Origin of the sequence: Edaphobacter dinghuensis, assembly GCF_014640335.1 — a bacterium.
GTDB lineage: Bacteria > Acidobacteriota > Terriglobia > Terriglobales > Acidobacteriaceae > Edaphobacter > Edaphobacter dinghuensis.
Map to the genome: position 1 here is coordinate 286066 of NZ_BMGT01000003.1, position 55549 is coordinate 341614.

Consider the following 55549-nt stretch of genomic DNA (forward strand, 5'->3'; position numbering starts at 1 on the left):
TTCCGGAGGCGCTGCTCGAGGCGGAGCTGTTTGGCCACGCTCGCGGAGCATTTACCGGAGCAGTGCAGTCGCGGACGGGAAGAATCGAAGCGGCTCATGGCGGCACGTTATTTCTCGATGAGATTGGGGAGATGCCGCTGGCGTTGCAGGCGAAGATGCTGCGCTTTCTGGAGTGCGGCGAGCTGCAGCGGGTGGGCGACAACGATGTGGTCCGCGTGGACGTGCGCGTGATTGCGGCGACGCATCAGCCGTTGCAGCAGCGGTCGGAGGAGCGGACGTTTCGGCTGGACCTCTATCATCGGCTTGCCGTGTTTCCGATTGAAGTGCCTGCGCTGCGCGAGAGGATGGAAGACCTGGATCTGCTGGCTGAACATTTTCTGGAAAAGATGGGGCAGAAGCTGCCGCGCAAGCGATTGAGCGCGGAGGCCAGTGCGAAGTTGCACCTGCATCATTGGCCGGGAAATGTTCGCGAGCTGATGCATGTGCTGGAGCGTGGAGCGATCTTATCGGGCGACCGGATGGAGATTGGCGCCGAAGAGATTCGCTATCGGCGGACGGCGCGTGAGCAGGACTGAAGGAAGACGCCGATCTGCCGATAGATAAGAGCGCTCTCATCCGAGGGCGCTTTTGTTTGGAAGCAGGAGTGCATAGGTAATCGTGTGGAGGTGACGAGCATGGACGTAATGACGCCGCTGGGCGATGCGCTGAACCGATATCTGGACCTGACGAGCGAGCAGATGAAGTTGACTGCGAGCAACATGGCCAACGTCGATACGCCGGGCTATAAGACTGAGGGCTTCAACTTCGAACAACAGTTTATGCAGGAGATGAATGGCAGTGCGAATGCGGACTTTGGTGCCGGTGCGGAGATCGAGCAGGTCGATGGCCTGGTTGCGCGGCCTGACGGGAACAATGTCTCGATGGACCGCGAAGGCATGCAGATGGCGAAGTCGCAGTTGCAGTTTCGTATGGGAGTGGAGCTGTTGAAGCAGCAGTTTACCAACGTGATGGACGCGATTCACGCGGAGGCGAAGTAAGCGATGAACCTGTTTGGCGTGATGGATGTAAGTTCGTCGGCGTTGAAGGCCGAGCGGGTGCGGGCCGAGGTGGTCGCCTCGAATATGGCGAACGCGGAGACGACGCGGACGCCGGAGGGCGGCCCTTATCAGCGGCATCACGTTGTGTTTGAAGCCGAGGGGAGCGGGAGTTTTCAAAGCTCGCTGATGAGCCAGATGAACTCGACGAATGAGGACATGAGCGATGGGCTGGGTGGTTTCGACACCGGGTTCGGCAGCAGGTTGACGAGCGATCTTTCGAGCGATGTGACGGCTTCGAATGGAGCGCCGGGAGGAGTCGCGGTGACGGGCGTGATTGCAGATCAGAGCGCTCCGCTGCGTCGATACGATCCGCAGCATCCCGATGCGGGGCCGGATGGGTTTGTGGCCTATCCGGACATCAATCCTGTGACGGAGATGACGGACCTGATGGGAGCGACGCGGTCGTATGGAATGAATGCCTCCGCGGTTCAGGCGGAGAAGAACATGGTTGGATCGTCCCTGGACATCTTGAAGTAGCGAAGACGAGAGAGGCTTAGAGCAATGATTGACGCTGGAACAATGGCAAGCGTGATGAGCAGCGCACAGGCTGCCGCGGGATCGAACGGCTTTCTGGATGCGGCGACGAATACCGGGTTCAACAGTGCTGCCGTTCCTTTTGCGGGGATGTTTCAGTCGATGGTGCAACAGGCCAGCGCGCTCGACAAGAAGGCGAACGAGGCGGTGACGGGATTGCTGACCGGACAGGGTGTAGAGATCCACGACGCGATGATTGCGACGCAGAAGGCCGACATGGCCTTTGAGCTGACCTTGCAGGTGCGGAACAAGGCGGTAGCGGCGTACCAGCAGATGATGGGCATGCAGTTCTAAACGAAATGGAAGCAGTGCTGAGGCGAGATGGCTGAGATCGAGCGGGCAGGGCTGGAGAAGACCGGGCAGCGCGCTGCCGAGGCTTCCGGCGATGGGGTGGTGAACAGGGCGGCGGCAGTAGCGTCGGCCATGCAGCAGCGGCTGATGGCGATGCCGGTGGGCAAGCGGACGTGGCTGATTGCGTCGGCTGCATTTCTGGCTGCGGCCTGTATCGGAATCATGTGGTATGCGCAGCGTCCGGATTGGCGCGTGCTGTTCAACGGGCTCGACGGCAAGGACACGCAGCAGGTGTCGCAGGAGCTTGCGGCCGCGGGAATCTCTTTTCAGATGACGCCGGACGGCACGGGCATCGAGGTGCCTGCGGACGTGTTGGACAAGGCGCGGATGGAGGTTGCGGCGAAGGGGATGCCGCAGTCGGGGCGGCTGGGGTTTGAGCTCTTCGACAAGCCGAACTGGGTGGGGAGCGAGTTCGATGAGCGTGTGAACTATCAGCGTGCGCTTGAAGGCGAGCTGGAGCACACGATCGAGACGCTCGATGTGGTACGGTCGGCCCGCGTGCATCTGGTGCTGCCCCAGCAGAGCTTGTTTGCGTCGGAGGACAAGGCGGCGAAGGCCTCGGTGGTTTTGAAGCTGCGGCGGCCGACGGTCGATCCGGAGCAGGCGGATGCGATTCGCAGCCTGGTGGCTGGAGCAGTGGAGAACCTTAGTCCCGATCAGGTGACGCTGGTGGATGCAGATGGAAGAGCGAATCTGAAACCGAAGTCGGGCGATGCCAGCAAGGACGAGGCCGAGCAGGAGATGGAGGCAAAGCTGGTTGCGATGCTGGAGCCGCTTGCCGGTCGCGACAACGTTCGCGCAACGGTGAATGTGAGCTACGACGAGGGCAGCGAGGAGCGGACGGACGAGGTCTACGATCCAACGCAGACGGCAACGTTGAGTATGCAGAAGAAGGAAGAGGTCTCGGCGCTGCCGACGGAGAAGGCGTCGGGGGTTCCGGGGACGGCGAGCAACTCTCCGGCCGGCGCTCCTGCGGGCTCTGTGGCGGGGTCGCAGGCTGCGGCTGCTCCGGGAACACCGCCGCTGTTGCAGAAGCAGGCGCTGCCGGTGTATCCGCAGCAGGGCAATGGGCGCGATCAGAGCATACAGGAAGAGAACGGGACCTATGGCGTGACGAAACATCTGCTGCACTCGGAAGAAGGGCCGGGGCGGATACGAAGAGTGACGGCGGCTGTGCTGGTGAACGACAGGTCGATGGTAGAGGGCACAGGAAAGTCGGAGCGCACGGTTTGGAAGCCGCGCAGCGCGGACGAGATGCGTCGGCTGGAGCAGTTGGCACAGGCGGCGGTTGGATACGATGCCCGACGAGGCGACCAGGTGGTGATGGAGAACATCAGCTTCAGCAGCAACTCGCCGGAGATGAAGCCGCCGATGATCGACAGCGTGATGGAGGGAGCGCGTACGCTTGCAGCCTCGCAGCCGGGGATGATGCGGTCTGTGGTGATAGGCATCTGCGGTGTGCTGCTGGTGCTGTTTGTGCTGCGCCCGGTAGGAAGACAGGTCGCGGCTACGCTGCGTGAGCCTTTGCTGCTCACGGCAGGGGCGAATACTCCGACGGCCTTAGACGGCCAGCAGGAGCGAATGCTGCCGGGCGAGCCGGAGTGGGGGCCGGAGGAGCCGGTGCCGCTTCCACTGCCCGTCAAGAGTAAGGCACAGCGGCAGCAACAGGGGATCTTTGAGCACGTCTCCGAACACATTCGCCGTGAGCCGGCGCAGAGTACGCGGCTGCTCGAGGCATGGATCGGATCGACGGAGGATGGTGAGTGATGGGCGCAGCGATACAGGTGCGTGAGGCAGAGAGCGTGCGGCATAATCCGCTGTTGTTGCCGGCTGAGGCAGGGTTTGCACCGGCAGAGATTCCGGGGCTGCGCAAGGCCGCGATTTTGATGGTGGCGCTTGGCGATGAGTTGGCCAAGACTCTTTTTCTGAGCTTGTCGGAGGCTGACGTTCGACGCGTGACGGAGGAGATTACGCGCCTGGGAGAGATTCCCGCGCAGCAACTGACGCAGGTGATGACGGAGTTCTATGGCCTGCTGGAGACGCAGCAGTACATGGTGCGCGGCGGCCCGGAGTATGCGCTCAAGCTGTTGACGGAGGCCTTCGGCTTGAGCAAGGCTGAAGATCTTCTGGCGCAGGTGAAGAAGATTCGCGAGCGCACGAACGGCGATATGGCGATGTTGCAGAAGATGGACCCGCAACATCTTTCGAAGTTTCTCGAGACCGAGCACCCGCAGACGATTGCGCTGGTGCTGGCGCATCTGGATGCAAAGCGCGGGTCGGCGGTGCTGATGAGTCTGCATGGGCAGATACGGGTTGAGGTCGTGCGCAGGCTGGCGGAGATGCGACAGTTTTCTCCGGAGATGGCGCAGACGGTTGCCCTGGTATTGCACAAGCGAATGGAGGGAGCCGGTTCGTCGGGAAGAAAATCCTATTCAGGCTTTAAGGCAGTGGCGGAGCTGTTGAACCGGCTGGACCAGCTCGAGAGCAAAGGGATTCTTGAAGAGATCGAGCACGATGAGCCGCAGCTTGCCATCGGCATCAGAAACCTGATGTTTACCTTTGAAGACCTGGTGACGGTGCCGCCGGAGAGTATTCGCGAGTTTGTTGCGGCGGCGGACAAGAAGGTGTTGGCGCTGGCGCTCAAGGGCGCGCGGGACAACGTCAAATCGCACCTGTTCAAGGCGATGAGCTCGCGTGCCATCGAGATGCTGAAGGAAGACATGGAGGTGATGGGGCCTGTGCGCCTGAAGGAGGTCAACCACGCGCAGCAGGAGCTGCTGGCCTTGGCAAGGCAGCTTGAGAGTGAAGGCCGCATGATCCTGAAGATGGAGGTCGATGATGACCTCGCTATCTAACCCGCACATTAAGGGCATTTACAACGGGGAAGCAAGCAGTCCTTTGCCGGGCATGCCGGAGAGGATAAGGAGCGGTTCTTACAGAAGCAATGATGTCTCGCGGCTTGAGTTTTATGCAGTGAGTGAATCGGGAGCGAGCTTAGCGCAGGAGCTGGAGCCGGTACAGGTTTTAAATGCGGCAGAGGTCTACACACAGGAGCAGGTGGAAGAGATCAGGCAGCAGTTGAAGTTGCAGCAACAGGAGTTCGACGTTCAGCTTGAAAGAGCGCGGGCAGAGGCGAAGATGGAATCGCGACAGGAGTGGGACGCTGAGCTGAACGAGAGGATCGTGATGGAACGGGCCAGAGTGGCGCGGGCCTGCGAAGAGTTTGCCAGGGAGCGCAAGCGATACTTCCTCGATGTAGAGGCCGAGGTGGTAAAGCTCTCTCTGGCGATTGCGGCGCGCATCCTGCATCGCGAGGCGAACCTCGATCCTTTGCTGCTCACGGCGGCAGTAAGGGTTGTCGTGGACAAGATCGCCGACGACAGCACGATGGAGTTGCGCGTTCCTGCGGCAGAGCTGGAGAGATGGAAGAGCGCCCTTGCGATGGAGACGAGGTCGAGGGTGGAGCTGGTGGGAGATGAGCGTCTGGACGCGGGCGAGTGCACGCTTGAGACATTGGTTGGCAGAGTGGAGCTGGGCGTGAAAGCGCAGTTGGAGGAGATTGAAAAAGGCTTCTTCGATCTTTTGCGACAGAGGCCCGCCTGATGCTGAAAGAGCAGACGGAGCACCGAATACTCGCTTCATATTTTATGCAGCTATCGAACCGTTCGCCGCTGCAATGGAGTGGCCGCGTTGTAGAGGCCAACGAGCAGACGATCGAGGCGGATGGGCCGCTGTGCTCGGTGGGGGAGTGTTGCGAGATTCTGGATGGAGAAGGCAATCGGCATCGTGCCGAGGTGATCGGATTTCGCGGACGGCATGTGCTGGCGATGCCGCTCGAGGCGCCTCGAGGGATTCGGTACGGCGATTCGCTGATGGCGATGGGGGCGACTCCGGGAATTGCGGTTGGCGAAGAGATGGAAGGGCGCATTCTGAATGCGTTGGGCGCTCCGCTTGATGGGATGTCGGTGCCGCGATCGACGGAGATGTGGCCGCTGGACGGTGCGGTGCCGCACCCGATGGAGAGAGAGCCGATTAAAGAATCGCTACAGACGGGGTTGCGGGTGGTCGATGGAATGTTGACCGTGGGACGCGGCCAGAGGATCGGCATCTTTGGCGGATCGGGAGTGGGCAAGAGCACGCTGATTGGAATGATGACGCGCAATACGGCCGCTGATCTTACGGTAGTGGGCCTGGTCGGCGAGCGCGGGCGCGAGGTGCGTGAGTTTGTAGAGGACTCGCTTGGCGAAGAGGGGCGACGGCGTTCGGTGGTGCTGGTATCCACTTCGGACCAAAGTCCGTTGATGCGAATGCGAGCAGCGATGGCAGCTACGGCAGTTGCCGAGTACTACGCAGCGCGGGGCAAGCATGTGTTGCTGGTGCTCGATTCGCTGACACGTTATGCGATGGCGGCACGAGAGATTGGATTGGCTGCCGGGGAACCTCCCGCGAGCAAGGGATACACGCCGTCTGTCTTTGCGCGGCTCGCAAAGCTGGTAGAGCGTGCAGGGAACTTTCAGAATGGAAGCATTACGGCGTTCTACACCGTATTGATGGAGGGCGACGATCAACAGGACCCGGTGGTTGACTCGGTGCGATCGCTTTTGGATGGTCATCTGGTCTTGTCGAGGGCGATGGCCTCCGCAGGGTGGTATCCGCCGGTGAATGTTCTGGATTCGCTCAGCAGATTGATGCCTGCGGTGACGACGCCGGAGCATCGATCTCAGGCTTCGCTTGCGCGTCGTTTGCTTGCGGCACATGCGCGTTCGGAGGACCTCATCCGCATCGGAGCTTATAAAGCGGGGAACGATGAAGAGTTGGACCGTGCGATGCGGGCGATGCCTGGGCTGCGCCAGTTTCTTGAGCAGGGTAGCCACGAGCGGGTGACGATCGAAGAGACGGTAGCGCGGCTGCATGCGATGGAGCTGTAACCATGCATGCGAGGCTGGCAGCGTTGAAGCGGCTGATGTCGTTGTATGGAGGCATCGAAGAGATCTCTTCGATGGACCTGCAGCGGGCCATCGCGGCGGTTCAAGAGACGGAACAGGCGATTGATATGGAAGAAGAGCGCGCGCGGCTTTCTAATTTCCACGGTCGCGATGCTTTGATCGCAGGGGACGCTCTTGGACTGGCCGCAGCACGGACGCAGCGGCAGATCGCGGAGTGGCGGCAGGAACGTCTCTGGGAGATTCGGCGGGAGCGAGAGATGCTGAAAGACGAAGCGCGAAAGCAGTATATCGCGACCCGCCTGCAGAGCGAGCAGATGAAGTATGTCGTCGGCAACACGGCAGCGCAGATGGAGGTAGAGGAAGGTCGCAAGACGCAGACAACGCTCGACGACCGGTTTCTCGCTCGGCGACGATGGACCGACATGCGTGAGGAACTGCGGGCTTCGATTGAGATAAGTTCTTCCTAATCTCTCAAATCCCTTCTTTGGCAGACGAAGTGCACTTGTCTTTGCGACGGAAGAGGAAGAGACATGCTGATGGCAGCAGTAACTTCGACATCACTTGGCACGGATACGACGAGCATCGGCACTGTCTCCTCGGAGCGAAAGGGCAGCGTGGATACGCTGTTCGCTGTGAGCTTTGGTGAAGAAGCTGCCCTTGCAGGCGAGCCACCGCATGTTGCCGATCCAATGAAGGGCATGACAGCGGCCGAAGGCGAGAGAGCTACTGTCGGCAAGACTGCCTCGATGGTTTCAGTCATTAAAGATTCAGGTGCGAACGTCGCAACGAAAGCGCAAGGCGTTCTTATACCCGGGAAGTTGCCGGGGCAGACAGGAGTTGGGAAGACGACTGTGGCTCATGGAAGTAAGGCGAGTTCGAGTGTGCCTGGAAGAGCGTCTCAAAGCAGTGTGACGGGCACGATGGTTCCGCCAGAGATGTTAGATCAGCCTTCGCCGGTTCCTTCTGGAGTCGAAGCCAATAAAGGCGCGAAGGTCGCGGATGCAGTCGCTGAGGCAAAGACGACGGACGGCACCGATGGAAGCGAAGAGCTTGATGCAGAGATCTCCGCTGCGACAACGCCAGTTGCGACGGTCGGCGATGGCAAGCTAACCGCGGCAGAGAGCGTGATGCCGATTGCGGACAAGAGCCAGCAGGCGAGCTCGCCGAAGAAGATCTCTGAAGAGCATGATGCTCCAACGAAGACAGATAAATCTCATAAGCCGGAAGGAAAGACGGAAGAGAAGGCTGGAGTGGGAGTTACCACGGTCGGCGGCGTGGCCCAGGCTACAGTTTGCGCCGTTGCGCCAGTGGGTTCGACAGGTGGACAACAACCTGGATCGGAAGCTGCTGCAGAGATGGATGCGTTCTCCGTTGTCGTTCCTGCGGCCTCCGAAAAAAATGTTGGGAATACAGTCGCTGCGACTGGCAAGGACAGCAAAGCTGCCAGTGCGAAGAAGCCCGATGAGGACAAGACGAAGAGCTCTGGTCCAATGGCAACTTCGGTCGCAGCAGGGGATGCTTCTTCGGCAAAGCCAGAGGTAGATGCTCTGAAGACGGGACCATCTCTCACAGGCGATCCAGAGAGTGACAAGGGTAAGACGCAAACTATGGCGGCGTTGATTGCGGATGCAGGGCAGCTACACGCCGTACCGGCAATATCTGGTCCTGTAGGCGGAAATGTTGCTGGCAAAGCTCCGATCCATGATGCCGCTGCAAACCCGCATATGACAGAGGCGATCTCGCATGCGGTTGAGACATCGCAGGGCGGTACGAATGTTATCGATGCTCCAATGCCGGCTGACACAGCGCATAAGACATTGGCGGCTACTCCTACATCGCTTGAGGTTGGCGTTGCCGACGGAACTCGCGGATGGCTTAAGATTCGGGCCGAGATAGCGGATGGAGGAGCAGTCAACACATCTCTGTCGACCTCTTCGCCTGCTGGTCAGGAGATGCTGCATCGCGAGCTGCCATCGTTGACTGCCTTTCTGCAGAACGAACATGTCACGGTGAATACCGTTGTCGTTCAACCGGTGCTTGCAGGTGGCGCAGGTCCGATGAACTCCTTTGCCGGTGCCGGCAGCGGACAAGGACAGTCGCCTCAAGGCAATACGCAGGGAGATGGTCGTCAGCACCCGGCGGATACATCGTCGAGTCATGCCAGAGCAAATATGCTTTACAACGGCCCTGGCGATGTTGGAGGAGATGAGGCGCTCCCTTCCGGGTTTTATGCGGGAGGAGGAAGTTGGTTGAGTGTAAGAGCGTGAAGTTATGAAGCGAAGCAAATAAAAGTTTAACCAAGGAGAGCAGGGATGAATGTGTCAGGCACAAATTTGGCTGCAGATGCAGCGGCAGCCAGTACGGTAGCTTCTGCACTGGCGCCGCGAGCTACAGCGAAAGATGCACCGGCAACCGGAAGTAGTTCAGGCAGCACCGGTAGCACGAATAACACCAGTAGTTCAGCCACGGATGGAGCGACGATTACGGCGAGTGATTTTCTGACGCTTCTGGTGACCGAGCTGAAGAACCAGGACCCCACGCAGCCAACCGATCCCAATGCTTATATTCAGCAACTGGTAGGCGTAAACAGCCTGCAACAGCTGATCTCGATCAACCAGGATCTGACACCGGCGACAACATCGACCCCCGCTACCGGTAGCTAGACGCAAAGCCTAACCACAACCGAAGTTTGACCAAGCGAAAGAGGAGAAGAGGAATGGGATCATTTTCAACAGCACTCAGTGGTTTGAGCGCGGATTCGGTGGCGCTCAATACGATTGGAAACAATCTGGCGAATCTCAACACAACGGCATTCAAGAAACAGACAACGAACTTTGAGGACCTGTTTTATCAGCAGATTGGCGAGAACGGAGCGAACGATGCCATCCAGGTCGGCGTTGGTACAAAGGTTGCCAGCACATCGACCAGCTATCTTCAGGGCAGCCTCAATCCGACCGGCGACACCAACGATATGGCTTTGAGCGGCGACGGCTTTTTTGTCGTGCAGCAGAACGGGATACAGTCGCTGACTCGCGCCGGAGACTTTCAATTGGACTCAAACGGACATCTCATTACAACAGATGGTGAAAGTGTGATGGGGTACAACGCTGTCAATGGAGTCATCAGCGGCAGCAGCTCGCTTGCTCCGCTAACGCTGCCGACCGGGTCCACTGAGTCGGCAAAGGCAACGCAGAACTTTTCGCTGACGGCGAATCTGAATGCCGGTGCAACGACCGGCACAACTTTTTCTACGCCGGTGCAGGTGTACGATTCTCTCGGTCAGACCCACCAGCTCACCATATCGTTTACCAAAACTGCGGCGAATACCTGGAGCTACAATGTGTCGCTGCCTGCTGGGGACTACACCGGAACAGCGGCAAACACTACGGGAACACTGACCTTCGATTCCAGCGGCAACCTGGTTTCGCCGACGGGTACGTTATCCGGCATCAAGTTTCCCGGGCTGCCGAATGGAGCAAGCGATCTGAGCTTCAACTGGAACCTCGATGATTCGAGCGGTAATCCGACCGTCTCTCAGACGACGGCGGCCTCCGCGGGCAGCGCCAGCGCTCAGGATGGATTTACAAGCGGGGTATACAACGGATTTGGCGTTGACTCGAGTGGAGTGATTACGGCCACTTATAGCAACGGCCAAAAGCAGATCGTCGGTCAGGTCGCAGTCGCTACGGTGGCGAATGATCAAGGGTTGACCGTTACCGGAAATAACAACTACATGACCACGGCGTCTTCGGGACAAGCCAATATCGGAGTTGCAGGGACGGGCTCTCGCGGCACAATTACTGACAGCGCGCTTGAGCTTTCGAATGTGGACATCTCTTCCGAATTTGCGGACCTGATCGTCGCACAGCGAGCCTTTGAAGCGAACTCAAAGACGGTCACTACCTTTGACACCGTAACGCAGGACACGCTTTCCATGATCAGATAACCCTCTGCCGAAGGCGTACAGCGAATATGGGCACGGAATCGTCTAGTCGATTCGTGCCCATATCTGTTTTGACGGGGCTGTGCCGTTATGGAAACAATGGTGGCATCTCTCTAAAGAACAGCTAATGTTTCTCTGCGTGAAGTGGTGATCGGCTTGCACTATGTCGAGCATCATGGCTACTTCTACTCCGCTTACGGATGTTGCTCCTAATTTGTCGGCCGCTACTTCTCCTGTGCCTGGATCGGCTAAGGCTCCTGTTGCCTCTTTACTGATCGCAATGCTGGTCGGAGCAGTTATTGCATCGTTGGGGTTCGGCGGGATTTTTTATTATCTTGCGCACTCGGGGAGGCTATCGCTGCGAAAAGGGGCGATCTCAAAGAGCGTGACGCCCGCAGAGGTCGCTACGCATCTTGTGGCGCTCGATCCGCTTCTCGTAAATCTTGCAGACGAAGGCGAGAGCACTTATGTGAGGCTGTCGATCACGCTGCAGGTGGAAGATGCCGGCGCGGCGAAGGAGCCCAAGGCAGCGAGCAACAAGAGTGGCGACGACGTTATAGCGACGGCTCGCGATACTGCGCTGACCGTGCTTGGTCAACAGACGGCAAACGGTCTATTAGCAGCCGATGGAAAAGAACAATTGAAGGCCGAGCTGTTGAAGGCTTTGAACCAACAGACTCCTAGCCTGAAGGTGAAGAAGATACTCTTCACCGATTTTCTGGTGCAACGATAACGGCAAATTCGAAAGGCGAAGAGAGCGATGGAGCAAGCGGAGATAACGGACCACAGCACGGCTACGACAAAGAATGACATTGGCTCGATGGCGAATCCGGCGGTTCCATGGATGTCAAAGATCGAAGAGCACCCCGCATGGCCGAAGCTGTCGCGGCTGGACCTGACGATGGCAGTTGAAGTACCCCTGCTTCGGTTTAAGGTGCAGGATCTCTTGCGGCTCGCTGAAGGGCAGGTGTTCGAGAGCACATTTTCAGATACCGAAGATATTCCTTTGCGAGTGGGCGACGTCCAGTTGGGGTGGACCGAGTTTGAGGTAGTCGAGCAGAAGATTGCGTTGAGATTGACGAGGTTGGTTTAGCCGCAGATGAGATCGATGAGAGCAAGCAATGAAGTGGTTGAAGGCGAAGTGAAGATGCATCGTCTGCGAGAGGTCGAGCCGGAGAGCCGAATAAAGACCACCTCCGATCCCGGGGGCCTTGCCGGATGGCTGCTTCGCCGCCTGCGAAGGACGGATGGGAGTCGCGCCGCCATAAAGCAGATGCACCTGGTGGAGACGCTATCGCTGGGTGGCAAACGAAACCTGATGCTGGTCAGTTGTGCAGGAGAGCTCTTTCTCGTGGGGGGCAGCATCGAGGGCGTTGAGACGATTGTGAGGGTCAACAGCGAATCCTCACGAGGTGTCGCGGCGAAGAAGGCGGACCATGTATGCCTTTAGCCCGTGGAGCATATCGACTGTGTTTGCTGCTGGCGATGTTGAACACGTTGTCGCCAGCGCTGAACGCGCAACGAATCAATAGCGTCCCAATGGCGGGAGCCTTTGTTGCTTCGGAGTCCTTCTGGGTAAATCATGCGCCAAAGCCGGTAAAGGCTGCTCACAAAAGTAGTGCTGCTCCGGCGAGCACCGAGGTTAGCAACAGGCCAGAGGTCAAAAGCAGTAACGACACGATCGCGAAGGCGATTGAAGCGAACAGAAGCGTGCCCTGGTCGATTGTTTTAGGTCTGACTTTTTTGACGTTGTTGCCGGCGTTGCTCCTGTCGATTACGCCGATGGTGCGTCTGCTGGTTGTCTTTCACTTTCTGCGGCAGGCATTGGGAACGCAGACTGCTCCATCAAACCAGATCCTGATGGGACTGGCATTGATGATGACTTGGTTTCTGATGCAACCGGTCCTGCAGAAGGTGGAGCAGGTTGCCATCGTTCCCTACCAGCAGGGAACGATCTCCGGCACAGAGGCGATGAGCCGTGGCCTTGCGCCCGTCAAGGAATACATGTTGAAGTACGCACGCGAGAAAGATCTCGAGGTCTTTGCCGCGGCGGGGATTGGAGCGCGGCCGCAGTCGCGGGCCGATCTTCCTATTCAGGTTGTGGTACCGGCCTATATTCTCAGCGAGCTAAAGGCAGGCTTTCAGATAGGCGCAGTGCTGTTCCTGCCTTTCCTGCTTGTGGACCTGGTAGTCGCTAGTATCACGACGTCTGTCGGCATGATGCAGTTGCCGCCTGTAGTGATCTCAACACCATTAAAAATTCTGCTCTTTGTGATGGTCGATGGATGGAATCTGCTGGCCCATCAGTTGATTAAGAGCTTTTGAGCAATTGAGCGAGAGGCATCGATGGGACCTGACCAGACCGTAGAGATGATGAGAAAGGTGCTTGTAGAGGCCATGATGTTGAGCGCGCCGTTGTTGCTGGCGGCTTGCATGGTGAGTCTTGTGGTCAGCCTGTTGCAGACGCTGACCAGCGTACAGGAGCAGACGCTGACTGTCGTCCCGAGATTAGTGACTGTGTTTCTTGTGACTATGGCGACGCTGCCGTGGATGGTGCATCGCATGGTGAGTTTCACGGTGCGTCTGTTCACAGACTTTCATCGGTACCTGGGATAGAGACGCCATGACTCCTGAGACGAGCACACTGATTGAGAGTTGGCCGCAATACCTGACGGCGGGAGTGCTGGTAATGATCCGGCTCAGCGGATTAGTAATGTTCGCTCCACTGTTCTCGTCGTCGGCGATTGCTCCGCGCATTAAGGCGGGACTCGTAATTGCAATGACGGTATTGTTGACGCCTGCGGTGGCTGCAATTCCGAATCTACGGATTACGCTCGATGCGTGCTCCATCCTGGGCGAGCTGGGCGTAGGGTTGGTGTTTGGCCTTTCGCTGATGCTGCTGAATGAGGCACTGGTGTTTGCCGGCATGCTGCTGGGAATGCAGTTCAGCTTCTCGCTCGTTAATCTGTTGGACCCCAACTCGATGATCGAGACGCCTGTTCTGGGACAGATGCTCAGCTGGCTGGGCGTGCTGGTGATTATTGGAGCTGGGCTGGATCGAAGTTTGCTGGCAGCGGTGGTGCGAAGCTTTCGCACGGTGCCGGTAGGTCAGGCGTTGATTGCCGCAAAGACCGGCTCTGCGCTGGCGATGATGGCAGGCGGAGTTTTTCTGGCAGGGCTGCAGCTGGCAGCGCCGGTCATTGCGGCTTCGCTTGCCGTCGAAGTGACGATTTCGTTAGTGGGGCGGCTGTCGCCTCAGCTTCCTGCAATGGTGATGAGCATTCCATTGAAGACGATGGTCTCCTATGCCGTACTGATTGGGAGCCTGGCGGTGTGGCCCGGATGGATTGAGCATCACTTTATCGCCTTGCTCGACGCAGCAGGAAGGTTGATGGCCACGGTATGAGCGAAAAAGGAACAGAGCAAGCCACTCCTCTGCGAAAGAAGAAGGCGAAGGAAAAAGGAGACAGCGTTCGCAGTCGCGAGCTTCTCTCTGCGGTGGCAATGCTTGGCGGCGTTCTCATGCTTGGGATTACGGCGCACGGATTCCTGTCAGGCTGGGGCAAGGTGTATGAGGAGAGCCTGCGCTCGGCGGCTGTCGGCGAAGTCAATGGCGAGCAGAGCTGGAACGAGGCCATCCGGCAGATGCTTGAGCCTGCTCTGTTGCCTGTGGGCCTTGTGCTGGCGACAAGTTTTATTGGAACTCTGGTGGTAGGGGTAGCTCAGGTCGGCGGTATCGAGATACATCCGAGCGCAATCGAGCTTCGCTTCAACAAGCTCAACCCGGTAACGAATCTAGGACATCTGTTCAGCTTGCAGTCTGCGACGCGCGTGATGAAATCGCTGGTGCCTGCTGCTGCCATGATCGTGGTCGGCTGGAACGCTTTGAAGGCGCTGATGACGCCGATGCCGGTGCTCAGCCTGGTGAGGTTGTCGACGACATTCTCGACGGCGTACGGCCTTGCATTGGATGCGGCGTGGATAACGCTTGCGTGGTCGGCGTTGGACTATGCGATCGAGTGGAGGAGCTGGAATGAGCGGCTCAAGATGAGCAAGCAGGAGCTGCGCGAAGAGATGAAGGACTCGATGGGGAATCCACAGACCAAGGGAAGAGTGAGGCAGATCCAAAGGGCGATGCGCAAACGCAAGGTCAAAGCTGACATGTCGCGTGCGAGTGTCGTCATCACAAATCCGACGCACTATGCCGTGGCGCTGGAGTTCAGCTTCGAGACGATGCAGGCGCCGACTGTGCTTGCGAAGGGGCGGGACCTGTTAGCAGCGGAGATTCGCGAAGAGGCTCGATGGGCGGGTGTTCCGATCATTGAAAATCCTCCGTTGGCGCGAAGCCTCTATCGAATGGTCGAGCCGGGTCAGTCGATTCCCTTTGAGTTGTATGCCGCGGTCGCAGGAATCCTGGCCTATCTGTATCGGCAAAAAGTAGAAGAACGAATGAGACGAGAACGCCAGATGCGGCAGGCACAGCAGGCTGCAGGGCATCCCGCAGCGCCCGGATTGGTCGGGTTGCGCGGCTATGGAGGTGGAATGTGAGCGAAGCGTTGACAAAGAAGAGCGGCACCTGGGAAGCATCGAAGATGCGTCCGCTGCTGCTGCCTGTGGCGGCCATCAGCATGGTGTTCGTCATGCTGGTTCCGGTCCCGAGCTTTGTGCTGGACCTGCTGCTGGCAGCGTCCATCACGGCGTCGGTGATTGTTTTTCTGACAGCGGTACAGGTACGGCGAGCGGTAGATTTCTCCGTGTTTCCCACCATGCTTCTGCTGTTGACGATGTTCCGGCTGTCTCTGAACCTCGCATCCAGTCGAAGGATCCTGCTGCATGGGCATGAGGGAACGCATGCCGCCGGCTCAGTGATTGAGGCCTTCGGGCAGTTTGTTGTTGGCGGAAATTATGTTGTGGGGTTCGTACTTTTTCTTGCCCTGATCGCAATCCAGTTTCTCGTCGTCAGCCATGGCGCGGTGCGCACGGCCGAGGTCACAGCTCGTTTTACTTTGGATGCGCTGCCCGGCAAGCAGATGGCGATCGACGCGGACATGAACGCAGGGTTGATCGACGAGCAGGGCGCGAGGAAGCGACGGCAGGCGATTGCGCGCGAGGCCGAGTTTTATGGCGCGATGGATGGAGCCGCGCGATTCAATCAGCGCGACTCGATGGCGACGATCCTGATTACAGCGATCAACATCATTGCAGGATTGCTGATTGGCGTCTTTCAGCAGGGAGCCGATCTCGGAACGGCGGTCAAGACTTACACGATCCTCACCGTTGGCGACGGCCTGGTCACAATGATTCCGAGCCTGCTGGTGTCGCTTGCAGGTGGCATCATATTGACGCGTGCGTCCTCAGCCGCATCGCTGGATACAGAGCTTGGAACGCAGTTATTGCGCGGGAAAAATACGCTCTGGATTGCCTGCGGAGTGCTGCTTGCACTGGCACTGATTCCTGGCCTGCCAAAGCTGTCGTTTGTTCTGTTGGCGCTGGGAGTTGCTTTGATCGCGCGCAAGCTGCCTGCGGCAAAAGAAGGCGCATTGGAGCTTGCGGATGAGAGTGCGGAGGAGGGTGTTAGCGGGAAGGACAAGGCAAAGGTTGCCGATGCGGCGAAGGGAGAAAACCTGGCGTCGTTGTTGAAGATGGATGAGCTCACGTTGGAGATTGGGTTTCAGCTCATTCCCTTGGTTGACGAAAAACAGGGTGGCCAGATGCTCAACCGTGTAAGGGCCCTGCGACGGCATCTTGCGACGGAGCTTGGATTTATTGTTCCTCCGATACACATCACAGATAATCTTCGTCTGAAGCCGCGCGAGTATGTCGTAAGCCTGCGTGGTATTGAGATCGCGCGATGGCAGACGGAGCAGAACTGCCTGCTTGCGGTCAATGCAGATCCGAAGGCGCGTGTGCTGCCAGGCGTGGAGACGCGAGAGCCGGCATTCGGTGTCATGGCGCGATGGATTCAACCTGGGTTGGAGGAGCAGGCGCTCGCAGCAGGTTATTCGGTCGTCGATCAGACGACGGTGATCGGCACGCATCTTGGAGAGTTGATACGCCGGTATGCACACGAGTTGTTGGGACGCCAGGAGGTCAAGCGCCTGCTCGATAGCCTGAATGAAAGCTATCCCAAGCTGGTGGAAGAGCTGGTTCCAAAGCTGATGACGCTGGGCGAGGTGCAGCGAGTCTTGCAGCAGCTATTGCGCGAGCAGGTTTCGATTCGCGATATCGGCGCAATCCTTGAATATCTGGTTGAAGCAGCGCAGACGTCGAAGAACGTCGTGCATCTGGTGGAGACGGTGCGCCAGTCGCTTGGGCGAAGCCTCGTTCATCCATTGCTCGATGGAGAGGGAAGTCTACGAGTGCTGATGCTGGAGCCGACGCTGGAGACAGATCTGCTGAACACCTTCGATGCCAAGAGCGCTCTGCTGCTGGGCGATGGCGTACGAACAGGCAGCATGCCCGCAGATTTTATGCGCCGCATGGTGGAGTCTGTGAAACGCCTAACCGGAGGAGGCTCTACCTCGGCACTTCCCGTGCTTCTATGCCCAAGTCCAGCCCGCTATCACGTGCGGCGTTGGCTGGAGCCATTTTTGCCAAAGGTGACAGTGCTGGCGCCTATCGAGATACCCAGCGAGGTTCGAGTGCGAAGCATGGGAACAGTTGGTTGAAGTGCATCGATGACGAGTGAGAAGAGATGAAGGCGCGGAAAGAAGAGCAGGATACGGAGGAAGTGATGAATATGGGCAGGGCGGTTCCGGTAGAGATGTTGCATGGCGTGTCGGGGGCGAAGCTGTTGTGCGGCCAGCCGGAGGCAACGTCGTCGTTCTTTATCCCATTCACGGCGAAGGACCAGCCGGAGGGAGAGCGTGAAAGTGAGACTGTAATGGATCGTGATCTTATGCTGATGGAACATCTGCCGACCGTGCGGTATCTGGCGCGGCGCATTCACGAACGCCTGCCGCAGCATGTTGAGCTGGACGATCTCATCTCCGCCGGTGTGGTTGGCCTGATCGACGCTTTCTCCAAGTTCGACCACAAGAAGAAGGTGCAGTTCAAGAGCTACGCGCAGTTCAGGATTCGCGGTGCGATTCTCGACTCATTGCGAACGCTGGACTGGAGCCCGAGAGAGCTGCGAAGAAAGGGCAGGGCGGTAGAGGAGGCGATTCGCACTGTAACGCTGAGGGTGGGAAGGGCTCCCTCCGAGCAAGAGATTGCAGGCGAGATGGAACTGAGCCTGGCAGAGTATCAGCAGCTGCTCGGCGATCTGAAGGGGTTGGAGATCGGCAGCCTTCACGTCGAACGGTCGGAGGATTCAGGCGATGAGGAGCTGTCGTATATTCCCGGTCCTCCGGAGGAAGATCCGTTGTTTCGCTGTCTGAAGGGCGAGATGAAGCAGCGGCTGGCAGACGCAATCGACGAGCTTCCGGAGAAGGAGCGCATGGTCCTGACTCTCTACTACTACGAGGAGCTGACCATGAAGGAGATCGGGCTGACGCTTGGAGTGGTGGAATCGCGGGTCTCGCAGATTCACTCCTCTGCGGTGCTGCGGCTGAGAACTGCTCTGGCGGGCCTTCGCACGACGGACTCCGGTCCCGGCGGCAAGATCTCCAATGGGAAGCGGCGCGCTTCGTGCTAGCGGCAATTGATGAATGGAACCGTAACCAAACATACAGGTAGAGAGGCGATTCATGGGGAAGCAGCTTGAACAGGGAGATATCGACGCGCTCTTCGCAGCAGCCGGAGCAAATGCTGCGGCGCAGGCGGCGTCCGAGGGAGATGCAGCTCCGCCGGAACAATACAACTTCAGCCGCGCGGGACAGATCAGCAATGAACAGATGCGCGCCATCAGCACGGTGAACGATCTGTTCGCGCGCAATTTGATGCACACGCTTGGAGCATGGCTGAGAACGCCGCTGCGCATCAAGCTGGTCGCCGGCGAGCAACTGCCTTTCAAAGAATTTTTAGAGAGGCTTTCCATCCATACCTTCGTCTGCTCGCTCCGGCTGGAGCCGCTGGGGGCGGTTGGTCTGCTGGAGCTTGAGCTGGCGATCTCGTCGTCGGTCATCGATGTATTGCTGGGCGGCGTAGGCAAGGCATGGCCGGTGCGTGAGCTGACGGATATCGAAGAGGCGATTCTTACCTCGGTGATGCAGCTTGTCGTGCAGGAGCTGAACCTCGCGTGGCAAGCAGTTGGGCTTGAGTTTGTCTTTGAGAAGCGTGAGACCGAAGCTGCGGTTGCGCGAATGATGACTCCGGGAGAGAGGACGCTGTGCGTAAGCTTTGAGGCGCGCATGCCTGAGGCGCAGGGAGTGATCAATCTTTGCCTGCCCGCGGTGGTGCTCAATGCGATTCTTCGGCGGCTGATTGCAGAAGGCGACCGTCCGCGCCGGCGATCGAAAGAGGCCCATATGCGAATGAGAGATCTGCTGGGGCAGGTGAAGGTTGGAACACTGCTGCAGTTTCCGCAGATGCGGCTGCGCGCAAGCGATATAGCGGCCCTTGTGCCTGGCATGGTGTTGCGGCTTCCGCTTCCCAAGACCTCGGCTGCGGAGCTGCGGGTTGGAAATCTACAGCTGGCCTCTGCGTATCCCGTGCGAACCGGAGAGCATCGCGGGGCGCAGTTCGAGGATGAGGCTATGAGTAGCCACTACATTGGCCAGTCTTTGAGCAGGCCGGCAGACAACTTAGCGATGAGTGTGAACTGAGCGAGAGGGCAGATATGGACAACGGAATGAGTGCAGAGGAGACGGCACGAGCCGAGGCGATCGGGCTCTTGTGCGATATCGAATTGGATGCATCGCTGCAGTTTGGCTCTCGAGAGATGCCGCTGCGAGAGGTGCTCGAGCTTGGGCCTGGAGATGTGATTGAGCTGGACCGGCATGTCTCTGAGCCGGTGGACCTCGTCATCGGCGACAGGATTGTGGCCCGCGGAGAAGTGGTCATTGTGAGCGGAAACTTTGCGCTTCGCGTAACAGAAGTTGCAACGCCGCAGTTGCGGCTGGAGAGCATACGATGCCTTTTCTAGACAGAAGAAGTAACAGAGCGGTCGATGATTCGCTCTTCGGAAACGATCAGTACCACACCGAGCTATGGGCTGGGCAGCAGGTGGATGACATCGAGCTACCCGCAACGCTGACGCAGGCACAGCGGCGCATCTGCGGTTCGGCAGATTGCTCCGGCGGCTGGACGATGCCGTGGAGAAGCCGTCGGCGCCCGATCTTTGAAGGGCAGTGGGGTTGCAGCGGCCGCTGTGTGCTTGCAATGGTGCGCGACGCGCTGCGGCGTGAGACTGCGCACGGAGCAGCGGATGCAGCGGCAACTCCGCATTACCACAGAGTTCCGTTGGGCCTGTTGATGCTGTCGCAGGGTTGGATCACGCCGCCGCAGTTGAGACGGGCGCTCGAGGCGCAACGACAGAACGGTACAGGCAGGATCGGCGAATGGCTTATCGCCGAGTGCGGTCTTGAAGCCGAACAGATTACGCGCGGCCTGAGCATGCAATGGAACTGTCCGGTGCTCAGCGTCGAAGGATTTTCTCCAGAGGCGATGGCGCTGGTGATGCCGAAGGTCTTTGTAGAAAAATTTGGCCTGATGCCGCTGCGGATTGCGGGCGGTCGCATTCTCTACCTCGCCTTTGAGGATCATCTTGATGCGTCGTCTTCTCTCGCGATTGAACGGATGACTGGCCTTACGGTCGAGAGCGGGATCCTGAACGAGGTTCAGTTCAGAGCTGCACGGAGCAGGTTGCTCGAAAGCGATGCGATTGAGACAAAGCTCGAGTCCGTCTCAGACGCGGACACTTTGGCGGGACGCATCACAGGGATTCTGGAACAAAAGCAGCCGACGGCATCTCGCCTGGTGCGGCTGCATCATTACTACTGGCTGCGGCTTTGGCTGGAGAGCGGCACGGCAGGGAAGCTGGGAAGGTTTCCTGTCAGCGGAGAAGACATGAACGACTATGTCTTTACCGTAGGCTCGCAGGGATAAGTTTGTTTCGAATGGAGCAATAAAAAGAGGGCCAAGCGGCCCTCTTTTTTATTGACGTCAATGAAAGTCTTATTGCGTGACCATGGAAGCGGAGGCCGACTCTGTTGTGCCCAGGGTGGAGGCAGCGGCGGCGCGGTCAGCGTCCCGATCAGGTCCGAGGCCGAGCTTGATGATGGCGCGGGAGTCGGGAACCAGCTTGGTCTGCCAGCCATTGTCTGCCTGATACTTCTGCATGGCGGCTGAGGTGCTGGAATCCCAATGACCAGAGGGATCAGTGAGGTAGCCTGATTTGACGAGTGCGGTTTGAATCTGGGTGGCGCGGCCGTCATCGATAGAGCGTTGACCAACTGATCGTATTGCTGCCTTCGTATGCTTGCTGTGGCTGCTGCGGGTGTGAAACAGCCTGTGATGCGATGTAGGACCACGGCGTGCATGAATGACAGCTACTCCGGGAATCGCCGTAGCGAAGATGAGACCGGAGCATAGAACGAGTTGAGTAAACCTCATGGAGCAAAACCTCAAACTTCAGTATGGAATAGACGAAGCGCTGTTTCTATTCATCGTCTGATCAGAGTATCCCGAGAGTAACCGTTTCACAATAGGAATGATATTCCCCGTTAGCAGTACTTTTTGCAGAATGGTGGACAAAAGTTCGGAGACCGGCTCTTTTTGGGAAAATTTGTCGCAATGAAGAAGGGGACGCCGGATTCGGCATCCCCTTTTCTTCGGTTTACAACCGGGTTTCTACGGCAGTGTTCCGCCGATGTAGGAGTTTCCGGAGTTCTTCTGATTTGGGAAGTGGATGACGAAGACGACGTCATCCTTGGATTTGAGGGTGGAGACGATGGCCCGGTAGCTGCCTTCGTCGGTGACGGGCTTCTTGTTGATCGCTGTGATGATCAGGCCCTTGCCCAGGTTGATCTCATCGGCGAAGGAGCCGGGGCGAACGCTGGTGATCATGACGCCGCGGCTGATTCCGGTCTTGGATGCGACATCCGGAGGAATGGCCGAGACGGTGATGCCGAGCGTGGTCTGCCCGACGTCGGATGGCTGTGGAGAGGAGTTATCGTCCCCGCCACCGGTGAGTTCGGCATAGGTTTCAGCGCGGTCGCCGATGACGACGTTGGCAACGTCCTGCTTTCCGTTGCGGATGTAGCCGAGCTTGATGGTGGAACCGATGGCCCGTGAAGAGATGTCGTTCACCAGGTCGTCGCCGCCCTTGATGGAGCGGCCATTGATGGAGACGAGGATGTCACCGGGTTGGATGCCGGCCTTGGCCGCGCCCTTGCCAGGAACGACTGTGCTGACGATCACACCATTGGTGAAGCCGTACATGCGGTTGACGGCGGAGCTGACGGCGGGCTGGAAGCTGACGCCGATAGAGCCGCGGACGACCTTATGGGTTGGCCCGATGAGATCGTTGTAGATCTTGGCGATGGTGTTGGACGGCATGGCGAACCCGAGGCCGATCGATCCCATGGACTGGGTGTAGATGGCGGTGTTCATGCCGACGACCTGACCGGCCATATCGACGAGCGGGCCGCCCGAGTTGCCGGGGTTGATGGCAGCGTCGGTCTGGATGAAGCGCTGGAACTGGCTCTGGTCGATGTTGTTGGGACCGGTCTCAGGGATCGAGCGGTCTTTGGCGGAGATGATACCGGCGGTAACGGTCTTGGAGAGATTGTAGGGGCTGCCGATGGCGAGCACCCAGTCACCGACCTGCGCTCCGTCGGAGTTGCCGAGCTTAATGGTGGGAAGGGGCTTGTCGACATCGATTTTAATGACGGCGATGTCGGTGTCCTTATCGACACCTACGACGTGAGCTGGATGGCCTTCGGAGCTGTCCTGATCGTCGGGGTCGGTGGAGAGCTTGACGTAGATCTTGTCGGCCTTGTCGACGACGTGGTTGTTGGTGATGATGTAGCCGCGGGGATCGACGATAAAGCCGGAGCCGAGAGCGCGACGCTCACCGGACATCTGTCCGCCGCCGTCATCGTCGCCCTGACCTCCGCCCTGGCCGCCGAAGAAGCGGTTGAAGAAGTCCTGCATGTCGCCCTGACCCTGATCCTGGTCGTCATCGCCATCGGGGCTCTGCTGCATACCGCGCCGGCCGCGCTTGTTGAGGTTTTGCTTGGGGATCTCTTCGGTGTTGATGTTGACGACGGCGGGGCTGACCTCTTTCACGATCTGAGAGAAGCCGTTGGAGAGCGCGACGGGGGAGGGAATGACGATCGGTTTCGCGTCCGAAGTGTCGACCTTGGCCTGTTCCTTGCCGCTGACATTTTGCGTAAGAACGGAGCCGACGAGGATTCCGATGGAGAGGGTAGCGAGGAGGGTGAAGGTCGTGGTGAGGCGGTGTGCGCGCATGCGATCCAGCAGGCTCGGAGAAGGGTTGTTTCGTATGTCCATTAGAAAGTCTGACCTCTTTTCGTGCGTTTCCATTGCGCCCGTCCGGTTCGCGGGCGAAGTCTGAGTTTAGTCAAATTGTTTTCGATACTCTCTCCGGTTAGAGGGCATCAGGGGCTTCACAGTTGTTTAGACGACAACAAGGTACAAAGGTGTACCGCGTCGATGCAGCGGATCGTGATTCGGTTCAACGAAGTTGGGTTGATCGATATGGTCAACTTTATTTTTCTCTTGGCGAAGGCCGTTGAGCTTCGATTTGCCGGATCCGTGTCCGGCTTACCGAGTCGAATCTCTTCGGAGGTACCCCCCTCTGTACTTATACTGTAAAGTCTTGCATCTAAAGGACTTAAATCGTAAAGTCTTCTTTCTAAAAGAGTTAGGCCCAGCGAGCATGCTGAGCCTATGGTTCTTTTCTACTGTCTTCTCAATGGTAGCAGATGGAAGGGAACTGATCTGCAATGCTTATCTATTTTGTTTTGTGTCGGTTATCTGTGTTCTTGGCTTGACAGGATCGCAGGACGAGCACGGTTAGCGAGTAAAGAGATCTTTGACCTGCTGCACGAAGACGTCGCGGCCCATGTCGGAGATGGCCTCGGTGAGCGGAAGCTCCTTGGGGCAGGCCTGCACGCAGTTCTGGGCGAAGCTGCACTCCTGAATGCCGCCGTCACCGGCGAGAGCGCGGAGACGCTCTTCCTTAAGGACGGAGCCGCTGGGGTCTATATTAAAGAGCTTTGCCTGAGCGATGGTGGCTGCGCCGACGAAGTTGGTGACGTCGTTGAACTGAGGGCAGACCTCCATGCAGATGGTGCAGGAGATGCAATTGGAGAGCGGGTAGCGCTGCTCCTGAATTTGAGGAGCCTGGCGTGGCCCGGCTCCGAGATCGTACGAGCCGTCGATGGGTACCCAGGCTTTGACGCGCTTGAGGTTCTCGAAGAGGACGCTGCGGTCGACGGCGAGGTCGCGGACGACGGGGAACTTGGAGAGGGGAGCGAGGGTGATGGGCTGGTCGTTATTTGGTCCGCGCAGCTTGTCGACCAGAGCCGAGCAGGCCATGCGGGCCTTGCCGTTGATGAGCATGGCGCAGGAGCCGCAGATCTCTTCGAGGCAGTTGGAGTCGTAGGTGATGGGCGTGGTCTGCTTGCCGGAGACGTCGACGGGATTGAGCGCGATCTCGCCGAGCAGCGAGGTGATGTTCATGCCGGGGCGGTAGGGAACCTCGAACTTCTCGGTGGTGGCGGGGGAGTTCGGGTTGGACTGACGCTTGATCTCGACTTTGATGCTCTGTGCCATGCAAATGCTCCCGTAAGACCGGAACTCTCCCTACGCCTTCGACGAGTAGAGAGTGTGGAGGCCTTTCTTGCTATAGATTTCATTCGCCGGCAGGGATAGATGATTGCAGCGGCGATGCCTTAACGATGGCCGATGGGCGGATGAGGTCTCGACCTCAGGGCCTTCTGCCGGTTGTTGGTGCGGATGTTGTACACAAACATATACGTGATGAAGATCGCGAATATGAGTGCAAGGACGAGATAGACGACGTGTATGCCTGACATGTCCGGTTAGATGGTGCGAACGGGTTTTTAGGCGATACGTTGGTTGCGAAAGAGGGCATACCCCAGGGGCTAAAGCCCCCGTTTTGCTGGCATCGGAGAGGCCCAAGGCTGAAGCCTTGGGGTACCTAGAAGCAAAACCGCTGAGATATCCGGAGGCAAGAACGCTTGGGTTCCTGGAGGCAAGAACGTTGGAGTGTCTGGAGGCAGGAACAAGTCTGGCCATTTCAGAGACGGATTTTGTCATGATGCCTCCTCTCTTTTATTAGGCGGTGGCGTCGTAGCGGCGCGCGCGGGGTGGTATGTGGCTGATGTCCACGGCTTCGAACTCGAAGGCGGGGGCGTCGTCTTTGAAGCTGGCTTTGGTGGTCTTGAGGAACTTTTCGTCGTTGCGGTCGGGGAAGTCGGGCTTGTAGTGTGCTCCGCGGGACTCGTCGCGGAGGCGTGCGCCCTGGACGATGACGCGGCCGAGCTGGAGCATGTTGTAGAGCTGGCGGGTGAAGGCGAAGCTGGTGTTGGCCCACTGGCTCTTGTCGGAGAGGTTGACGTTGCGATAGCGGTCGAGCAGCTCGACGATCTTGGCGTCGGCTTCATCGAGGCCCGCGTTGTAGCGGATGATGGTCGCGTGCTTGGTCATGGTCTCGCCAAGCTCGCGCCAGATCTTGAAGGGGTTTTCGGTGCCCTTGTTGTTGAGCAGGAGATTGTTGCTCTCGTTCTGGCGCTGAAGCTCGGCGGCGTGGCCACCGTCGCCTTCCTGTGCGGGGAGCGATTTGGCATAGGCCAGGGCCTGCGGCCCGGCGACGAAGCCTCCGTAAATGCATGAGAGCAGGGAGTTTGCTCCAAGGCGATTAGCACCGTGGATGGAGTAGTCGGCCTCGCCCGCGGCGAAGACGCCGGGGATGTTGGTCTGCTGATTGAAGTCGACCCAGAGACCGCCCATGGTGTAGTGCATGCCCGGAAAGATCTTCATGGGGACCTTGCGGGGGTCGTCGCCGACGAACTTCTCGTAGATTTCCAAGATGCCTTCGAGCTTGTGCTGGGCGGCGGGCGGAAGGTGCGAGACGTCGAGATAGACCATGGGCTGGCCGTCGATGCCCATGCCGTGTTCGTAGACGACCTTGAAGATGGCCCGGGTGGCTACGTCGCGGGGGACGAGGTTGCCGTACTTGGGATACCACTCTTCGAGGAAGTACCAGCGGTCGCCTTCGGGGATGGATTGCGCGGCGCGCTTGTCGTTCTTGTCCTTGGGTACCCAGACGCGGCCGCCTTCGCCGCGGGCCGACTCGGACATGAGGCGGAGCTTGTCTTCGCCGGGGATGGCGGTGGGGTGGACCTGGATGAACTCGCCGTTGGCGTAGAAGGCTCCCTGCTGGTAGAGGGCGGATTGGGCGGAGCCGGTGCAGACGACCGAGTTGGTGGACTTGCCGAAGATGGCTCCGTTGCCGCCGGTGCAGACGATGATGGCGTCGGCGGGGAAGGTGCGGGTCTCCATGGTGCGGAGGTCCATGGCGCAGATGCCGCGTGCGGCTCCCTTGCTGTCGAGGACGGCGGAGAGGAACTCCCAGCCTTCGTACTTGGTGACCTTGCCCTCGGCCTCGAAGCGGCGGACCTGCTCGTCGAGCGCGTAGAGAAGCTGCTGGCCGGTGGTGGCTCCGGCGAAGGCGGTGCGGTGGAAGAGGGTGCCTCCGAAGCGGCGGAAGTCGAGCAGACCTTCGGGGGTACGGTTGAAGGGGACGCCCATGCGGTCGAGCAGATCGATGATGGCGGGGCCTTGCTCGCACATCTGCTTGACGGGGGTCTGGTTGGCGAGGAAGTCGCCGCCGTAGACGGTGTCGTCGAAGTGGGCCCAGGTGCTGTCGCCTTCGCCCTTGAGGTTCTTGGCGGAGTTGATGCCGCCCTGCGCGCAGACGGAGTGCGAGCGCTTGACCGGGACGATGGAGAAGAGGTCGACCTTGCCGCCGGCTTCGGCGATCTTGATGACGGCGGAGAGTCCGGCGAGGCCGCCACCTACTACGATGATTCTGGGAGTTGCTGCTGCCATGAATTAGTTCCTATCCGATCGCTCGAATTAGCGTTGCAATGAATTAGGATTCGAGAAAAAAAGGTTGAAGGCCACAGTGGCCCATGCAAGTAATCCAACGAGAGCCAATGAAAAATAAGCTTGTCGCAAACGGCTTTTGGGAAATTGCTGGCGATGAAATGAGACTATCCGCAGAATATGAAATGGAGACTTGGGTCCCCAATCGCGAATTGAAAGCGCGGGATTGGCCTTGTTGGTTTGACCGATGATCTCGATCAGAATTAGAGCACCCGTTAGGAAACAGATCGCCATTACGGCTATACAGATTCCAATTCCTGCAGGATGTAGATGCATAGTTCATTGCACCTCACCAGGCTGGCTTGGATTCGTTGAGTTGGGCGGAACTGGACTTGGTGCGGGTAAAGCAATGCCGGCGGGCTGCTCCGGCATGACGTCTGCGGGGGCGTTCTGGTACTTTGGCCCGACGAAGGCGTAGATGCTGATGAGGCCCATGAGGCAGAGGGCGGAACCAGCCACGGCGCAGACGTAGCCGAACTTTTTGCGGGCCTTGTCGCCGGGGGTGATGCCCCACTTGGCGGCGAAGAGCCAGACGCCGTAGGAGAAGTGCCAGCAGGTCGCGATCATCGCAACAATATAGATAGCCAGCATCCAGGGGTTGTGGAGCTCGTGCTGGACCTTGGCGAAGGCTGCGCCGGGATGCTCGGGCAGGCTGACGCCGGAGAAGCGCTGCCGCCAGACGTGCTGGACGATGTAGGCCAGAGCGATGAGGCCGGTGACGCGCTGCATGAGGTACATCCGGTTGCCCGCCCAGGGGTAGACGTTGACGTTGGAGCGGCCACGCAGCCAGATGAAGACGCCGTATCCGGCGTGGAAGGCCAGCGGAATAAAGATGAAGGCCCACTCGAGGATGCGGACCATCGGGAGGCTGTTGAGGAACAGGACCTGCTTGGCGTAGGCGAGGGGGCCGTTGATGGCCTCGAAGTTGGAGATGATGTGCTCGATGAGGAAGGCGCCGATGGGGACGATTCCTGAGAGCGAGTGCAGTTTGCGCCAGAAGTAAGAATGGCCCTGACCGGCGCGGAGCGGTTGCACGCCGCGTAAATGGGGTGCGGCAGGGGTTGCTGGCGGTGCGGCTGCGGCCATGAGGACTCCTTGAAGATCTTGAAGGGTGCACTGCGGTAGATAGAGTGCAGCATGGTGATTATTCCGCTCGGGTCTTGTCAGCGTCAAGGAAAGCGGCTGGATTTGTGCGGTTATCGTTGTGATTGTGCGAATTTACGGTATGTTGCTTGCCAGTTCGCTGAGTAAGGCAGCGAACGCGCGGCCTCGGTGGCTGAAGGTGAGCTTGGTTTCGATATCGAGCTCGGCCATGGTTTTGCCGCGCTCGGGTAGGTAGAAGAGCGGGTCGTAGCCGAAGCCTTCGGTGCCGCGTGGGGCGGAGAGAATATCGCCTTCGACGGCACCGTGGCCGATGGCGAGGACTTTGCCGTCGCGAGCGGCGGCGAGGACGCAGTGGTAACGGGCGCTCCGCTCGGTGAGGGGAACCCCGGTGAGGAGGGAAAGGAGATAAAGATTATTGCGTTGGTCGGTGGTGAGGGGATGGGAGGTTTCAACCGGATGAAAGTGGTGGTCGTCGGCGTAGCGGGCGGAGCGGACTCCGGGTGCGCCGTGGAGGGCGTCGACTTCGAGGCCGGAGTCGTCGGCGATGACGATGGCGCCGGGAGCGAGGTTTGAGTAATAGATGGCCTTGGTTTGGGCGTTGCCTTCGAAGGTGGGTTCGTCTTCGGAAGGTGGAGGGATTTCTTTGAGGTTGGGGAGTGGGAGGAGCGAGATGTCCTGCGTGGTGGCTGCGGCGAAGTCGCGCAGTTTGCCGGGATTTGAGGTAGCAATGTAGAGGTTCATTTGTCTGGATGTAATGCTAGAGGATTTTTGTAGATGGCAAATCGTGGTGCGGAAGAAATGCGAAATACAGGGGTCTCTCCACTGCGCTTCGCTTCGGTCGAGATGACGTGTCTCTTGAGATTTAGTGGAGACGGAAGCGGACGAAGGCTACAACTCCGACGGGGTGATGGCCGTAGGTGGGGACGAGGGCTTCGGGTGCGGTGTAGGTGGTGAACTGTGCTCCGGGTGCGGCTAGCAGGTGAGGGAGGATGTGGAAGTCGAGATCGTAGCCGATGCTGTAAGCCTGTACGTGGCCGATGGGCGACTCTTCAAAGTTGGGCGGAAGATGGCTGCCGGGGGAGATGAGGAGTTCGTTGGAGCGGCCTGCGTTTTCGATGCGCGTCCAGAGATAGTTGCGCGTGCGGAACTGGAGGAGGGATTCGACGAGGTAGCTGTTCTCTTTGCTGTTGTCGGAGAGGGAGCGGGTTCGTCCCCAGAGGAGCGTGCTGGACCAGTTGCCGGTGTGGGTTGTGCCGCCGAGAGGTTTGTTGTACATGATGGAGGCGGTTTGACGTTGTTGGTCTTCGTTGGGGTAGAGGGCTTCGGGGCTGACGATGTGGGCGATGGAGTATTGGCCGCTCCAGTTTGGTGTGGGAGAAAAGGTGATGCGCGAGGAGTAGCTGTCGATGGCGTGGCCGTTGGGTGAGGGTTGGAATCCCCAGCGCTGCTCGGAGGGTTCGCCGCCGTGGAAGCCGGACTCTTCGAAGCGGAGGCCGCGCCAGGTGATGCCTCCGGTGAGGACGTTGTAGGCGATGTGGGTGGAGTCTTCCTGATGGTGGCCGAGTGCGGCGAGCGGGTCTTCGGATGCAGAGAGCCGATGCGGATAGGCGGTGGGGCCGATGGCGGGGTCTCCGATGGGCGCGGCGTAGAAGCTGAGGAGAGTTTGTTGGCCGAGGCGAATGTCGTAGAGGGCGGCGACTTCCATGAAGAAGTTGTGAGGGTGCTGGCCGTCGATGATGGGCTTGCCGAAGGCGGTCTCGCCCTGCTGGAAGAGCTCGGGATATTGACGGCCGCTGACGGTCGCGGGTTCGAGCGAGAACATTGCTCGCAAGGTGAGCTGGCCGGGGCCGAGGTGTCGCATGGCCATGGGCATGAGCCAGTTGGTGGAGAAGAGTTTGTCAGCACCGCGCGGGCCTGATTGCTGGGTGTCGGAGATGAAGGCGGTGCCGTGGAGCATCAGCATCCATGGGCCGTGGTGCGACATGAGCATGGGAGTCGGCGTGGAGGCGGGTTCGGCGCTGGTGCCGGAAGAGGTGTGGTTGAGTTCAGCTTCGATGAGCGTGGTGGGCTGGTGCATTCCGCTCATCATGCTCATCTTCTTCATCTTCATATTCATTGGCTTGGAGCCCATGTCCATGCCGGGCATATCGGGCATGTTGGGTTGCTGCGCTCGGGTGGCGAGAGGAAATAAGACGAGTGCAAAAAGCATTGCGGCGAGAGTGCGGGGCATAGCAGATTCTTCTCCTGATGATTGCTGGTCGGCGTACAGCGCAGATCGCGCTGCGTTGCGGCGAGGCGTAGGAGTGGAATCAGATGCGAAGCGTGAGGCGTGGGGGATGCGGAGGCGGCCAGACGAGTTGATCGGGAGGCGACAGGATCGCTATGGTGCCGATGCTGATCGTCGCAGTTTCGGCGAGTGAGATTTGAGCGGGATGCTCGATGGTTATGGCGGTTGTGACAGACGAAGGCTGATGATGCGCATCACAGCATACTGGAGTCTGCTGGTTGACCGGCGAATGTTTTGTGCAGTGACTGCATGAGGCAGTGTTGTGGCTCGCGACTTCCATGCACGACACTGAACTGGTGATCAACACCAGTATGCAGAGGACAGCGGCGAGATTGCGGAAGAGCTGTTTCATGCGGCACAACGATTTCTGTTCCAGTATAAATTCAGCAGGGCCGTGTCAGGGGTGTGAAATAAGCTGACGGGTAGATTGAAGAGCGGAGTTCACTATGTCAACGATGAAAGCGCATACCGAGTATCTGACGCTACACACAGACGAACGTTATGAGATGGTGCATATTACACCTCAGGTCGAAGAGATTGTGCGCCGCAGCGGCATCGACGATGGTCTTTGTTTTGTGTCTCCGATGCACATTACGGCTGCGATCTATGTGAACGACAATGAGGACGGCCTGATCGAAGATATTGGCGCGTGGCTGGAAAAGCTTGCTCCGGCATGGCCGGGATACAAGCATCACCAGACGGGCGAGGATAATGCGGATGCTCATCTGAAGGCGCTGCTGCTGCATCACGAGACGACGCTGCCGGTTACGAAGGGGCGGCTGGATCTGGGGACGTGGCAGCGTATTTTTTATGCGGAGTTCGATGGGCAGCGGCCCAAGCGCGTCATCGTGAAGTTGCTGGGTGTCGCAAAAGGATGATGTCGACGCGGCGATTTTGAGCGCGGCCCTCAGCGGTGCTGTTGCTGGCGACGGGATGGAATTCGGCATAACCGGCGGCGGAGAGATTGGCGGGATCGATGGGGCCGCGTTCGAGCAGAAGACGTGCGATGGCTGTGGCGCGCGCGGTGGATAACTCCCAGTTAGTGGGGAACTGTGAGTTGTGGATGGGAACGTTGTCGGTGTGGCCTTCGATGCGTAGCGGGCCTTGGGGCAAGGTCATCGCCAGGCTCGACAGCATGGGGATGGAGGCGGCGCGGACTTCGGCTGAACCGGAGGGAAAGAAGCCGGCTTCGTGCAGCGAGATGACGAGGCCATCGGTCGTGATGCGCATGGTTACGCTGCCGGGTGGAATGTGGCCTGCGGCGATTTGTTCGGCGAGAAGTTTGTTGAGATGCTTTTCGGTCTCCTCCGCAGTTTCGATTCGGACTGAGGGAAGCGGAAGGGGAAGGGCAGCGGGCGTTGTGTTGACCGGGGCGGCATGACGGTCTGTTAATGGCGGCGTCTTCGAGTGGGCTTCAAAGACGCCCATCGGTGTGAACGCGCTCTGCATGGCCTCCGAGAGCTCGGTCTGCTTTGCTTTATTTGACTGACTGGAGGCGAAGAGGACGACGAAAAATGCGAAGAGCAGCGTGATGAAGTCGGCATAGGAGACCAGCCAGCGCTCGTGATTGACGTGCTCGTGCTTCTTCTTGCGGCTCATGCTGTGACGACCTCGGTTAGTTTGTCGGGTTTGCTATCGAAGAGGAAGGTGCGAAGCTTGGTCTCGATCATGCGTGGATTCATCCCTTCGAGAATGGAGATTACGCCTTCGAGCATCATCTCTTTAATCATCTGTTCTTCGCGTTGGCGAATCTTGAGCTTGCCTGCGGCGGGAAGGAAGACGAGGTTTGCGAGCGCCACGCCATAGATGGTAGCGACGAAGGCTACGGCGATGCCGCGGCCGACCTCGTCGATGTTGTTGAGGTGCTGCATGACTTGAATCAGTCCGATGACGGCGCCGATGATGCCGACTGTGGGAGAGTATCCACCGGCAGCTTCGAAGACCTGCGGAATCTTCTCTTCCATCTCGGTCTTGTTGTCGATCTCCATTTGCATGATCTTGCGGACTTCGGTGGGTTCGGTGCCGTCGATCGCAAGGGTCAGCGCTTGTTTGAGGAAGGGATCGGCGACTGTGGAGAGATCCTGATCGAGCGAGACGATGCCGCTTCTTCGCGCCTTGTTGGCGAACTTTACGATTTGGGCTACGACCTCTTCACCATCGGAGCCGTGCGACCGGAAGATGGTCATCGCCTGCTTTAATGCAGTCATGAAGATCTTCAGAGGAAACTGAAGCAGGACCGCGCCCATGGTGCCTCCGACGACGATCATCGCCGCCGTTGGCTGGGTGACCTGCGAGATGCTGCCGCCTTCGATCATCATGCCGGCCATGATGCCGATGATGGCAAGTGCGATGCCACCGATGCTGGCGAAATCCATAAAAGATCCTCTCTGATGCTTAGTCTTTCGACTTTTGGTGTTCGATATCACGGACCGTCTTTTGCGCGTCGCAGGCGGACTTCGCGCCAAGTGCGGTAGCGGCTTCGGGCCACGCTGCCGCAAGAACGTGGGCGCGGTATTCGAGAGTGCGCAGCAGAATTTCGTTCGAAGGCTCGAGCACAACCAGCTTTTCGCCAGTGACCAGCGTGAGTACGGTGTCGGGTGCGGATTCAGCGTATTTGATCAGGTCGCAGTTGACGATAAGGCGACTGCCGTTGAGGCGTGTCAGTTCGATCATGCGGGAGAGGCCCTCTGTCTCTTACATCGGCAGGGAGGGCCCTTATCAATAGGAGCAGAGGAGCGAACTGACCAAAGGTAATGCTGGGGCTAAAGTGCTTATCCGCGAGGCCGATGAGGGCTGTGAACGCGGAGTCTTCCGCAAGGTGAACCGAAGCTTCTTACTGCCGATGTCGGTAGGGTGAGATTTCGGATCGGCACCCGGGGACAGGCTTCGTGGTAGTTCAAATCGAGCAATACAGGAGTGTCTCTACATGTCCTTGGGTGTCTTGAACAACATCGCAGCAATCTATGCACAGAACAATCTGAACCAGACGCAGAATAGTCTTCAGAATGTTCTTCAGCAGCTCTCCTCCGGTTCGCGCATCAACAGCGGCGCGGACGATGCGGCCGGTCTTGCTCTGGCAGACGGCCTTCATGCAAACGAAGCGGCACTGACGCAGTCCTCGCAGAATGCCACCTCTGGCGTTGGCCTGTTGCAGACTGCCGACGGCGCGCTTTCGCAGGTGACCAATCTGTTGAATCGCGCAGTGACACTCGCGACCGAGGCGGCCAACGGAACGCTGAACTCGAGCCAGATTGGATCGGCTAACCAGGAGTACCAGAACATCCTGACTGAGATCGGCAACATTGGATCGACGACCAACTTCAACGGCAACAATGTATTTACCAATACAGCAACGAACGTGTTTGTCAGCGACGGAACGGCTTCGGGCGCAACAACGTTTCAGGAGCTGGTTGGTTCGTTGAGCGACGCGAGCGTGGGTACATCTACCGCAACGACCACTGCCGGTACGACGACAGCGATCACCAATCCGACACCGACGGTTCCGACGGCAACAACCTCTGGAACCGCTACGTTTGGCTTCAGCTCGGCAGCAGATACTGTATCCGGTACCCTCAAGATCGCTGTGGGGGCTGGCGGAGCTGTTACGGAGAACTTTGCAACCGGTACGACGCTTGCCGAGGCCGTTGGCCAGCTGAACGACGACGTGTCCTTCAGGACTGCGGGATTGGTCGCAAGCCAGAGTCCCACGTCGCCGAATAACTTGATCATCACCGGTCCAACCGGTGTGGCGAACACCCTTACCTTGACGGGAACGGCACTCTCTGACACTACTGCTTCGGTGACCACACCGGGCGCGGGCGTGAACCTTGCCGGAACATCGCTTACCTCGGCAAGCGCATCGGCGGTGCTGACCAATGTCACCAATGCGCTGCAGGATGTTGCGTACCAGCGAGGCAACATCGGTGCCAGCATTAACGAGTTGAATGCTGCTTCTAACGTTGCCAGCGCGGAGTCTGTGAACCTGACCTCAGCCGAGGACAGCGTTCGTTCGACCAACTATGGCCAGGCGACCAGCAGCATGGCTTCGCTCCAGGTGCTGAGCCAGACCGGTATCAGCGCTCTGGCGCAGGCGAACAGCGTGCAGCAGGAGATCTTGAAGCTGTTGCAATAAATCGTTCGAAGTTGCGGCAGCTGCTGGTTTTTCAGCGGCTGCCGCAACTTTATTTTTGAAATCTTAGCCGCGTCTAATTTGCCGGACGCAAGGTTGGCTCTGGGATTGCTACTGCTGTAGTCAACGGCGAGTAAAAGGTGCGATGGGTACAGTCGGAATAAACTTTGGTGCGGCAAGCAGCGGACAGGGCTTCGACGTGGCCTCTACGGTCACTGCGATTTTGGCGAGTCAAAAGGCGATTGAGACTCCCTGGACGACCCAACTGGCTTCGCTACAGGCACAGGACACTGTCTTTACGACGCTTGGAACTGATCTCTCGTCGCTAACGACGGCGATGCAGGCGCTCACCGACTTCAGCGGCGTTTTTTCAGAGAAGCAGGGCTCGAGTTCGAATACAGATGTTTTGTCATTAACTTCGGCCACGACGAGCGCCACTGCAGGCAGCCATACTATTTTGGTGAACAAGCTCGCGCAAGTATCGTCGGAATACTCCGATACGCTTGCGAGCGCGACGGATACGCTCTCCGGCAGCTTAACCATTCAGGGAGATACGATCACGATCGGCAGCAGCAACAATACGCTTGCGACGCTTGCGAGCGCGATCAATTCGGCCAATATCGGCGTAAATGCGAGTGTCGTTACGGACAGCACCGGTTCGAGGCTCTCCCTGGTGAGTACTACCAGCGGCTCAGCCGGACAACTTACCATTTCGGGTGCGTTGACCGACGCAACGACGAGTACGAGCATTGGGTTCCATACCGGGCAGACCGGCCAGGATGCCAGTCTGACGGTTGATGGAATCGCGCTCACCAGCGGCTCCAATACTGTGACCACGGCGATTCCGGGGGTTACCTTTCAACTGTTGTCGACTTCTGCTAATCCGGTGCAAGTGCAGATCACGAATGGCACGACCGATGTTTCCACTGCCGTCAGTAATATCGTCACTGCTTACAATGCGGTGATCAAAGACATCAAAGGGCAGGAAGCAAATGATTCGAGCGGAAATCCAGAGCCACTTTTTGGAAGCCCCACCTTGTCCTTACTGCAAAACCAGCTATCGAGCGCTCTTATCAGCGGAGCTGCGAGCGGTTCTATCAGTAGTATCACTCAATTGGGGATTGGATTTAATCAGGATGGAACGCTGACGCTGAATGGAGACACACTCAATAACGCGCTGGACAACAACTTCTCTGACGTTACCGGATTCTTCCAGAACGCCAGCAGCTTTGGCCAGACGTTTGTCACGACGCTGAATAATTTAGGGACGCAGGCACCCGATGGAGCGATCTATCTTGCGCAACAGCAGAACAGCGCGGAGGAGGCTGCGCTCAATCTTAGCGTCAGCAACGAAGAAGCGCTTCTGGCGACAGAGCAGACGAACCTTACGACAGAACTGAATACTGCCAATCAGGTTCTGCAATCGATCCCCAGCCAGCTAAACGAGGTCAACGAACTGTATAGCGCCGTGACGGGCTACAACACGGGAAATGGAGGATAGCCAAGTGGGCGAGATGAGTTATCAGCAGCAGGCTTTGGTGGGTGCAACCGGCGTGGAGCTTGTGGTCGCGCTCTACGATGCGGCGATCCGTTTTCTCTACAGGGCCATGCAGTGCGTGGAAGAGGATGATGTTCGCGGCCGCCGCATCGCCGTAAAGAAGGTGGTCGACATTCTGATGTATCTGCAGGCGCGGCTTCGGCCAGATCTTGGCGGAAGCGTTGCCACATCGCTTGCCGATTTCTATGCGACGATGTTCACGATGACGCTGGAGGCATCGCACATTGCGTCGAAGGAGCAGTTTGAAGAGGTGATTGCCTGCGTCAGAAATGTTCGGGATGCATGGGTGATTGTCGCGCGCGATCCGGAGGCTGGAAAGGTGCTGCCCAGGGAGCTGCGGACGAGAGAAGAAAAATTTTTGCCGGTTGCAGAGGTGCGCGCAGCAGACAGCGAGGCTAGCGTCTCACGCTGGCTGGCATAGTCAGGTTGTAACTGAGAGCTCTTCTTCGAGGCGTTGCTTCTCAAAGAGGCTGGTGTAGTAGCCATTTCGCGCCAGCAGCTCGTCGTGGGTACCGCGTTCTGCGATAGTGCCGTTGACCAGAACGGCGATCTGATCGGCATTGCGTGCGGTCGAGATACGGTGCGAGATGAAGACGGTGGTGCGGCTCCCCATTCCCTGGCGCAGGCCGTTCAGGATGCGCTCTTCGGTATAGGTGTCAACGCTGGCGAGCGCATCGTCGAGGATAAGGATGCGGGGATTGCGAATGACGGCGCGCGCGATAGAGGTGCGCTGCTTCTGTCCGCCTGAGAGCGTCACCCCGCGCTCACCAACCATCGTCTCGAACCCTTTGGGAAACTCGAGGATCTCGGTGCTGATGTGGGCCGTTGTGGCGGCCTCTTCGATCTCCTCCATGGTCGCATCCGGTCTGCCAAAGGCGATGTTCTTGCGGATGGTCTCTGAGAAGAGAAAGGTCTCCTGAGGCACGAAGCCGATGCTCTTGCGAAGTTCGGCAAGCGTGAAGTGGCGAATGGGCTGGCCGTCGATGAGCACTGTGCCGACAGGCGCATCATGCAGGCGGGGGATAAGGCTGACCAGCGTGGACTTGCCTGAGCCGGTGGGGCCTACGATCGCAAGACTTGTGCCGGCGGGAATATGCAGGTCGATGTTGTGGAGAACCTCAGGCGCATTTGGATAGGCGAAGCTGAGGTTGCGGAACTCGATATCTCCGGTGATCGGATCGTCGACAGCAGAAGGGGCATCTGCAATGGACGGTTTTTGCTGAAGCAGCTCGTCGATGCGGACGACTGAAGCAGTGCCGCGCTGGAAGAGGTTGACGACCCAGCCGACGGCGATCATGGGCCAGGTGAGCTGCACCATATACACAATGAACGAGGTGAACTGGCCGACGGAGATGCGGTGGGCGACGACCTCGTGACCGCCTACCAGCAGGGTGATCATGAGCGATAGACCAAGAACGAACTCGAGCGTTGGCCAGAGCATGGCCATGAGACGGACGAGATAGAGGCTGCGCTTGATGTACTCCTGATTGGCAGCTTCAAAAGAAGCTATCTCTGCCTCTTCCTGAACGAAGGCGCGGATGAGGCGCGCTCCGGAGAAGTTCTCCTGGGCCTTGGCGGAGATGTCGGAGAACATGGCTTGGATGCGCTCGAAGCGGCGATGGATGCGGTTGCCGAAGTATTGAACAAGGACTGAGGCGATGGGGAGGGGAACGAAGGCGCAGAGCGTCAGCTTGGGGCTGATGCGAATCATGAAAGGCAGCGCGGCGGCGGTAAAGACGATGGTGTTGGCGCTGTACATGATGGCCGGGCCGAGAAGCATGCGCACGGCGTTGAGGTCGTTGGTGGTGCGGGCCATGATGTCGCCGGTGCGATGCGTATGGAAGAAGCTCGCAGACTGGCGCTCGAGGTTGGAGAAGAGATCGTTGCGCAGATCGTATTCGATGTCGCGCGAGGCGCCGATGATGACCTCACGCGTAATGTAAAGAAAGATTGCGGCAAAGATTGCGATGATAAGCAGTCGAAGCGCATGGTGGACGACCTTGGCTTCGGTGAGGCCATGTTGCATGTCGTCGACAGCGCTGCCGATGACCAGTGGGATGAGAATCTTGATGACGTTATAGAAGATGACGGCGATGCCGCCCCAGGCGAGACTCTTCCAGTATCGCTTGAGGTACGGAAATAGCGGTCTAAGTTGATCGAGCATAAAAATAACTGAAAACTTACTCGGAAAATCTGATCTAAGTCGCTGCAAAATTAGACGCGGCTAGAGGCTCTCTGGATGCGGAGAAGTCTGTAGCTGCGTGGCAGGTGCTGGGTTTGTCTGCTGAGACGGCTGTTCTGACGGCGTGGGCGTGGGAGCAGGCTGTTCCGGCGGATTGTCGGACATCGCTACCAGCTCGACATCGAAGACGAGATTTGCTTTGGCGGGGATGACGGGCGGACGGCCCAGCTCTCCGTACGCAAGCTGGTACGGAATGTAGAGGCGACGCTTGCCGCCCACATGCATGCCCTCGAACCCTGTGTCCCAGCCGATGATGACGCGCTTGGCCCCGTAGGGGAAGGTGATCGGTGCACCGCCGGGATGATCATAAGAGGAGTCGAACTTGGTGCCGTCGGTAAGCCAGCCGGTGTAGCGGACGGTGTACCACTTATGCGGCTCCGCGAGCGCTCCCTTGCCGACAACGATGTCGACGTACTTCAGGGTGTAGAGCGTCTTGGGAATCCCGGGGACGCGTGGGATTTTAGAGACGGCAGTTGTCGCAGTGTGATGATGAACAACTGCGGCTGCCTTGTGGGTCGTGGTCTGGGCAGTGGCGGAGACGGCAACCAGCAGGACGAGCGAAGAGAAGATCGGCTTCATGAAAGGTCTCTGTTTTTAGGAAAGGGCTAGGCCAGCGTGATGGTTGCGTCGTTGAGGTGTTCGCGCAGCAGGCGCTGAGTGAGGGTCTTCAGATCTTCTCCGGTTTTTGGGAGGACGAAGGCACTTGCGCTTTCTGACCACTCGAGCTTGAAGCTGGTGGAGGTGGCAGAGATCCAGAGCTGGCGGACGGGAGTATTCGGCGTGAGCACGAATTTGCTGGTGCCGTCTTCGAAGAGAATGTTGAGGACGCCATTGTTTTCCTCAGCCTCAAATGCCTCGGATTCCTCTTCGGCAGCGATGAGGGATTGCTTGAGGGCTTCGAGGGCGCGGTCGGATTCACGGCGGAATGTCGTTTCGTCGAGCATGCGTTTAGTTTAGCGCGGGTGGGCCGCGAGAGATTTTTCCAGATCGTTTGCAGCTAGGATGGGAAGATATCCATGGCTGATCCTAAAGTTCTCTCTCCTGAAATTCTTCTTCATATTGCTACTTCGTTAAATGTGCCCATGCGTGGGCTGGTCGCTGTCATTGAACTGCTCAACGAGGGCGGAACAGTTCCGTTTATTGCGCGATATCGTAAAGAGGCTACGGGAAATCTGGACGAAGTCCAGATTCGCGATATCGAAGAGAAGCTGGCTTACTTCCGCGACCTTGTGGCTCGGCGCGAGACGATTCTTGCCTCCATTCTGGAGCAGGGCAAGCTGACCGATGAGTTGAAGGCGCGCATCGAGGCGACGCTCGATAAGAGTGAGCTTGAAGACCTTTATCTTCCTTACAAGCCGAAGCGACGGACCAAGGCCACGATTGCGCGCGAGAAGGGACTGGAGCCGCTGGCGCTTTACCTGATGGCGCAGGAGGCGGGGCCGCAGCCGCTGGCAGAGATGGCCGCAGGCTTTGTGGATGCGACGAAAGAAGTGAACAGCGTAGATGAAGCGCTGGAGGGTGCGCGACACATTGTTGCCGAGATGTTGAGCGAGGATGCCGACCTGCGCAAGGCGCTGCGGCAGCTAATGTTCGACGAAGGTATTGTGGTGAGCCGCAAGGCGATCGATGCGGTCGACGAGCAGGAAAAGTTCAAGATGTACTACGAGTATCGTGAGCCGGTGAAGACGATTCCGTCGCATCGTATGCTGGCGGTTCGCCGGGGCGAGAGCGAGTCGGTGCTCTACTTCCTGATCGAGATGGAGCCTCTGCGTGCGCTTGGCGTGATGCAATCGCGCGTATTGCGGAGAGCGGGCGATTGGACGGTGCATCTCGAACAGGCGATGGAAGATGCGTGGAAGCGGTTGTTGAATCCTTCGATTCAAGGGGAGCTTCGGTTGGAGTTGAAGAAGCGTTCGGATACGGATGCGATTCAGGTGTTTCGCGATAATCTTCACCATCTGCTGCTGGCTCCGCCTGCCGGGCCGATCTCGATTTTGGGGATCGATCCGGGGCTGCGTACGGGTTGCAAGGTTGCTGTGGTCGACCAGACGGGCAAGTTTCTCGCAAATGATGTGCTTTATCTGCATACGTCAAAGGGCGCTGCGGATAGCGCGGCCAAGGTATTGGAGAAGCTGCTGGTCGAGCACAATGTTCGCGCGATTGCGATCGGCAATGGAACGGCTTCGCGAGAGACGGATGCCTTTGTGCGCGACTTTCTGCGCGAGCATCGGCTGGACAATATCTTTTCTGTCACGGTGAGCGAGTCGGGTGCCAGCATCTATTCGGCGTCGGATATTGCGCGACAGGAGTTTCCTGATCTTGACCTGACGGTGCGTGGCGCGATCTCGATTGCGCGGCGGTTGCAGGACCCGCTGTCGGAGCTGGTGAAGGTCGATCCCAAGTCGATTGGGGTGGGGCAGTATCAGCATGACGTCGATCAGCGGCAGTTGCAGCAGTCGTTGGAGGCAGTGATCGAGAGCTGCGTGAACCGCGTGGGCGTTGATCTCAACACCTCTTCATGGACGTTGCTGCGTTATGTCTCGGGGATTACGGAGCGGACGGCGCTGAATATTGTGAGCTATCGCAACGAGCATGGGCAGTTTCGTTCGCGCGCTGAGCTGAACAAGGTCTCCGGCATTGGAGCGAAGACGTTTGAGCAGGCGGCAGGATTTTTGCGGATAAGGGATGGAGAGAATCCGTTGGATATGACGGCAGTGCATCCTGAGTCGTATGGCGTGGTGGAGGAGATTGCAAAGTCGCTGGATGCTCCGGTAGGTGAGCTGATTCGCAGACCGGAGCTGCTGGCGAAGGTGGATGCGAAACAGCTTTCGGCGGGAACTTATACGCTGAAGGACATTCTCGAGGAGCTGAAGAAGCCGGGGCGCGACCCTCGCGATAAATTTGTTGCTCCGAGTTTCAACGATACGGTGCGCGAGTTTACCGATGTGCAGCCGGATATGGTGTTGGAAGGCGTAGTGACGAACGTGACCAAGTTCGGCGCGTTCGTCGACATCGGTGTGCACCAGGATGGGCTGGTGCATGTCAGCGAGTTGTCGAACCGGTTTATCAAAGATCCGTCAGAGGCGGTGAAGGCCGGACAGATCGTGAAGGTCAAGGTGCTGAGCGCGGATGCAAAAACGAAGCGGATTGCCTTGTCGATGAAAGCGTTGATGGGACCGGCCCAGCGAGCACCGAGAGAGGCTCCGAAGAAGCCGGAGATCTCGATGAGCGATAAGTTGAATCTGCTAGCTACAAAGTGGAAGGTCTCTTAGTGTGTTGCCGCCTCAGCGGGGCGGCAACATCTTTTCGATGATCTGCTGAACCTGTTGTGCCTGCACAGCGCTGCCTGCCTCGGTGTAATGGACATCGCCGTTGTGAAGATCGTCATGCGCAGCCATAAGAGCGTGCTGGTCGTCGATGGGGATATGGAAACGCTGCATCGTGCGAAGAGATTCGGCGTTGCGTTGGTCAATGCGCGGGTTGGTGGCTCCGCCGGAGTCGGCTGCGTGAACAGGAGTGGTGGTGGCCCAGACCAGCTTTGCTCCGTGCGATTTTGCGCGCAGCGCTTCGACCATTTGGGGAAGAGCGCTGCCGTAGGCGGCTTCCGTGTACTTCCACCCGTGCATTCCGTTGTTGAAGTGGATGACGGCAAACTTCAACGGAATCATGGCGAAGTAGTCGTCGATTTGATGAATGAGGCGTGGATCGCCAGAGGCTGCGGAGGTCGCGAAGAGATAGCAGTTGGCGCGGCCAGTCAGAAGTTTCGCCACCTCGGGATAGTAGCCACGAGTGATGGAGTCGCCAAGCAACAGCACATTGGGCAGCGCCGGATCGGGGGCGTCAGGCTTCGCGGCCCATGTCCACTCGATGGTCTCAAGAATGCTCGCGTGTGCAGCAGCTTTAGGTGACTGGGCGCCAGCGGCTGGAAGGATGAAGCCGCTGCTGACAAGAAGCGTGATGGCGCAAAGGCAACGTTGCATGGAGTTTCCCGTGTAAGCGTATTTGCATGTGAAATTTATTTTTTACATATAACGGTCAGTGATGCTTATAGTTTGCAATTGGAGTCCTTGTCAAATTCTCCTTTGGCAATGGTGGACTCCGCCGCGCGAGAAGTTTAAACTTTGCAGATGTACATGCGTTTTATCAGAACTTGTTTTCTGGGAATGATGGCGTTGGGACTGATGGGTGTGGCCCACGCGCAGACTGTAATCTATGGCGAGTTCACAGCAGCCAAGCTGAGTGCTCCAAATACGTCGTGGATGTATGGGCCGACGGTGGGCCTGTATCACGACTCAGAGCATGGATTGTTTGCCACCGGGCTTGATATTCGAGGAACGTTTGCGGGCAGCGGAAACACCAATGGGGCGTATACCAACCAGTTGCTCGACACCGTCGAGGGTGGTGTGCGGCTTGCGATCACGCCGCGTGTTCTGCCGTTCAAGCCTTATGGAGAGGTGCTGGGTGGCCTTGGACATTTGAAGACCGGCGAAGGATCGGCACGGACGTCCTCGACCAAATTTGCCTACCAGTTTATTGGTGGCGTTGACTTTACGATCTTGCCGCGGATCGATTGGCGAGTCGTGGACTTCAGCTATGGCAGGCTAGCGGGCCTTGGAGACAGCTTCGTTCCCAAGACGCTGAGCACGGGAATCGTGTTTCGACTGCCGTAAGAGGGGCGTCAGCCGCGTACGAATGTATTTTGCGGAATGGCCATTACCTTTTATCATTAAAAGATGACCGAGATTCTGGAGAAAGAATGACTGAGGTTTTGGAGCAGGAAGCTAAGGGAGCGTCTGCGCACGCTGCGAAGTACACACGCAACAATCCGTACTTTTCGACAGTTACTGTCAACGAGTTGTTGACGGCTGAGGGGTCTGAAAAAGAGACCCGGCACGTAGAGCTATCGCTCGAAGATGGAATGACCTACACCCCCGGTGATGCGGTCGGGATTCTTCCCGAGAACCGCCCTGAGGCGGTGGCAGAGGTTCTAACGGCGCTGGGCTTTAAGGGCGATGAGCGCGTATTGGACCACTACAAGGTCGAGATCAGCCTCGAAGAGGCGCTGCGGACACGGCTTGGCATCGGTAAGCTCGCGCGCGGCAGCGTGAACCAGTACGCGAAGCTGGCACCCGAGATCGAAGGTCTGAAGGTGATGGTTGGCCCCGAGCATAAGGCTCGCGCCGAAGAGTATTGCTGGGGCCGCGAGTTTGTTGACCTCGCGACGGACTTTCCCGGTGTGGTGAAAGATCCGCAGGAGCTGTTCCATGTGTTGCAGCGTTTGACGCCGCGCATGTACTCCATCGCGTCGAGCCAGGCGATGCACAAGGACAATGTGCAGACCACAGTGCGTGTGGTGCGCTATGACGCGCATGGCCGCAGCCGTCAGGGTGTGGCTAGTGGGCATCTCGGCGACCGCGCCGGTGTTGGCGTCAAGATGCCGATCTTCCTTCATGCGAATGGCAACTTCCGTCTGCCTGAGGACACCTCGGCTCCGGTGATCATGATCGGACCGGGAACCGGAATCGCGCCCTTCCGCTCCTTCCTTGAGGAACGTCAGGCGAAGGGCGAGACCGGCGACAACTGGCTCTTCTTCGGCGAACAGCGCGAGGCGATGGACTTTCTCTACAAAGAACAGCTTCAGGCGATGCACAAGGATGGCGTGTTGACGCATCTCGACACGGCGTTCTCGCGCGACCAGGCGAAGAAGGTCTATGTGCAGGACCGCATGCAGGAGAAGGCTGCGGAGCTGTATGCATGGCTTGAGCGCGGAGCGTACTTCTACGTCTGCGGCGATGCCACTCGTATGGCAAAGGACGTGGAGACTGCATTGCTCGATGTCATCGCCAAAGGATCGAACGGCACGCTGGAGCATGCGGCAGAGTATCTGGCTGCAATGAAGAAGCAGAAGCGCTACCAGAGAGACGTCTACTAAATCTGAAGCATCTCAGTCGAAACCATCAGGCCGGTCCGAGATTTCGGAGCCGGCCTGATCTTCTTTGTGGGCTTATTTTTTCTCGATCTACCTACACTATTTGACAGACCCGCTCTCTTTCGCAGATCGAGCTCAAAATTTATCTACTGATATAACACTGTTTACAGCGCAAGCTCGTCGATGAAAAACAATGCACACAACCCTTGTAAAAGCGGGGTCCATCATAGAGGGGTGCCCTTCTTTTTAGATACGCGGGAGACGGTGCAGCGCTTTGGGAGTGCTGTAGCGGAGTTCCGCTCGCTGCTCGATAGAAATCACGTTACTCATGGATCGCCGAACGATCTCTTCGAATTTACGAGAACACTCGAAGAGAGCAACCAGTTTCGGATGGATCTCTCCGCGATGGTTAAATCGGTCATGAGTAAAGAGAGAGACGAATTGCTGCTCACCGACATGATGAGCATCATCGCCGCTTCGGTTGGTGGCCCGTCTGTCACGGATACAGATGTCGATATCACAAAGCCGACGAACACGCTGATGGAGTTCCTTCTGGGTACCGGCTGCTGGAACTGGAAGCAGTTCGGTGTTACCAGGTCGATAGCTCAACGCGCTGCCGCGCCATCGGTTCGTATGGAAGAGCCTGAGCCGATCCGGATCTCGCTTCCTATCTCGCGAACGAAACCTGCCGCCGAGATGCCGGAAGACAAAGCCAGCCTGCTTGAGATCTCGAAGGAGCTGCGCCAGACGCTTTCTCGTCTTGAGAGCAATACCCAGCAGGTCAAACAGCATCTGGAATCCATTGAGCGGCGGATTGGCAAGCTCGAATCGGCCCCAATGAGCGATCCGGTAAACAAGCTGGCAGGACTTGAGCCTCTTCTTCACCGCGGCACAACCGATATCCCAGCTCCAAAGCCTGTCGCGCCAGTCGTCAGAGAGATGCCGAGAGAGGTGCCCACGCCAATTGATCCTCCTCTGTCGACTCGCGGCCGCGCTGTATTCTCCGGGCCAGCTTTTCACGATGTATCCGGAGCAGACGACGATGACGACTTCTCATCGCCGACGTTTGCCTACGGCACTGAAAAAAGAAGCAACATCGTTCCCCTTGCCATCTTCATCATTCTGGCGGCGATCGGCATAGCGATCTTCTTCTTTGTTCACTCTGCGCGGGGCAGTGCGTTGTTGAATGCAGAGTTGGCGCGCTTTAAGCAGAATCACATTGGCAGCTCTCCCACCCCAGCGCCCTCTGCTCCTGCGGCAACTCCACCGGCTACACCACTACCCGCAACGGGTACATCCTCCACGACTCCGCCGCCGTCGTCGGATCAGCACAATGCTACTGGTGCCAATGCAGCAGTACCGGCGCCTGCAGCGACGACTTCCGCCTCTGAAGACACCAGTTCTACAGCATCATCATCGGAAGCAGACGCACGCTCCCTCTCCAGCGATCCAAAGATCAAGTACATTCCGGCGAATATGATGGAAGGATATCTGCTCTCTGCACCGCGGCCCGAGTATCCCACGCGGGCTCGAATCGACCATATCGAAGGACAGGTTGTGCTTCAGGCCATCATATCGAGAAGAGGGTCGATTCGAGCGTTGCATGCGATCAAGGGGCCCGAATCTTTGCGCAGCGCGGCGGTTGCTGCTGTTCGCACCTGGCGATACAAGCCGTACTCTATCGATGGCCAAGCGCAGGATATCGCTACCACCATTTATGTCGACTTCACCTTGAGGCCGCCGCCAACGCTCGTTCGCTAGCAATGAGCGGTCGATTCGTGGTCGCAACAGACTTATTATTCTGCAACTGGATCGGCAACGGTATCGATCTTCTTCGCCGCGAGGCTCGACGGTAGCTTGAGCGAGACGCCAATCATCCAGACAATGCTGATGAAGCGGCCTACAGGAATGAAGTAGCCTGCCTTGAAGGTAAGCACCGTCAGCGTCGCCAGTTCACACGCAACGGCGACAGCAATGCCAAGCCACATCAGCCAACGCGGTATGAACTTGTAGCAGCTTGCCGTCAGAGATACGCCTGCGACAAAGAAGCCGAGCAGTATCACGAAGGCCGGCCCCGCACCCGCGAAGCTGACGGCTCGCAGGGCCTGTAGTGCGCCTCCTGCCTCGGCGATACCGGGCCTGGTGAGTGACCAGTTTGCAAGGGCTGAGAGTACCAGCATCACCGTAGCGCCGATACCGCCGAGGAATGCGATGGACTCTCCGGCAGCACTGACGCCAAGAAATCGCAGACGGCTCACCGTGGTTGCGATGAAGAGAGCCAGTGGAATTGCGGATAGCAGCTCGAAGAAAGAGCCTAGCTTAATCGTCCAGCCATATTGAGCAATATAGGCGACCGCCTTTTCAGCAGAGTCATGCGGAATGGCAAAGGCAGCGTTGAGCCTTGATCCTCCCGCTATCAACAGCCCGGCGTAGACGATCGTCAGCAACAGCAGATTAGGACCAGCGTGGCGTTGCTCTGGTATGGAAATCGCATCCTGTTTCATTATCTTCCTCGTCATGAATCTTTGTGATAAGTGGCGAGTCGCCAATGTATCGCTGCTGCTTACTGAATCTGCCGTTGCATTCTGGCTGCGACATGATCGAGCCTGTCGAGCATGCGGCGTTGCATATCATCTGCCGATCTGCGCTGGCTATCGTCGAGCACCTTGGCATAGATTCGTGATTTGATCAGCTCTTTCTCGACCATCAGCTTGGCGAAGGTATTACCCTCGGCAGTAGCGATGGTCTGAACCTTGTTTTGATCAAATGCCCCATTGACAGTTGCGTCGACCATCTGATGAGCCTCGCCGAGCAACTCCTGCAACAATGCTGCGACGGTTGGCCTCTCCGCATCGACAATCGAGCGCGTCTCGGCCACCTGCGCCTTGCTCATATGCAGCTCGCGAGCCACATGAGCAAGCGGTCCGCGGTGCCAGCCAGGGCCGCACCAGCCGCGTCTTCCTCTGAACCCTGCTCGTGCCACGGCAGCACCGGCAACGATGACGATCACTACGATTACTGTCACTATCCAAAAAGTTTTGCGTTTCATTCGTACACCTCTCCAACTTCTTATCTCGAGTACAGCATCGGTAAGAGGAGAGTGCGATTAAGGTTGGTAAAGGATTGTAAAGACAAGTAAAGATTGTTCCATCGGCTGTTAATGCGGCTAACATCGTGAGGGATGGAGTCGAGAGGTTAAACACGCTGCCATGAGTTCATTGCTGATCATCGACGACGACGTAGAGCTTTGCACGTTACTTACCGAGCGGCTCGCCGAAGAAGGCTTTCTTTTGCACGCCGTGCACAATGGGCGAGAGGGGCTGGAGCGCGCCCTCACCGGTGCCTACTCTCTTGTGATCCTCGATGTGATGTTGCCGCGAATGGGAGGGATGGAGGTGCTCAGCGAGCTGCGGATGCGCTCCTCGATTCCTGTTCTGATGCTGACGGCGCGCGGCGACGATATCGATCGCATCATCGGCCTTGAGGTAGGTGCAGATGACTATCTGCCCAAGCCGTTTAATCCGCGAGAGCTAGTCGCCCGCATCAAGGCAATTCTGCGGCGACTCGATGAGCGGCGAGCAGGATCGAACAGCTTCACCGCAGGAGACATCACGATCGATACCGCACAGCGAGAGGCATGGGTCGCCGGTAAACCGGTGTCGCTAACGACCGTTGAATTTGCCCTGCTCGAAGCGTTGGTTCGAAACCCAGGGCGAGCGTTGACGCGCGACTACCTGACAGACACGGCGCTGGGGCGAAAGCAGGGAGCGTTCGATCGCTCGATCGACGTGCATATCAGCAATCTGCGCAAGAAGCTGGACTCACACGGCGACACGGAGCGCATCAAGACCATTCGAGGCAGCGGTTATCTCCTCGCATCTCGTTCGGCTGAGGAGCTTTGAATATGCAGCGTCTGTTCGTCAAGATCTTTCTCTGGTTCTGGGCCACCGTGGTCCTCACCGGAATCACGCTTGTGCTCGCCTTTGCGCTGCAACCGCAAAGCGTGCCTTCCCACTGGCAGAAAAGCCTCGAAGATACGACCAGATACTTTGGCAGTGCAGCCGTTGAGACGTTCGAGCAGGGAGATGTCACCGAGCCCACACGCCACATGCATCGCCATTTTTCCATGGACGACGCGCATGTTCGCGCCTGTCTCTTCGACGCTGTGGGCAAGCCACTGGCAGGCCAGGACTGCGCGGAGTTTTCAAAGCTCGTCACTCATATCATCTCTGGCAGGCCAAGGGCTTTCGAGATGCGGCGGGGGCTGGTAAGGATGGCCATTCCTATTCAAGGTGCCAGCGGCCGCAGCTACATCTACTCGACCGAATTGCTGGCCGGACCTAGCGCTGCATTTGGTCTCAATCCCATGGTTGTCCTGCTGCGTGCGGGACTGGCATTGTTTGTGTCCGGCATTGTCTGTTATTTTTTGACGCGCTATTTGACTAAGCCCATTCTTCGCTTACGCTCTGCCGCGCAGGAGATTGCAGCCGGGCAGTTGAGCGTTCGTGCAGATACCGTGCTGGAATTGCGCCGGGACGAATTTGGAGATCTCGTGCGAGACTTCAATCGAATGGCGAGCAAGACAGAGAATCTTATCTCTACCCAGCGCCAGTTGTTGAATGATGTTTCTCACGAGCTGCGCTCTCCATTGGCGCGAATCAATGTGGCATTGGATCTGCTACGCCGTCGTTCCGGCGAAGACCCAGCATTGGATCGCATGGAGAGCGATGTGCAGCGGCTGAATGAGATGATTGGGAGGTTGTTGACGGTCGCCAGGCTTGAAGCAGCTTCGACGTTACAGAACTCCGTGCAGGTCAATCTGTCAGGGCTTGTCTCAAGCATCGCTGGCGACGCCGAGTTTGAAGCGCAACAGCGAGGATGCCACGTAGACATTGTTCAGGAAGCGAACCTGGCCGTGATGGGAGATCCGAGTCTGCTGCGAAGCGCGATTGAAAATGTTCTTCGTAATGCGGTCAGATTTACGGCAGCCGGTACGGCCGTCGAAGTCAATCTTCGCGAGAACACCGCGTCGGAGAATCATGAAGCGATCATCGTCGTGCGAGATCACGGGCCCGGTGTGCCTGAGACGGAGCTTACGCAGATCTTCAAGCCTTTTTATCGTCTGGACAATCCTGGAGATGCAAACTCAACCGGCGCGGGGCTTGGCCTGGCAATTGCCAAAAGGATTGTGCGCTTTCATGGAGGTACGATTCGCGCTGTGAATGATCCCGGCGGCGGCTTAAGCGTTGAGATGATTCTGCCCAGCATTCATGCGAGTGCGGCATGAGCGCTGCAAAATTCACTGCCACACGCCACTCTACGCGGCTTCTCGATATTGATTAAAAGCTATAGCCAACACCGAAAGAGGCAACAGGGAAGAACGAAGCGTAGCTCAGGTTATTATTGTTGCGCCGAATGAATGCTGCAAGGTCGTGTTGAAAGTCTGCATCCTGCTGCACAGGCTGGCAGCCCAGCGGCTCCGGCTGCGACGGATCGCAGGCGCTTCCGCTAAAGTCGACCTTCAGCGTTGGCTGGCCGACGTAGTAGAAGCCTACCTCGACCGGAAAGCTGAAGTGCTTTCCGCTGCGCGGGATGATGTTGCCATAACCGATCGTCAATCCCGGCGAGGTCTTCCAGACACCGATGGAGGCGCTTCCATGCAGCGGATCGGTCTGGCTGCTGACGTAATCTCCATTGTTCAGAGAGATCGTCTCTCCCGCAGGCACAATCACCGAGGCACGCACGTTGGTCTGATTGAGGAAGACGAGCAGAGGGCTTACGTGAAAGCCATTATGAAAAGGGAACCAATCGAGCGAGGCCCGGCCGCCGCCAAGGCGCAACGTCGCGTTGACGTTCGCGCCCTCCTCCTGGAACGCGGTGGAGTAGCCGAAGAGCTCGCCTCCTAAGCGCACATTGAAGTGAGGCGCAACCGCCAGTGCAATATCGCCGCCGATGCCATTGAGGCCTGCATGCACATCGACGCCAAGACGACGCGAGGAACGCATTGCAATCGCGCCTGAGCCCGTCGATGCGCCAAGCGATTGAGAGGGCTGTGTTGCGTTGCCGTCCGTGCTGGAGCTGACGCCGGAGGACGAGGAGATGAGCGGAGCAGGGAGGGGAAGATGGAGAACGGGAGTCGTTTGTGCATGGGCCGCAGGGATGAACAAAGACAAAAAGGATAGGACTGCACCATGGGTCAATTTCATGCTGAAACAACTCCTGTAGGAGGATGGCAACAGCGGATAGGACCGCTATTTGATCTTTAGCAAGCCTGAGAGAAAGAGCCGTTTAAGTCCCATAAATTAACTGCAATACGCCGGAAGTGCCCCGAACTTCGTTCGTGATTGAGTCGATGAGCTTTTACTACTGCTTTTCTTCGATCGCGCTGAAGATAAAACAAATCTTCCCCATCTTCGAAGAGCTGGAGTATGCTTTCCGCACCATTTGTAGATCTCCCCGGCGACCCCGGGAAAATACGGAGGAATCCCTATGCTTCATCTGCTGTGGACGGCAATCATCGGGCTTATAGTAGGTGCGCTTGCTAAACTCATTATTCCCGGCAAGGAGCCTGGCGGGATCTTCGTCACCATGCTCATCGGCATTGCCGGCGCATTTCTGGGAACCTGGATTGGCCGCGCCATCGGCCATTATCAACCGGGTCAGTCTGCGGGCTTCCTCATGTCGCTTGTGGGAGCGCTCATTCTGCTCGGCATCTACCATCTGATCAAACGCAGCCAGGCCGCGTAACACAACCCAGGGATGTTCCATCGCTATCCCTGTGGGACATCCTTTCATCGCGTTTCCAGGCTTTGCAGTGAGCCCATATTGTTGGCATAGGCTCTCGCAGCAGCGGCAAAGTCCCTTGCCGCGACGGGCAGCCCCAGAAAGTTGCCTTGTGCCTCATCACATTTTCTGCGTAGCAGAAAACGCAACTGCTCGTCGGTCTCCACGCCCTCGGCGACGACCTTGATATTCAATCCGTGGGACATCGCAATAATCGTTCTCACCACGGCGGCGGCATTCATGTCCGTCTCTGCCTGCCGCACAAAGCTCTGATCGATCTTCAACCTGTCTACCTGGTACTGCAGCAGGTACGAGAAGCTGCAAAATCCTGTGCCGAAGTCATCGATCGAGATCCTCGCCCCAAGCTCCCGTATCTTCTGCAACTTATCGAGATTGTCATGCGAGTTGACCATCAGCATGCCCTCGGTAATCTCTATCTCCAGGTGAGATGCAGAAAGTCCGCTCTTCGCCAGGCAGTGCTCGATCACCTGCACCAGATTTTTTTGCTGGAACTGTCGCGGCGACAGGTTGACCGATACCGTCAGGTCTATCCCCAGCTCATCCTGCAGGGCCTTGCCCTCGCAGCACGACATCATAAAGGCCCATTCGCCGATAGGCACAATCAATCCCGTCTCTTCGGCCAGTGGAATGAACTGTGCCGGCGCGATCTTGCCCAAACGTGGATGCGTCCAGCGCAGCAGCGCCTCCATGCCGGTGATGGCCCCCGTCGTCAGCGAGACCTGGGGCTGATAGTGCAGCTCCATCTCTCCGTTGGCAATCGCGTGGCGCAGCGCGTGCTCCATCATCAGTCGGTCGGTGGTCTCCTTCAGCATGTCTTCGCTGAAGATCTGGTGCTGGTTGCGGCCGTTGTCCTTGGCTGCATACATCGCTGCATCGGCGCGTTTGAACAGGTGCTTCACGTCAGAGGCAAAGTCGGGATAGATGCATACGCCTACGCTGGTCGTTACCTTCACCAAGTGCTCATCGACGGAGATCTCTGGCGACAGCTTGAGCACTAGGTTCGCCGCGCACTGGTCGACATCGGCAACGCTGGTGATATCGGACATCACCACAACGAACTCATCGCCGCCTGCGCGCGCAACAATATCGGTGCTGCGCACCGACCGGCGAAGGCGATTGGCCGCTTCTACCAGAATCTGATCGCCTGACGTATGACCCAGCAGGTCGTTGATTCGCTTGAAGTGATCAAGGTCAAGCATGAAGACGGCGACCTTGGTGCCGAAGCGCCGCGCCCGCTCCACAGCCTCCACCGTCTTGTCGCGCAGCAGAGCGCGTCCCATCAGCCCGGTTAGTTGATCGTGGGTCGCGAGGTGCGTCACATAGTCCAGCATCTGCTGACGTTCCGTAATGTCTACTGCAATGCCGACAAAGCCCGTTATCTCGCCCGCGTCTGAGCGCACGGCCCTCATCGCCAGGCTAATCGGAGTTCGCGAGCCATCGCGGCGCACCAGCGTCCACTCCTGCTCCTCCAGATCACCTACGGCAGCCGTAGCGGTCAGCACACCGAAGCTTGCGGGCACTGGCGCCGGATCGTTATTGCCGCTCTTTGCCAGAAGCTCCGCTTCGTCGTGCAGGATGGTCAACGGAGCCTTGCCGACCAGCTCTTCGCGGTTGTAGCCGGTGAGCTTCTCCGCCGCGACGTTCATCGCGGTGATCACTCCCTCCGTGTCGGTGGCCACAATGCTGAAAGGCGCGTTCTGGAAGACCGAATCGGTGAACTCCAGCAGATGCTTATAGCGCTCCTGTCCCGACTTGATCCCGCTGATATCGCAGCAGGTCATCGCGATGCCGTCTCCCAGCTTGGTGACCTGTAGCCGGAGCCACGTAGCCTTGATCTCGGGATCGACAATCAGGAACTCTTCACCCATCGATTCGCCGGTTGTTACAACCTTGCAGAGCCGCTCAAACAGCCCGCTCTGGGTCGGCACAGACGTGATGGTCGATCGTAGCTGGCCCAGTAGCTGCGACCTCGTCTTGCCCATCATCCGTTCGAAGTTGGCGTTCACATACTGGAAGCGAAAGTCGATGATGGTGTCGGCTGCATTGCGGACAGCCTCAAAGATGACGAACGCATCCATGCTGGTCTCGGCGGCGGCCAGGAACTTCGACTGTGCCTCTTCGGTGGCTCTGCGTCGAATCTCCCGATCATGCTCACGCCACAGAACTCCGAGGGTGAACATCGTTGCCCCCATTGCCAGGGTGACTCCGAAGACTGTGCCAAAGTAGTTGCAGTGACTTAGACGAAAAAACTCCGTCAGCACCAGCCCCAGAGCCACTGCGAGCAATCCAATCTTCCAGGCCCGCAGGTGCGGGAGAACTCGAGCCTTCAATCTAAGAACCTCAATCGAACATCAGGATATGAAGGAAATCCTACACAGAGAAGCGTTACTTCTTGTTACGAGAGTAACGTTTAATTCGCGTTGATAAACAATATTTAAGTATTTTTCTGTCAGAAAGTCCCATCCGATGTTCCCCCTTCGCTAAGGCTCGAGCTTTTTATGAGCAGAAGTGTATCTCTGTATCTGACATATTGTCCGCAACCCTTTTCGCACGCGGATTTCCAGCCTTCGGGAGACCCGCTCTCGTTCTCTTTTGCATTTGAGACCTCCGCCGGAGATCCACGTCTAACATCGCATGGTTGCTCAATGTTTTACTCGACTTAGCCTGCTCGGTGGCCTTTTTCTTGCAGTACCTCTCTTTGCTCAGCAAAAGCCGGCATCTCCGGCTCCTGCACCCTCGTCGACTGCCCCAACCATCTCCGTCGACGCCCGTCTCGTGAACCTTCCCGTCGTGGTTCGCGATAAGAAGGGCGCGCTGGTGCAAAACCTCACCAAGGCCGACTTCACTCTTCAAGTAGATGGCCATCCGCAGACCATTCGTTACTTCGATCTCGACTCGAATCTTCCACTTACCCTCGGCCTGCTGGTCGATACCAGCGCCTCCCAGCGCAAAGTGATCGACGACGAGCGCACTGCCAGCGGAACCTTTCTCGAGCAGATGCTCACGGCCCCACCGAACCGCGCTCCCGACCAGGCCTTTGTCATCCAGTTTGCCCGCCAGACCGAGCTTCTACAGGACCTTACGCCCTCCAAGCCCAAACTTCAGGCAGCCCTCAAAGAGATTGACACCCCCAGCCCGAACGACAGCTCGACCAACGATCCCGACGACTCCAGCAGCAACGGCCATCGCACTCGCGGAGGCACCACTCTCTACGACGCAACCTTTCTCGCCTCCGACGAGCTGATGAGCAAGCAAAAAGGCCGCAAGGCCCTCATCATCCTCTCCGACGGCGTCGACCGTGGAAGCAAAGAAAACCTGACCAAGGCCATTGAAGCGGCCCAGCGAGCGGACACGATCCTCTACGCGATCTACTTCAAAGGAGAGGAGTCCCACTCCGATAACGATCGCTCCCGTGGAGGATTCCCCGGTGGACGAGGAGGTGGCTTTCCCAGCGGCGGCCGTTATCCCGGCGGCGGCTATCCCAGTGGTGGAGGCTATCCGGGAGGAGGCGGCTACCCCGGCGGTGGTGGGGGGCATGGCGGCAATAATCCAGGCGGCGGAAGCAGTGCAAGCCATGTCGACGGCAAAAAGATTCTGGAGCGCATGACGCAGGAGACCGGCGGCCGTCTCTTTGAGGTCAGCAAGAAGCAGACCGTGGCCGATATCTACGACCAGATCGCCGAAGAGCTTCGCGCCCAGTATCGCCTTGGCTATACACCAGATCAGACCACGGCCTCTGATGGATATCACCAGATCGATCTCTCGGTAAATCGTAAAGGACTTACCGTTCAGACCCGCGACGGCTACTACACCGGCAGCGCAGACTCGGCTCCGCGCAGGATGGATTGACGCGCGTCTTTGCGTCCTTCCATCCTCTTCGTGCATCATCTACAGTGACCCTCGTCAGCGGCGGCGGTGTCAAGGAAGGCGTGTCCCTATGATCTCCAGGATGTTGAAGGTAATCTCCAGATTCTGCACAGCTTTGCTCTCGTTAGCTCTCATTGCGACGGCAGCGGCGGTGCCCAATCAAGCTCAGGCTCAGCTCACAACGCCCTTCGTCAAGCAGCACATCTACTCCGAGACTGCGAACCCGACCGCCGACATCGCTGCCGCCCTCAAAAAGGCACGCGTCGAGCACAAGCGCGTCCTCCTCGACTTCGGCGGTGACTGGTGCCCCGATTGCCAGGTCCTCGACATCTACTTCCGCCAGCAACCTAACGCTGCTCTGCTCGCCAAACACTTCATCGTCGTCCACGTCTACATCGGCCACATGGACCAGAACCTCGACATCCCAAAGAAATATGACGTTCCCATCAACAAAGGCGTTCCGGCGCTCGCCGTCCTCGACGCTCACGGCAAACTGCTCTACTCTCAGCAGACCGGCCAGTTCGAGAACATGCGCAATATGAGTTCGAGCGATGTGACCGAGTTCCTTAACAAGTGGAAGGCCTGATTCAGCACATCCCTCCTCTTTAAACCGCGCGAGCGTCAACCTTGAGAAGATTTCTTCGCATCTCCTCGGTCTTCCACCGCACGCTGCTCAGCGTGCTGGATCACGACTGTCTCAACGTGGCGCAGTCAGCA

58 protein-coding genes (2 of these 58 running past the window's edge) are annotated in these 55549 nt (G+C 57.9%); 38 read left to right on the forward strand and 20 right to left on the reverse strand.

Annotated elements, in window-relative coordinates:
• The 24 genes from IEW09_RS13105 to IEW09_RS13220 form a co-directional block, all read left to right on the forward strand.
• Positions 1-575, forward strand: partial view of a sigma-54-dependent transcriptional regulator gene (locus IEW09_RS13105; RefSeq protein ID WP_229739396.1) — the end only. It extends 745 nt beyond the left edge of the window; the window shows 575 of its 1320 coding nt (coding positions 746-1320); its start codon lies beyond the left edge, outside the window; its stop codon occupies positions 573-575.
• Between the two features lie 99 nt (positions 576-674).
• Complete coding sequence (gene flgB / locus IEW09_RS13110; RefSeq protein WP_188554667.1) at positions 675-1037, forward strand: flagellar basal body rod protein FlgB; 363 nt, start codon at positions 675-677, stop codon at positions 1035-1037.
• Positions 1038-1040: 3 nt separating this feature from the next.
• Positions 1041-1574: a flagellar basal body rod protein FlgC gene (gene flgC / locus IEW09_RS13115; RefSeq protein WP_188554668.1), complete on the forward strand. Its 534-nt coding sequence runs from the start codon at positions 1041-1043 to the stop codon at positions 1572-1574.
• Positions 1575-1598: 24 nt separating this feature from the next.
• Positions 1599-1925, forward strand: coding sequence for a flagellar hook-basal body complex protein FliE (fliE, locus tag IEW09_RS13120; RefSeq protein WP_229739302.1), 327 nt, complete (start codon positions 1599-1601; stop codon positions 1923-1925).
• Positions 1926-1952: 27 nt separating this feature from the next.
• Positions 1953-3749 (forward strand): flagellar basal-body MS-ring/collar protein FliF, encoded by a 1797-nt coding sequence (gene fliF, locus IEW09_RS13125; protein ID WP_188554669.1) that lies wholly within the window; start codon positions 1953-1955, stop codon positions 3747-3749.
• On the forward strand, positions 3749-4837 hold the full coding sequence (fliG, locus tag IEW09_RS13130) for a flagellar motor switch protein FliG (protein WP_188554670.1): 1089 nt from the start codon (positions 3749-3751) through the stop codon (positions 4835-4837). The genes fliF and fliG overlap by 1 nt, the downstream gene beginning before the upstream one ends.
• Positions 4821-5585 (forward strand): FliH/SctL family protein, encoded by a 765-nt coding sequence (locus tag IEW09_RS13135; RefSeq protein ID WP_188554671.1) that lies wholly within the window; start codon positions 4821-4823, stop codon positions 5583-5585. The genes fliG and IEW09_RS13135 overlap by 17 nt, the downstream gene beginning before the upstream one ends.
• A gap of 44 nt (positions 5586-5629) precedes the next feature.
• The gene (locus IEW09_RS13140; protein ID WP_229739303.1) at positions 5630-6910 is read left to right on the forward strand and encodes a FliI/YscN family ATPase; all 1281 of its coding nucleotides are present in this window, start codon (positions 5630-5632) and stop codon (positions 6908-6910) included.
• Between the two features lie 2 nt (positions 6911-6912).
• Positions 6913-7395: a hypothetical protein gene (locus IEW09_RS13145; RefSeq protein WP_188554673.1), complete on the forward strand. Its 483-nt coding sequence runs from the start codon at positions 6913-6915 to the stop codon at positions 7393-7395.
• A gap of 69 nt (positions 7396-7464) precedes the next feature.
• Complete coding sequence (locus tag IEW09_RS13150) at positions 7465-9195, forward strand: hypothetical protein (protein WP_188554674.1); 1731 nt, start codon at positions 7465-7467, stop codon at positions 9193-9195.
• 51 nt (positions 9196-9246) lie between these two features.
• Positions 9247-9591, forward strand: a complete 345-nt coding sequence (locus IEW09_RS13155) for a flagellar hook assembly protein FlgD (RefSeq protein WP_229739304.1) — start codon at positions 9247-9249, stop codon at positions 9589-9591.
• Positions 9592-9644: 53 nt separating this feature from the next.
• A complete protein-coding gene (locus IEW09_RS13160) occupies positions 9645-10874 on the forward strand; it encodes a flagellar hook protein FlgE (protein WP_188554676.1) in 1230 nt (409 codons plus the stop codon).
• Between the two features lie 160 nt (positions 10875-11034).
• Positions 11035-11604 carry a flagellar basal body-associated FliL family protein gene (locus IEW09_RS13165; RefSeq protein ID WP_188554677.1) on the forward strand — a complete coding sequence of 190 codons (570 nt, stop codon included), beginning with the start codon at positions 11035-11037 and terminating at the stop codon, positions 11602-11604.
• A gap of 27 nt (positions 11605-11631) precedes the next feature.
• Positions 11632-11964 carry a FliM/FliN family flagellar motor C-terminal domain-containing protein gene (locus tag IEW09_RS13170; protein ID WP_188554678.1) on the forward strand — a complete coding sequence of 111 codons (333 nt, stop codon included), beginning with the start codon at positions 11632-11634 and terminating at the stop codon, positions 11962-11964.
• A gap of 15 nt (positions 11965-11979) precedes the next feature.
• Positions 11980-12321: a flagellar biosynthetic protein FliO gene (locus tag IEW09_RS13175; RefSeq protein ID WP_188554679.1), complete on the forward strand. Its 342-nt coding sequence runs from the start codon at positions 11980-11982 to the stop codon at positions 12319-12321.
• A complete protein-coding gene (gene fliP, locus IEW09_RS13180; RefSeq protein WP_229739305.1) occupies positions 12312-13196 on the forward strand; it encodes a flagellar type III secretion system pore protein FliP in 885 nt (294 codons plus the stop codon). Before IEW09_RS13175 ends, fliP begins: the two co-directional genes overlap by 10 nt.
• Before the next feature lie 21 nt (positions 13197-13217).
• A complete protein-coding gene (locus IEW09_RS13185; RefSeq protein WP_188554680.1) occupies positions 13218-13487 on the forward strand; it encodes a flagellar biosynthetic protein FliQ in 270 nt (89 codons plus the stop codon).
• Positions 13488-13494: 7 nt separating this feature from the next.
• A complete protein-coding gene (locus IEW09_RS13190) occupies positions 13495-14277 on the forward strand; it encodes a flagellar biosynthetic protein FliR (RefSeq protein WP_188554681.1) in 783 nt (260 codons plus the stop codon).
• Positions 14274-15419: an EscU/YscU/HrcU family type III secretion system export apparatus switch protein gene (locus tag IEW09_RS13195; RefSeq protein WP_188554682.1), complete on the forward strand. Its 1146-nt coding sequence runs from the start codon at positions 14274-14276 to the stop codon at positions 15417-15419. The genes IEW09_RS13190 and IEW09_RS13195 overlap by 4 nt, the downstream gene beginning before the upstream one ends.
• Before the next feature lie 44 nt (positions 15420-15463).
• Positions 15464-17539: a flagellar biosynthesis protein FlhA gene (gene flhA / locus IEW09_RS13200; protein WP_188555245.1), complete on the forward strand. Its 2076-nt coding sequence runs from the start codon at positions 15464-15466 to the stop codon at positions 17537-17539.
• Between the two features lie 26 nt (positions 17540-17565).
• Positions 17566-18507 (forward strand): sigma-70 family RNA polymerase sigma factor, encoded by a 942-nt coding sequence (locus IEW09_RS13205; RefSeq protein WP_229739306.1) that lies wholly within the window; start codon positions 17566-17568, stop codon positions 18505-18507.
• 52 nt (positions 18508-18559) lie between these two features.
• Positions 18560-19576 carry a flagellar motor switch protein FliM gene (locus IEW09_RS13210; protein WP_188554683.1) on the forward strand — a complete coding sequence of 339 codons (1017 nt, stop codon included), beginning with the start codon at positions 18560-18562 and terminating at the stop codon, positions 19574-19576.
• Between the two features lie 14 nt (positions 19577-19590).
• Positions 19591-19896, forward strand: coding sequence for a FliM/FliN family flagellar motor switch protein (locus IEW09_RS13215; protein ID WP_229739307.1), 306 nt, complete (start codon positions 19591-19593; stop codon positions 19894-19896).
• Entirely contained in the window at positions 19884-20858 is a 975-nt protein-coding gene (locus tag IEW09_RS13220) for a cyclic di-GMP-binding domain-containing protein, MshE-related (RefSeq protein WP_188554684.1), read from the forward strand. Before IEW09_RS13215 ends, IEW09_RS13220 begins: the two co-directional genes overlap by 13 nt.
• 69 nt (positions 20859-20927) lie before the next feature.
• Here the strand turns inward: IEW09_RS13220 and IEW09_RS18700 are convergent, their stop codons facing one another.
• The 9 genes from IEW09_RS18700 to IEW09_RS13265 all read right to left on the reverse strand — a co-directional run bounded on the left by IEW09_RS18700 (position 20928) and on the right by IEW09_RS13265 (position 30655).
• Entirely contained in the window at positions 20928-21365 is a 438-nt protein-coding gene (locus IEW09_RS18700) for a peptidoglycan-binding protein (protein ID WP_229739308.1), read from the reverse strand.
• Between the two features lie 237 nt (positions 21366-21602).
• Positions 21603-23267: a trypsin-like peptidase domain-containing protein gene (locus IEW09_RS13230; RefSeq protein ID WP_188554685.1), complete on the reverse strand. Its 1665-nt coding sequence runs from the start codon at positions 23265-23267 to the stop codon at positions 21603-21605.
• A 525-nt stretch (positions 23268-23792) separates the two neighbouring features.
• Positions 23793-24554 (reverse strand): succinate dehydrogenase iron-sulfur subunit, encoded by a 762-nt coding sequence (sdhB, locus tag IEW09_RS13235; RefSeq protein WP_188554686.1) that lies wholly within the window; start codon positions 24552-24554, stop codon positions 23793-23795.
• A gap of 119 nt (positions 24555-24673) precedes the next feature.
• Complete coding sequence (locus IEW09_RS13240; protein ID WP_188554687.1) at positions 24674-24817, reverse strand: hypothetical protein; 144 nt, start codon at positions 24815-24817, stop codon at positions 24674-24676.
• A gap of 262 nt (positions 24818-25079) precedes the next feature.
• The gene (sdhA, locus tag IEW09_RS13245) at positions 25080-26855 is read right to left on the reverse strand and encodes a succinate dehydrogenase flavoprotein subunit (RefSeq protein WP_188554688.1); all 1776 of its coding nucleotides are present in this window, start codon (positions 26853-26855) and stop codon (positions 25080-25082) included.
• Positions 26856-27191: 336 nt separating this feature from the next.
• The gene (locus IEW09_RS13250) at positions 27192-27998 is read right to left on the reverse strand and encodes a succinate dehydrogenase/fumarate reductase transmembrane subunit (RefSeq protein ID WP_188554689.1); all 807 of its coding nucleotides are present in this window, start codon (positions 27996-27998) and stop codon (positions 27192-27194) included.
• A gap of 132 nt (positions 27999-28130) precedes the next feature.
• Positions 28131-28757 (reverse strand): non-canonical purine NTP pyrophosphatase, encoded by a 627-nt coding sequence (locus IEW09_RS13255; RefSeq protein ID WP_188554690.1) that lies wholly within the window; start codon positions 28755-28757, stop codon positions 28131-28133.
• Between the two features lie 121 nt (positions 28758-28878).
• Positions 28879-30246, reverse strand: a complete 1368-nt coding sequence (locus IEW09_RS13260) for a hypothetical protein (protein ID WP_188554691.1) — start codon at positions 30244-30246, stop codon at positions 28879-28881.
• 79 nt (positions 30247-30325) lie between these two features.
• Positions 30326-30655 carry a hypothetical protein gene (locus tag IEW09_RS13265; protein WP_188554692.1) on the reverse strand — a complete coding sequence of 110 codons (330 nt, stop codon included), beginning with the start codon at positions 30653-30655 and terminating at the stop codon, positions 30326-30328.
• Positions 30656-30749: 94 nt separating this feature from the next.
• Here IEW09_RS13265 and IEW09_RS13270 point away from each other — a divergent pair, with 94 nt between their 5' ends.
• Entirely contained in the window at positions 30750-31181 is a 432-nt protein-coding gene (locus tag IEW09_RS13270; RefSeq protein ID WP_229739309.1) for a secondary thiamine-phosphate synthase enzyme YjbQ, read from the forward strand.
• Here the strand turns inward: IEW09_RS13270 and IEW09_RS13275 are convergent.
• The 3 genes from IEW09_RS13275 to IEW09_RS13285 are packed head-to-tail and all read right to left on the reverse strand — an operon-like array spanning position 31147 to position 32976.
• Positions 31147-31902 (reverse strand): flagellar motor protein MotB, encoded by a 756-nt coding sequence (locus IEW09_RS13275; RefSeq protein ID WP_188554693.1) that lies wholly within the window; start codon positions 31900-31902, stop codon positions 31147-31149. The genes IEW09_RS13270 and IEW09_RS13275 overlap by 35 nt on opposite strands.
• Positions 31899-32678 carry a flagellar motor protein gene (locus tag IEW09_RS13280; RefSeq protein ID WP_188554694.1) on the reverse strand — a complete coding sequence of 260 codons (780 nt, stop codon included), beginning with the start codon at positions 32676-32678 and terminating at the stop codon, positions 31899-31901. The genes IEW09_RS13275 and IEW09_RS13280 overlap by 4 nt, the downstream gene beginning before the upstream one ends.
• A 19-nt stretch (positions 32679-32697) precedes the next feature.
• Positions 32698-32976 (reverse strand): flagellar FlbD family protein, encoded by a 279-nt coding sequence (locus IEW09_RS13285; RefSeq protein ID WP_188554695.1) that lies wholly within the window; start codon positions 32974-32976, stop codon positions 32698-32700.
• Between the two features lie 253 nt (positions 32977-33229).
• On the opposite strand from IEW09_RS13285, the gene IEW09_RS13290 reads away from it, so the two are divergent.
• The 3 genes from IEW09_RS13290 (at position 33230) to fliS (ending at position 36411) form a co-directional block, all read left to right on the forward strand.
• On the forward strand, positions 33230-34435 hold the full coding sequence (locus tag IEW09_RS13290) for a flagellin N-terminal helical domain-containing protein (RefSeq protein ID WP_188554696.1): 1206 nt from the start codon (positions 33230-33232) through the stop codon (positions 34433-34435).
• Positions 34436-34577: 142 nt separating this feature from the next.
• The gene (fliD, locus tag IEW09_RS13295; protein WP_188554697.1) at positions 34578-35933 is read left to right on the forward strand and encodes a flagellar filament capping protein FliD; all 1356 of its coding nucleotides are present in this window, start codon (positions 34578-34580) and stop codon (positions 35931-35933) included.
• A gap of 13 nt (positions 35934-35946) precedes the next feature.
• On the forward strand, positions 35947-36411 hold the full coding sequence (gene fliS / locus IEW09_RS13300) for a flagellar export chaperone FliS (RefSeq protein ID WP_188555249.1): 465 nt from the start codon (positions 35947-35949) through the stop codon (positions 36409-36411).
• Here the strand turns inward: fliS and IEW09_RS13305 are convergent, their stop codons facing one another.
• From IEW09_RS13305 to cyaY, 3 genes are read right to left on the reverse strand one after another with little or no spacing between them, the layout of a single operon-like run.
• Positions 36412-38154 carry an ABC transporter ATP-binding protein gene (locus tag IEW09_RS13305; protein WP_188554698.1) on the reverse strand — a complete coding sequence of 581 codons (1743 nt, stop codon included), beginning with the start codon at positions 38152-38154 and terminating at the stop codon, positions 36412-36414.
• Between the two features lie 60 nt (positions 38155-38214).
• Positions 38215-38811 (reverse strand): FKBP-type peptidyl-prolyl cis-trans isomerase, encoded by a 597-nt coding sequence (locus IEW09_RS13310; RefSeq protein WP_188554699.1) that lies wholly within the window; start codon positions 38809-38811, stop codon positions 38215-38217.
• Positions 38812-38837: 26 nt separating this feature from the next.
• Positions 38838-39176, reverse strand: a complete 339-nt coding sequence (gene cyaY, locus IEW09_RS13315; RefSeq protein ID WP_188554700.1) for an iron donor protein CyaY — start codon at positions 39174-39176, stop codon at positions 38838-38840.
• A 72-nt stretch (positions 39177-39248) separates the two neighbouring features.
• Between cyaY and IEW09_RS13320 the strand changes: the two genes are divergently transcribed.
• Positions 39249-41504, forward strand: coding sequence for a Tex family protein (locus IEW09_RS13320; protein WP_188554701.1), 2256 nt, complete (start codon positions 39249-39251; stop codon positions 41502-41504).
• Positions 41505-41516: 12 nt separating this feature from the next.
• On the opposite strand, the gene IEW09_RS13325 is transcribed toward IEW09_RS13320, so the two are convergent.
• Complete coding sequence (locus tag IEW09_RS13325) at positions 41517-42212, reverse strand: SGNH/GDSL hydrolase family protein (protein WP_188554702.1); 696 nt, start codon at positions 42210-42212, stop codon at positions 41517-41519.
• A gap of 153 nt (positions 42213-42365) precedes the next feature.
• Between IEW09_RS13325 and IEW09_RS13330 the strand changes: the two genes are divergently transcribed.
• The 3 genes from IEW09_RS13330 to IEW09_RS13340 all read left to right on the forward strand — a co-directional run bounded on the left by IEW09_RS13330 (position 42366) and on the right by IEW09_RS13340 (position 45922).
• Positions 42366-42902 carry a hypothetical protein gene (locus IEW09_RS13330; RefSeq protein WP_188554703.1) on the forward strand — a complete coding sequence of 179 codons (537 nt, stop codon included), beginning with the start codon at positions 42366-42368 and terminating at the stop codon, positions 42900-42902.
• Between the two features lie 86 nt (positions 42903-42988).
• A complete protein-coding gene (locus tag IEW09_RS13335; protein WP_188554704.1) occupies positions 42989-44164 on the forward strand; it encodes a diflavin oxidoreductase in 1176 nt (391 codons plus the stop codon).
• Positions 44165-44395: 231 nt separating this feature from the next.
• Entirely contained in the window at positions 44396-45922 is a 1527-nt protein-coding gene (locus tag IEW09_RS13340; protein WP_188554705.1) for an energy transducer TonB, read from the forward strand.
• A 35-nt stretch (positions 45923-45957) separates the two neighbouring features.
• Here the strand turns inward: IEW09_RS13340 and IEW09_RS13345 are convergent, their stop codons facing one another.
• Entirely contained in the window at positions 45958-46665 is a 708-nt protein-coding gene (locus IEW09_RS13345; protein ID WP_188554706.1) for a hypothetical protein, read from the reverse strand.
• A gap of 59 nt (positions 46666-46724) precedes the next feature.
• Complete coding sequence (locus IEW09_RS13350; protein ID WP_188554707.1) at positions 46725-47210, reverse strand: Spy/CpxP family protein refolding chaperone; 486 nt, start codon at positions 47208-47210, stop codon at positions 46725-46727.
• Positions 47211-47370: 160 nt separating this feature from the next.
• Between IEW09_RS13350 and IEW09_RS13355 the strand changes: the two genes are divergently transcribed.
• Together IEW09_RS13355 and IEW09_RS13360 are read left to right on the forward strand one after the other, a co-directional pair.
• A complete protein-coding gene (locus tag IEW09_RS13355) occupies positions 47371-48063 on the forward strand; it encodes a response regulator transcription factor (RefSeq protein WP_188554708.1) in 693 nt (230 codons plus the stop codon).
• A gap of 2 nt (positions 48064-48065) precedes the next feature.
• Positions 48066-49448: an ATP-binding protein gene (locus tag IEW09_RS13360; protein WP_188554709.1), complete on the forward strand. Its 1383-nt coding sequence runs from the start codon at positions 48066-48068 to the stop codon at positions 49446-49448.
• Positions 49449-49500: 52 nt separating this feature from the next.
• On the opposite strand, the gene IEW09_RS13365 is transcribed toward IEW09_RS13360, so the two are convergent.
• Positions 49501-50367, reverse strand: a complete 867-nt coding sequence (locus tag IEW09_RS13365; RefSeq protein ID WP_188554710.1) for a hypothetical protein — start codon at positions 50365-50367, stop codon at positions 49501-49503.
• Between the two features lie 283 nt (positions 50368-50650).
• Here IEW09_RS13365 and IEW09_RS13370 point away from each other — a divergent pair, with 283 nt between their 5' ends.
• Entirely contained in the window at positions 50651-50908 is a 258-nt protein-coding gene (locus IEW09_RS13370; RefSeq protein ID WP_188554711.1) for a GlsB/YeaQ/YmgE family stress response membrane protein, read from the forward strand.
• Positions 50909-50952: 44 nt separating this feature from the next.
• Here the strand turns inward: IEW09_RS13370 and IEW09_RS13375 are convergent, their stop codons facing one another.
• On the reverse strand, positions 50953-53295 hold the full coding sequence (locus IEW09_RS13375) for a putative bifunctional diguanylate cyclase/phosphodiesterase (RefSeq protein ID WP_188554712.1): 2343 nt from the start codon (positions 53293-53295) through the stop codon (positions 50953-50955).
• Between the two features lie 304 nt (positions 53296-53599).
• On the opposite strand from IEW09_RS13375, the gene IEW09_RS13380 reads away from it, so the two are divergent.
• From IEW09_RS13380 to IEW09_RS13390, 3 genes are all read left to right on the forward strand, one after another.
• Positions 53600-54814, forward strand: a complete 1215-nt coding sequence (locus IEW09_RS13380; protein WP_188554713.1) for a VWA domain-containing protein — start codon at positions 53600-53602, stop codon at positions 54812-54814.
• Positions 54815-54902: 88 nt separating this feature from the next.
• Positions 54903-55418, forward strand: a complete 516-nt coding sequence (locus IEW09_RS13385) for a thioredoxin family protein (RefSeq protein ID WP_229739310.1) — start codon at positions 54903-54905, stop codon at positions 55416-55418.
• A gap of 41 nt (positions 55419-55459) precedes the next feature.
• A protein-coding gene (locus tag IEW09_RS13390; protein WP_188554714.1) for a YihY/virulence factor BrkB family protein crosses the window boundary here: on the forward strand, positions 55460-55549 show its beginning. The gene runs 813 nt beyond the window's last position; only the first 90 of its 903 coding nucleotides appear in the window; it begins with the start codon at positions 55460-55462; its stop codon lies off the right edge, out of view.

What these genes read in the sequence shown, in the direction of transcription:
- IEW09_RS13275 (WP_188554693.1), bottom strand. Translation starts at nt 31,902, where the DNA reads ATGAGCCGCAAGAAGAAGCACGAGCACGTCAATCACGAGCGCTGGCTG.
- IEW09_RS13380 (WP_188554713.1), top strand. Translation starts at nt 53,600, where the DNA reads ATGGTTGCTCAATGTTTTACTCGACTTAGCCTGCTCGGTGGCCTTTTT.
- IEW09_RS13135 (WP_188554671.1), top strand. Translation starts at nt 4,821, where the DNA reads ATGACCTCGCTATCTAACCCGCACATTAAGGGCATTTACAACGGGGAA.
- IEW09_RS13365 (WP_188554710.1), bottom strand. Translation starts at nt 50,367, where the DNA reads ATGAAATTGACCCATGGTGCAGTCCTATCCTTTTTGTCTTTGTTCATC.
- IEW09_RS13330 (WP_188554703.1), top strand. Translation starts at nt 42,366, where the DNA reads ATGCGTTTTATCAGAACTTGTTTTCTGGGAATGATGGCGTTGGGACTG.
- IEW09_RS13290 (WP_188554696.1), top strand. Translation starts at nt 33,230, where the DNA reads ATGTCCTTGGGTGTCTTGAACAACATCGCAGCAATCTATGCACAGAAC.
- IEW09_RS13350 (WP_188554707.1), bottom strand. Translation starts at nt 47,210, where the DNA reads ATGAAACGCAAAACTTTTTGGATAGTGACAGTAATCGTAGTGATCGTC.
- fliP (WP_229739305.1), top strand. Translation starts at nt 12,312, where the DNA reads ATGCCTTTAGCCCGTGGAGCATATCGACTGTGTTTGCTGCTGGCGATG.
- IEW09_RS13265 (WP_188554692.1), bottom strand. Translation starts at nt 30,655, where the DNA reads ATGAAACAGCTCTTCCGCAATCTCGCCGCTGTCCTCTGCATACTGGTG.
- IEW09_RS13195 (WP_188554682.1), top strand. Translation starts at nt 14,274, where the DNA reads ATGAGCGAAAAAGGAACAGAGCAAGCCACTCCTCTGCGAAAGAAGAAG.
- IEW09_RS13190 (WP_188554681.1), top strand. Translation starts at nt 13,495, where the DNA reads ATGACTCCTGAGACGAGCACACTGATTGAGAGTTGGCCGCAATACCTG.
- IEW09_RS13210 (WP_188554683.1), top strand. Translation starts at nt 18,560, where the DNA reads ATGGGGAAGCAGCTTGAACAGGGAGATATCGACGCGCTCTTCGCAGCA.
- IEW09_RS13270 (WP_229739309.1), top strand. Translation starts at nt 30,750, where the DNA reads ATGTCAACGATGAAAGCGCATACCGAGTATCTGACGCTACACACAGAC.
- IEW09_RS13285 (WP_188554695.1), bottom strand. Translation starts at nt 32,976, where the DNA reads ATGATCGAACTGACACGCCTCAACGGCAGTCGCCTTATCGTCAACTGC.
- IEW09_RS13165 (WP_188554677.1), top strand. Translation starts at nt 11,035, where the DNA reads ATGTCGAGCATCATGGCTACTTCTACTCCGCTTACGGATGTTGCTCCT.
- flhA (WP_188555245.1), top strand. Translation starts at nt 15,464, where the DNA reads ATGCGTCCGCTGCTGCTGCCTGTGGCGGCCATCAGCATGGTGTTCGTC.
- fliG (WP_188554670.1), top strand. Translation starts at nt 3,749, where the DNA reads ATGGGCGCAGCGATACAGGTGCGTGAGGCAGAGAGCGTGCGGCATAAT.
- IEW09_RS13205 (WP_229739306.1), top strand. Translation starts at nt 17,566, where the DNA reads ATGAAGGCGCGGAAAGAAGAGCAGGATACGGAGGAAGTGATGAATATG.
- cyaY (WP_188554700.1), bottom strand. Translation starts at nt 39,176, where the DNA reads ATGCTCGACGAAACGACATTCCGCCGTGAATCCGACCGCGCCCTCGAA.
- flgC (WP_188554668.1), top strand. Translation starts at nt 1,041, where the DNA reads ATGAACCTGTTTGGCGTGATGGATGTAAGTTCGTCGGCGTTGAAGGCC.
- flgB (WP_188554667.1), top strand. Translation starts at nt 675, where the DNA reads ATGGACGTAATGACGCCGCTGGGCGATGCGCTGAACCGATATCTGGAC.
- IEW09_RS13335 (WP_188554704.1), top strand. Translation starts at nt 42,989, where the DNA reads ATGACTGAGGTTTTGGAGCAGGAAGCTAAGGGAGCGTCTGCGCACGCT.
- sdhA (WP_188554688.1), bottom strand. Translation starts at nt 26,855, where the DNA reads ATGGCAGCAGCAACTCCCAGAATCATCGTAGTAGGTGGCGGCCTCGCC.
- IEW09_RS13170 (WP_188554678.1), top strand. Translation starts at nt 11,632, where the DNA reads ATGGAGCAAGCGGAGATAACGGACCACAGCACGGCTACGACAAAGAAT.
- IEW09_RS13160 (WP_188554676.1), top strand. Translation starts at nt 9,645, where the DNA reads ATGGGATCATTTTCAACAGCACTCAGTGGTTTGAGCGCGGATTCGGTG.
- IEW09_RS13305 (WP_188554698.1), bottom strand. Translation starts at nt 38,154, where the DNA reads ATGCTCGATCAACTTAGACCGCTATTTCCGTACCTCAAGCGATACTGG.
- IEW09_RS13150 (WP_188554674.1), top strand. Translation starts at nt 7,465, where the DNA reads ATGGCAGCAGTAACTTCGACATCACTTGGCACGGATACGACGAGCATC.
- sdhB (WP_188554686.1), bottom strand. Translation starts at nt 24,554, where the DNA reads ATGGCACAGAGCATCAAAGTCGAGATCAAGCGTCAGTCCAACCCGAAC.
- IEW09_RS13175 (WP_188554679.1), top strand. Translation starts at nt 11,980, where the DNA reads ATGAGAGCAAGCAATGAAGTGGTTGAAGGCGAAGTGAAGATGCATCGT.
- IEW09_RS13255 (WP_188554690.1), bottom strand. Translation starts at nt 28,757, where the DNA reads ATGAACCTCTACATTGCTACCTCAAATCCCGGCAAACTGCGCGACTTC.
- fliD (WP_188554697.1), top strand. Translation starts at nt 34,578, where the DNA reads ATGGGTACAGTCGGAATAAACTTTGGTGCGGCAAGCAGCGGACAGGGC.
- IEW09_RS13280 (WP_188554694.1), bottom strand. Translation starts at nt 32,678, where the DNA reads ATGGATTTCGCCAGCATCGGTGGCATCGCACTTGCCATCATCGGCATC.
- IEW09_RS13370 (WP_188554711.1), top strand. Translation starts at nt 50,651, where the DNA reads ATGCTTCATCTGCTGTGGACGGCAATCATCGGGCTTATAGTAGGTGCG.
- IEW09_RS13140 (WP_229739303.1), top strand. Translation starts at nt 5,630, where the DNA reads ATGCAGCTATCGAACCGTTCGCCGCTGCAATGGAGTGGCCGCGTTGTA.
- IEW09_RS13230 (WP_188554685.1), bottom strand. Translation starts at nt 23,267, where the DNA reads ATGGACATACGAAACAACCCTTCTCCGAGCCTGCTGGATCGCATGCGC.
- IEW09_RS13360 (WP_188554709.1), top strand. Translation starts at nt 48,066, where the DNA reads ATGCAGCGTCTGTTCGTCAAGATCTTTCTCTGGTTCTGGGCCACCGTG.
- IEW09_RS13260 (WP_188554691.1), bottom strand. Translation starts at nt 30,246, where the DNA reads ATGCCCCGCACTCTCGCCGCAATGCTTTTTGCACTCGTCTTATTTCCT.
- IEW09_RS13145 (WP_188554673.1), top strand. Translation starts at nt 6,913, where the DNA reads ATGCATGCGAGGCTGGCAGCGTTGAAGCGGCTGATGTCGTTGTATGGA.
- fliS (WP_188555249.1), top strand. Translation starts at nt 35,947, where the DNA reads ATGAGTTATCAGCAGCAGGCTTTGGTGGGTGCAACCGGCGTGGAGCTT.
- IEW09_RS13320 (WP_188554701.1), top strand. Translation starts at nt 39,249, where the DNA reads ATGGCTGATCCTAAAGTTCTCTCTCCTGAAATTCTTCTTCATATTGCT.
- IEW09_RS18700 (WP_229739308.1), bottom strand. Translation starts at nt 21,365, where the DNA reads ATGAGGTTTACTCAACTCGTTCTATGCTCCGGTCTCATCTTCGCTACG.
- IEW09_RS13220 (WP_188554684.1), top strand. Translation starts at nt 19,884, where the DNA reads ATGCCTTTTCTAGACAGAAGAAGTAACAGAGCGGTCGATGATTCGCTC.
- IEW09_RS13250 (WP_188554689.1), bottom strand. Translation starts at nt 27,998, where the DNA reads ATGGCCGCAGCCGCACCGCCAGCAACCCCTGCCGCACCCCATTTACGC.
- IEW09_RS13215 (WP_229739307.1), top strand. Translation starts at nt 19,591, where the DNA reads ATGGACAACGGAATGAGTGCAGAGGAGACGGCACGAGCCGAGGCGATC.
- IEW09_RS13385 (WP_229739310.1), top strand. Translation starts at nt 54,903, where the DNA reads ATGATCTCCAGGATGTTGAAGGTAATCTCCAGATTCTGCACAGCTTTG.
- IEW09_RS13345 (WP_188554706.1), bottom strand. Translation starts at nt 46,665, where the DNA reads ATGAAACAGGATGCGATTTCCATACCAGAGCAACGCCACGCTGGTCCT.
- fliE (WP_229739302.1), top strand. Translation starts at nt 1,599, where the DNA reads ATGATTGACGCTGGAACAATGGCAAGCGTGATGAGCAGCGCACAGGCT.
- IEW09_RS13185 (WP_188554680.1), top strand. Translation starts at nt 13,218, where the DNA reads ATGGGACCTGACCAGACCGTAGAGATGATGAGAAAGGTGCTTGTAGAG.
- IEW09_RS13325 (WP_188554702.1), bottom strand. Translation starts at nt 42,212, where the DNA reads ATGCAACGTTGCCTTTGCGCCATCACGCTTCTTGTCAGCAGCGGCTTC.
- IEW09_RS13240 (WP_188554687.1), bottom strand. Translation starts at nt 24,817, where the DNA reads ATGTCAGGCATACACGTCGTCTATCTCGTCCTTGCACTCATATTCGCG.
- IEW09_RS13310 (WP_188554699.1), bottom strand. Translation starts at nt 38,811, where the DNA reads ATGAAGCCGATCTTCTCTTCGCTCGTCCTGCTGGTTGCCGTCTCCGCC.
- IEW09_RS13355 (WP_188554708.1), top strand. Translation starts at nt 47,371, where the DNA reads ATGAGTTCATTGCTGATCATCGACGACGACGTAGAGCTTTGCACGTTA.
- fliF (WP_188554669.1), top strand. Translation starts at nt 1,953, where the DNA reads ATGGCTGAGATCGAGCGGGCAGGGCTGGAGAAGACCGGGCAGCGCGCT.